Below are 53,401 nucleotides of genomic sequence, written 5' to 3'. Positions count from 1 at the left end.
TGTGTGTCCGCCGCAATTCCCCTGTGGGAGCGAGCCTGCTCGCGAAGGCGTCGGCACATTCAGCATCAGCTTTTCCGCCAGACCGTTATCGCGAGCAGGCTTGCTCCCACAGTTTTGATTGGGGGTGTTCACAGGTTTTTGTGCCCGACACACATCCCCTGTGGGAGCGAGCCTGCTCGCGATGACGGCGGCCCATTCAGCATCGCCGGTTCAGACAGACCGCTTTCGCGAGCAAGCCGGCTCCCACAGTTTGGAGTGGGGGCGTTCGGAAATTGGGTGTCCGCCGTCAGCATTCCGACCAGCAAGCTTTTCATGACTCCCGGCAAAGCAGGCATAATGGCGCTCCTTCGCCAATGTGGCGTTTCTTATTTGCCGGTCTTCCCTTGAACGAACGCCCATCCTCCCTCGTCGTACGCCCCTCCGGTTGTCCGGGGTTGCTGCGTGTCGTCCAGGCGCTGGACGGTGGGATCTGCCGGATCAAACTCGATGGTGGTTCCATCCAGGCGGATCAGGCCGACGCCGTGGCGTTGGCGGCCGAGCGGTTTGCCGGTGGCGTTATCGAGGCGACCAACCGCGCCAACCTGCAAATCCGCGGAGTTGGCCCCCAGCATGACGCGCTGATCGAGTCATTGCTGAACGCCGGACTTGGCCCCCGCAAACCGGCTGGCGATGACGTGCGCAACCTGATGCTCAGCCCCTCTGCCGGGATCGACCGGCAGATGCTGCTCGATACCCGCCCGTTGGCCGAGCGGATTCTTCTCACCCTGCAAACCCATGAACGCTTGCATGAGCTGTCGGCCAAGTTCGCCGTGCAACTGGACGGCGGGGAAGGGTTGGCGATGCTTGAACATCACCACGACCTGTGGCTCTCGGCGCTGGTTCGCAACGGTGAGCCGTGGCTGGCCTTCGGGCTGGCCGGCGCCCCGCTGGATAAGCCGGACGGCGCCGTGCCCTCGGCCCTGGGACATGGGTTGGTGGTGGCGGTGCTGGAGTTGTTTCTCGACCTGGCCCGCCCCGACCAGACGCGCATGCGTCACTTGCTGGCCGAAATCCCGAGGGATGAATTGCTCGTCCAGTTGGCCCGCCGCGTGCCGTTGCAGCCCTGTCCGGATTGGCGGCGGGGCGAGTCCATCGACGGATTGCACATCGGCATCCATTCCCAGCACGACGACCGGGTCTACGTTGGCGCGGCGGCGCCGCTGGGCCGGCTCGACGCGGTCATGCTGCGAGGCGCGGCACAATTGGCGCGGGACAAGGGTGACGCCAGCCTGCGTTTCAGCCCTTGGCAAAGCCTGCTGCTGCCCAACGTGCGCCGCGAGGATGCGCACGATGTGCTGGCGCGGCTCGAGGAACTGGGGCTGTTGTGCTCGGTCGATCAACCTCTGGCGCAACTCATTGCGTGCACCGGCTCCAGTGGTTGCGGCAAAGCCCTGGCCGACACCAAGGCCGATGCCTGTCAGTTGGCCGAGCTGCTGCAACGCCAGGGCCGTGCCCTGAAGATCCATCTGTCGGGCTGCCCGCGTTCTTGCGCGGCGGCCCATGTCGCACCCGCCACCTTGCTGGCAGTCGCCCCCGGTCGTTACGACCTGTATTTTCGCGATGCGACGCTGCCGGGTTTCGGCGCGTTGCAGGCGCACGATCTAACTATTGAAGCGCTCGGCCACTGGCTCGACGCTCGCCCCCGGAGCCCCCTTGATGCTTGATTACATTCGCGACGGTCAGGAGATCTATCGCAACTCCTTCGCGATCATTCGCGCTGAGGCCAACCTGGCGCGCATACCGGCCGATCTGGAGAAACTCGCGGTGCGGGTGATTCACGCCTGCGGCATGGTCGAGGCCATCGATGGCCTGCAGTTTTCCGAGGGCGCGGGCACGGCCGGGCGCCAGGCGCTGGCCGCCGGTGCGCCGATCCTGTGCGATGCGCGGATGGTCAGCGAGGGCGTGACCCGGGCTCGCTTACCAGCGAACAATCCGGTGATCTGTACCTTGCGCGACGAGAGTGTGCCGGCGTTGGCCCTGGAACTGGGCAACACCCGTTCGGCCGCCGCCCTGGAGCTTTGGCGTCCGCATCTGGAAGGCAGCGTCGTGGTCATCGGCAACGCGCCGACCGCGCTGTTCTACCTGTTGGAGATGCTCGATGCCGGCGCGCCGAAGCCGGCACTGATCCTCGGTTTTCCGGTGGGCTTCGTCGGGGCCGCCGAGTCCAAGGCGATGCTGGCGGCCAACAGCCGTGGTGTGCCGTTCGTGATCATGCAAGGCCGGCTCGGCGGCAGCGCCATGGCCGCCGCGGCCGTCAACGCCCTCGCTACGGAGGTTGAATGATGCAGCAGCCTGGACGTCTGATCGGCCTCGGCGTAGGCCCCGGTGACCCGGAACTGATTACGGTCAAGGCCCTGCGCCTGCTGCGCGAATCGCCGGTGGTGGCGTATTTCGTCGCCAAGGGTAAAAAGGGCAACGCCTTCGGCATCATCGAGGCCCATTTGCAGGAGGCGCAGACTTTGTTGCCGTTGGTCTATCCGGTGACCACCGAAGTGCTGCCGGCACCGCTGTCCTATGAACAGGTCATCGCCGACTTCTACGACACCGCCGCCGAGCAGTTGGCCGTGCATCTGGACGCCGGTCGCGACGTCGCGGTGATCTGCGAGGGCGATCCGTTCTTCTACGGCTCCTACATGTACCTGCACGATCGCCTGGCCGAGCGCTATGAGGCCCAGGTCATTCCCGGCGTGTGCTCGATGCTCGGTGGCGCCTCGGTGCTGGGTGCGCCGCTGGTCTATCGCAACCAGAGCCTGTCGGTGCTCTCCGGCGTCTTGCCCCACGACGATCTCAAGCGTCGCCTGGCCGATGCCGATGCGGCGGTGATCATGAAGCTGGGACGCAATTTCCCCAAGGTTCGCCAGGTGCTTCAGGAACTGGGCATGGACGGGCGAGCGCTATACGTCGAGCGAGCGACCATGGCCAACCAGAAAATCGTGCCGTTGGATGAAGTCGAGCCGATGTCCTCGCCGTACTTCTCGTTGATCATCGTGCCGGGCGAACGGTGGCAGGGATGATGGCCGCCAAGGCGCCGGCCATCGTCATCCTCGGCCCGGGCAGCCTGGCGACGGCCCGACGGATCCAGCAGCACTATCCCGGCGCCCTGATCCACGGCCTGGCCGGGCGGGTCGAGGGGGATCGGCAATATCTGGAGTTCGGCGCGAGTTTGCGCGAATTCTACCAACAGGACACACCCATCATCGCCCTGTGCGCGGCGGGCATTGTCATCCGTACCCTGGCGCCGCTGTTACTGGAAAAAGGCGCCGAGCCACCGGTGCTGGCAGTGGCCGAGGACGGCAGCGCCGTGGTGCCGCTGCTGGGCGGCCTGGGCGGTGTGAATGACATGGCCCGGGACATCGCGGCAATGTTGCACGTCGCGCCGGCGATCACCACCAGCGGTGAATTGCGTTTCGGCACCTGCCTGCTCAATCCACCCAGCGGTTACAGCCTCGGCGACCTGGAGCAGGGCAAGCGCTTCGTCTCCGACCTGTTGGCCGGTGAGGCGGTGCGCATCGAAGGCGCGGCACCGTGGCTGGATCAGGCGCAGTTGCCGCAAGACCCGCAAGCCCGACGCACGATCCACGTTGGCCATGCCGAGCGTGAGGCGAGTGCCCATGAACTGCTGATTTATCCACGCAGTGTCGCGGTGGTGGTGAGCGCCGAGGTGGCTGGTTTGCCAGGCGCCGTTCGTGCCGCTTTGCAGCAAACCAAAGTGGCGATTCCGAGCCTGGCGTGCCTGGTGGCGGCGGATACGCTGATGGCCAGCACGGCTTTGCGCGACGCCGCGCTGGAACTCGGGGTAGCGCTGCGCTTCGTGGCGGCCACAGGCGATGCCGCCACCTTGGCCCGCAGTTCGGTGCCAGCGGCGACCCTCCTTTGGACAACGGACAACCTGGCCATCGCCGTCGCCGCGCAACCTTTGGAGGTGGCACGAATCGGTCGCCCGCGCGGACGCCTGGCGGTGATCGGCCTGGGGCCGGGCGCTGCCGAGTTGATGGTGCCGGCGGTGAAAGCCGAACTGGCGCGGGCCACCGATGTGCTCGGTTACGAAACCTACGTGCGCATGGCCGGCCCGTTTCGCGACGATCAAGTGTTGCACTGCACCGACAATCGTGAAGAAATGCAGCGCGCTCGTCACGCCTTTGAACTGGCTGCCCAAGGTCGTTCGGTGATCGTGGTGTCGTCCGGCGACCCGGGTGTCTTCGCCATGGCAGCGGCGGTGCTCGAAGCGTTGCATGAATCCAGTGACCCGGCCTGGCACCAGGTTGACCTGGAGATCCTGCCCGGCGTGTCCGCCTCCCTCGCTACGGCCGCCCAGGCCGGTGCGCCGTTGGGGCATGACTTCTGCGTGATGTCGTTGTCGGACAATCTCAAGCCCTGGTCGATCATCGAGAAGCGCCTGGACTTGGCGGCCGAAGCCGATCTTGCCCTGGCCTTTTACAACCCGATCTCCCGTTCCCGGCCGTGGCAGTTGGGGCGGGCGCTGGAGATTGTTGCGCAACATCGGACGCCTGAGACACCGGTGGTCCTGGGGCGTGACATCGGTCGCCCGGGCCAGACCCTGCGTGTCACCACCCTGGGGCAACTGACCCCGGAGCAGGTGGACATGCGTACCATGGTGCTGATCGGTTCTTCCACGACCTGCGTATTCCCTCGCGCCGAAGGTGGCGAGTGGGTGTACACACCGCGCTGGTATGGCAGCAAACCGCTCTGATGAACCCCGGCGGTCTGTTCGGATCGCCGTCACCTGACCCTCTTTGCGGTGGCTGTAGCCATTGTGCACAGTCTGTTCAACTAATTTAATTAAGTTTGCTTTTAATGACTGAAACAGCAAGTAAAAGTGCGCAGCCTGTAACAGTGGGTGTGGTTTTATTTGGAAATTTATTGGCTTTTAAAGTTGGTTGTAGGGTGGCGAAAAAGTAGGTTATTTTTCTTTTTCATTTTGACCGTGAGCAGGGTTTGTTTTGGAGGGGGGTTTTTAACTTCGCTTGGAAAGAAGTCTGTGCTCGTAAGTATTTAGAAAACTTTAATATCTGATGGTCTGCCAGCGCTCTGGTCAGAGTGCTGGCGGCTGTTCATCTACAATAAATGGATGTGTTGTCAATGAATGAAACTAAGTTTTCATCGGCGAATAGTTACGTCGATTTTATGGGCTTGTTGAAGCTGAAAGATCTTGAACAGGCATTAATTTCATACAAGGGCACCGATCAGTATGATGCGGTGCTTCGGTATTACTTCGCTTGTATCGCCCTGCTGGACTCTCCACAAATGCTGGAGCCGCTGGGCTTGCTCAAGCAAGCGTTGGGGGCTTTACAGGGCGTTGGCCGGCGACGTCGTACGCCGGAGTTGCCGTCGGGCCCCGAAGGTGCCGGGGCTGCGAACCTGGGGCTGATCCACGACAAAATAGAAAACTTCGAAACGCGCCTGCACAACAGCTTCGAGCAGTTGCGACTGCCCGCCACCGAAGTGCCGAAAAACCTGCATTTCGTCTGGCTTGGCGGCGGCGTGGGGGCGATTCAGCGTGACTACATCAATATCTGGAAGCAGGTGATGGGCACCGAGGGTTATCGTCTCTATCTCTGGCATGACAGCGATGCGTTGCTGGCTTATGAAACCAATCGGATCATCGTCGAGGCCGCCAAGGCCGATGCGATGCTCCATGGCGGGCAAGACAGTGTCGATGGGTTCGCACTGGGCGACCTTTATGAAGAACGTGCCATCGTTCTGAAACAGCAGATGTATGCGCACATCACTAAGGCCGTGAAAAACGGTGGCAGCGCCGATGAGGCGAGAATCGATTTGCTGGTTCGGGCCTATGGTCAGGATGAGGCTCGGCTGATGGCCCTGAGGGACACGAATCGGCTCAGCCTCCAGGCACTGGCTGGAGATCACCTGGTCCTGCGCGACCTGGCCAACGGTGAAACGCCCCTGCAGTTGAAGGACATCTACGCGCGCGAGGTCAGCCTGCGCGGCAATTTTGCCGCGGCCTCCGATGTGGTGCGCATCGAAGCCTTGTTCGCCGAAGGCGGCCGTTACGCCGATGTCGATAACCTGCCGCCCTTGTTGGAAGAATTGGGCGGGGTGGACATCCGGGCATTCAAGACGGATGCGCGCCTGGGTGTGCTGCAGTTGATGCTTGATCGAAACCCTGAGTGGATGCCCGGCCGGCAAGCGTTGCGTGGCCGATACACGGATTATTCCGAGATGATCCCGCCGGAGCATCGCGGGGCACTCGAACGTTTTGCTGATAGCCGACCCGGATTGGAGCGCGTTTTCCGCACGCCGGTGGAGCGTCTGGCGCGCCCGGACGAACTGCGAGCCGTTGTGGCACGGAATTCCTTGAGTAACGCGTTCCTGATGGCTCACCCTGAGTCCGCGATGCTCCAGGCCGTGCTCGAGCGGTACCGGCTCAACTATGAAATCGTCGACGCCACCGCGCGCCTGGCCGATGAGCAAAACGTTGCCCTGACCGATGTCAAAGCCATGATCGAGCTTGCGCGGCAGGCCGCTACGAAGGTTTTCGGTGCTTTTCATGAACTGGCGCCGGAAGTGGAGATGGCCGCGGCTTTTCTGGTGGAGGCTGCCGCCACCTACTACAGCGATGGCATTCGCCCCCAGAGTGAAGTGACGATCTATCTGACCGGCCCCGGCGGCATGCGCGAGGGGATGAAGGCTTACCAGCGGGCGCATTTCACACCTGGCACCGCTGAAAAGTGGCAAGCGGCGGCTGCCATTCCGGCCTTCAACACTGCCAACCTGGCCACCGAGGAAGAGCAGGATCACTCTTGGAAAGAGAGCGAGAGTGACCTTGGGCAATGGCTCAAGAACGAGAAAAAGCGCTGGCAAGAAGGTCGGTTCAAGGCCCGGTATGCCGGTGAGCTGGCCGAGTTGCTGGTATACCGCACCCTGCGGTTTGACGAAGGCTGGCCGCTGATCGAGGGGCGTCACGTGTTGTCCACCGAGCTGTTGCAGCATCTGGCCGATGAGTTGGGTGCGCCCTTCATGCAGGCGATGAATCGCAGCCATAACGGTGTGGTGACCTTCGACAAGGCCATCCCCCTGGGCTTTGATGAGCGTCAGTCGATCCGCGCCCAAAGCGCTACGGTGTTGCCGCCTGCATCGTTGAGCGATCCGCAGGCGCAGCAGTGGTCTATCGCTGAACTCTTGAACCGACTCGCCGACGGTCATTTTGATGTCGTTCAACTGAGCCCCTTGCAACGTCTGCTGCTGGGCGCCTTGACCGGGGCAAAGGCGCTGGATAATCGCAGTTTCGACACGGTTCGCCCACAGTTGGATAACCTGATCAACAACTTCAGCAAACCGGGTACCGCCGGCAGCTACGCGGCGATCGAGCGCGCGTTGTACCAGCAGCAGGCACCGGCATTTCTGGCCGGGCTTGCCAGCGCGGCCGATTCTCCGCCGGGGCGTGACGAGACCGCGCTGGGATTGAAGAAAATCGCCCTGGAACAGCCGCTGACGCTACGCCAGTGGGGTCAGCAGGTTGCCCGGATCCAGCAGGCCGCGAAACTGGAACACCGGGTCCGGATTATTGAGCGCGTCGGTGTGGTCCTGGACGGTTTTGAAGACGGCACGATCAAGCTCGTACCGCAGGATTTGTTGCTTCAGGGCGAGGGTGACCGGGTCGGCGGACGTTGCTATCCACTGGCCCTGACGATGGCGGCGGCCTTGTCGGAGGGCTTGGCCGCGGTCAATACCCTGCGCGAACGATTCTTCCTTGGGGTCATTGAGCCTGAGGCAAGCGATTCGCTGACTTTCCTGAGCAGCGTGGAGTCGTTGCGCGACGTGCAGCTCAGTGAAGTCGGCCGTGCGCTGGCGCGTTCGAACCTGAAGGAGGTCGTGGACGTTCTGCAAGCCAGGACAACGACCGCCACGCTGATGCTCAACTCGGACAATCACGCCATGCTGGTGGCCAAGACCCTTGAGGGCGAACGCAGTACATATCATTTCTACGATCCGAATTTTGGCGTGTTCGAATTCGAGGATTCGACACAGTTCAAACAAGCGCTGGAGCAGTTCTTCCTCGAGCAGGACATGGCCCGCTATTACGCCGCCTATGGCGATGCGACGCATCCGACCTTCGACCTGATCGAATTGGACGGCGCGGGGGTGTTGGAACGGTCATTGCCCGGTGCCATAAAGGTCTCGCAACTGCTGCGGCCCGGCGCCTTGCCCGGACAGTCGAGAGTACCTGTCAGGCAACGGGTGGCCAGTGCCCGAGGGCAGTCACTCCAGAACAATCCTCGACTCGGCAGTTGCCTGCTGGCACTGGACGGTCATTGGTGGGCGCAGCAGATCAGTGACGTGACCCTGCATCTGCAGCAGGTGAATCAGTTGGCGCCCCCTCTTGTGCCGTTGTTCGACACCCTGGAGGTCATGCCGGACGGGGGGTATCGGATGAGCCTGGTGGATCCCGCCAATCCTGAGCAACTGGTGCGGATCAACACGGACGACCATCGACTCTTGCGGATAAAAAACTATCTCTCGGAGCGTTTTTCGGCCTTGGCCAATAGACCCTCGGTTTCGAGCGATCCCACCGAGGTGGGGAGCGTCCATACCCTTAACGCCGGTTTCGCCATACAGGCGCTGATGAACGGGTTGAGAGGGCGGGAGGGGGCTGATCGATCCCTCACCCTGGCGGTCCGGCTGCATGCCTATGTCAATTACGCGCAATTGGTGCATGGCAACGTGGTCGACATTGCCGGGTTGGTCGGTCTGGTCCGGCAAGCGCTGGCAGAAGAAAAACTGATTGCCCGTACCGTCGCGCCTGTGGTCAAGGCCTCGGTGGGGACCAGTGTGAGCGAGGCGACCGGGGGATTGCTGCAGTTGGCGAATGTCGGGTTCGACATCTACCAGTTATCGACTGCACAAAACGAAGTTGAACGCGCCCAGTTCGGCACCCAACTGGCGTTCGACTCGGCCAGTCTGGTGTTGGCGACGGGCGCCTACGTCGCCGGCGCCACCACCGCCGGGGCGCTGCTGGGTGGCGCTGCTGTGATGCTGGGCGGTCTGGCGGTGGGGGTGGCGGCCTTGGCCCAGGGGTTCGCGAACATTGCCGAAGAGGCCAGGCAAGTCGGGCTGTTTTTTGATGAAGTGGCCAAGGCTCACCTTCAGCCCTATCGGCTCGACGCCGGCGGCGGTACATGGCTGCCGCGCCCGTCGCTGATCGTCCAGACACTGGATCTGAGCCGCGGCGAGCTGGTGCTGGACAGCCCCAAACTGTATCCGCTGCGCGATCATTTCGGGGTGCCGACGTTCGATGATGATTACCCTCGGGCGATTGATATTCGTCGAGAGCTGGACCTGCCGGATCGAGTCAGCATCACGTTGCCCGCTGGCCAGGCCATCATACTGCCGTGCACACCGCAAACCTGTTACCGCTATGAGTACAAGGCGCTGCCATTCGCCAGTCTGCACCATGACACGGGGTTCGACACGGCACGGCGTCTGGAGAAAAGGAAAGCGGATGGCGGCTGGCTGTTTCTGTTTTCCTTCTATTCGTTTCCGAGTGACTACATCCTCCATCGCCTGTTTGCCCCGGACTATCGGCCAACGGTGATCAGAGTGTTGCTTGATGCCGTTGATCGCTCACTGGTGGTGCCCGTGCTTGCGCAGGCCTGGCACGGAAAAATCACCTATCAGGTTCGGGGCGCTGGCAAACGATGCGCATTGGAGCTCAATCCCGGCGTGAACCTGAGCCTCCAGTCGAGGCGTTCGGAGAAATCGGCTTGGGTGCTGAACGCTCATTGGGCCAACGAAGGCGATATCCGGTTCGAGGATGAGGGGAAATTGTTCGTCGGTGGCGTTCAGGTGAGGTTCCTTGGGCCGGGTTCCCATGAAGTTCTGCTCCGGGTCACCGACAATCAAGTGTTCCAGGTTGACTTAGGTAAGCGCCAACTGACCCTTGTCGAACAGGATATGCCAGCGGGCATGGATCGACAGGTGTTGCAGGGACACCTCAAGACCCTGGCTCAACAGCACCGCCTGGTGATGCCGTATACGCCTGTTCACCACTATTTGATTCCGTTCGAGGACCCCGACGAACCCCGGTACACCCCGGCCTGGTACGACGCGAAGGCGGACCGTTTCCTGTACATCCGTAATGACCTGCCGGGTGCCGATCAGGCGCTGCTGGGAGCGGTGTCCGGCAGCCACGCGTATTTCTACGATCCGCAGAATGTCATTGTCTGGCAGGTTGACGCGGTGACCGGCCTGCTGACCCATCGTTACTGGCTGTGGGCCTCAAGAGATGAGAGCGTCATCAAGCGCGTCGAGGCGGACGCGCAGGGGGTGATTCATGTGGTCCAGGAAGTCACCTGTGCTAATCAGAGCCGCGATGTTCTGGTCTATGTGATCCATGATGGGCAAGTGCTGCTCAGTTCGGTCACCCGCGACCTGGCCCCGGCGTTGGAGTCGGTCTTGAGTGCGCGTGAGTTCTTGCCTGACTGGTCGAACGTATTGGGCAGTGGTTATCCCTTTACGGCGTCTACTGACGAAAGCGACACCTTTGTCACCGTCAATTGGCAACCGGCGCCGTTCGTTTCGATCTGTTGGCAATGCGAGCCAGCGGTGCGGGACATGGCCTGGATTCGTCGCAGCGATCGCTTGATCGTCCGTCCCTCACCGGCGCGTAATCATTACCGTGGCTGGCCCGACTCGATCAAGAACATGACCGACCTGACGCTGCTCTCACCGGCGGACGATAGCGATACGTTCGTCATCTACAACAGGCTCACACAAGAACTTTGCCGTAAGCAGCGCACCCAAGTGGCGGGCAAAGGCGAGTGGTCCGTTAAGTGGCGGCGACCCCGGAACCTGGAAAATATCATCGCGGTGGATGGTGGCTACCTGGCGCTGACCTCCGATGGCCTGTTTTTCAACCTGACGAGCCAGGGCAACCTGGAGCTGGGCGGCTTGAGCGAAGCATGGTTCAAGGACCGGGTGCATTGGTGGTCTGCCCTGGAGCCACTGGCCCGGCAGTACGCGAGCGAAAGCTTTGCCCTTATCGGTTTGACGAACTTCAGTGGTGAGGTGAAGTTGTGTGCCTGGTATGTCGGCAACAGGCTGTTGCTGGCTGAGGGCGGGCACGCAAAGGAAGTGCGTCTGCTGGGGGTAACCCCGGATGGTGAGGCCGCCTGGTTATTCGATGTATCGAGTGGTGAGGTCTATCGCCAGGCGTTTATTGATCCGCAGAAACTGGAGACTGCTTTTGGCCAGGGCTTGCAATTGCTGAAGATTGACGCGTTACCCGTCGCGCAGCGTGAGTGGGCGCCCTGGCAGTTCGCTGAGCTGACGGTCGACGGGCCAGGGCTGCGTGGCGTCACCTTCGAAGGCGTGGTGGTCACACTACGTGATCATGAACCGCCATTGATCACCGGCGTCACTCGTGATTGGGTGGTCGCCCAAGGTGACCGGGAGCAGGAGGGGCTTGAGCAATTGGCGGCCCAGTCGTTGCGTAGCGCGCTGCTGTCGGTGGAGGAGCCCGGTAGCCTGAAGTGGTTCGTCGCCGAGACCGGGCGTGTAATTCGGGTACCCAGGACCGCCATTCCGGAATCCTTCGAGTTATTGGGAACCCAGCGGCAGACCAACGTATTGCTTCATGAAAACCAGAACGGAAAGCTGCTGGCCTTTCCGGCGATGGGACATGTGGGGCCACTCAGTTATGTCCAGCGTGAAGGCGAGGTACTGGCCGTCGAGGGCCACGAAATGAAGATCGATGATCTTCTGCCGCTGATGCCGGACGATGTCACGACCCTGGTCCTGCGCATGGGCCAGGGCGCCGTGAGTTACCGGTTGTCAAAGGCTGCCTGGTTGCGGGTCAAGTCGGTCATCCTCGACTGCCGGCACTCGTTGGGCGGCGCGGCGATAATTCCCGGTAAGTTGATCTGGGAGCTGCATGACCCTGACCCGTTATTGCTGAGCAAGGTCGATGAGCACCTGGTGATCATTGATCCTGACAGCGGACATAGCGTGATTTTTCGTGAAGTGTATGCCACGGATGTCAACTTCCGTGGAGACGCGTTGCTCAGCTTCGGCGGGAATCGACATTATGCCGTCTCGACACTGGTAGAGCGATTGAGTGTTCTGCCAAACGCCCAGGCCGGTAGTACGCTGAAAGAACTGTTGGAGGGGTCTACTGTTGAGGAAAGTAATCTGGTGTGATGATCGTGAGCAGCGTTGAGTGAAGAAAGGGTTGTCGGTGATATTCATCGACAACCCTTTTTTATGTCGCCACTAATGACTCAGGAGACGAACCCCTTGCGCAAGGCAAAGCGCCGCATGAGGTGTTCATCCAGTTTCTTTTTGATGAGCACTCTTTTGCTGTCCAGCGCGCTTCTGTTCAGTTTCAGGAACGCTTTACGCTGGATGATTCTGGCGGAGCGCTTTTCCCAGTCCCAGAACAGAAAGCTGCGTCTTCTTATGTCAACGCTCATTTCGAGTTTATACAGGGCGATATTGAGATTGCCTTGTGAGTCGTATCGGGTGGGAATGATTTGAAATGTCTCGCCTTCGCGTGTTTCTTTATCAAGGGACAGCATGGCCGGGTTGTGGGTCTTCAACGTGTCCAGCGTATCGATCATCGCATTCGCCTGCCCTGAGTCCCGCATGGCCTGCGCGCTCTCCACCAGGAAGTCCGCCACGGAGCCCGAGACGATATGTTGCGTGCGTGTATGGATGGCGTCGCCATACAGCGACCAACCGAGGAAATTCAACGTGCGGACATACTCTTCAAACCAGCCCTTGGGGTCCGCATAGCGATGATGGCCGAGGTCGGCCGATCGGGTGGCAATGTTGTTGCAGTCGGCGATGTCGTTGTGGTCTTGCGCAGACGGTGCTTCGATGTAAGAAAGCAGAGTGGGGCCTGTGACCAGTCCGGTTAATTGATTCATAAAAAACGCTCTCCGTCAGAGTTGGTATGTTGTGCTTTATGAATACAACAACGGTCGGAGTCTTCAAGTATGTGGGGGTGGTTAATTAAAGTCTGGATGTTTTAGTTGTGAGGGTTGTGCTGCAAGTTTTGGGTGGGCTACATATATTGTATTCAGTTTTGGGTTGTTGGTTTTTTGCTGAGTCATCTAGATTGTTACCTGTCCGCAGGAGCGGTCATATAGTTAACCAAGGAAGTGATATGGAACAGTTTGAAAGTGAAATCAGCGTGGCACAAAGTGTTGAATTGATTGGCGCGCGTGTCAATCGACGTAAGGCATTGGCGTCTGCCAGCCGGCGTGTACGCAGGTCTATCGTGCAGTTGCAGGACAGCCCGACCAAGGCAATGGATGCGCTCATGCTGGGTGATGCGCTCGTAGGCTATGGCAATAACATGTCGCTCAATAATATGGCGATCATGGAAAACCTGATGACCATGGCAATCATGGAGGCCAACTTTGAAGTTCCCGGCGGCAAGAATACCCACGCGTGGTATGACGCGTTCATCCGCTGTCTGCAAGACCTCGGGTGTTTTGTGGCCGATGACGGTTACTCGCGCTATTCCGAAAGTTCGCTGCGGGTGGATATGGACAACGTCATCAGCGATATCGTCAAAGGGATCATTGATGGCGCGAAAGCCAGCATTCCGGCGGCGGCAGTGCTCGGGACTGTCGTAAACACTACGATTGATGGCTTGAAGCAGGACAAGGGAACCCTCGATCTGTTCGACACTCAGGCCAAGTCGGCCGATGGCGCGCGCTTGTCCGTCATCCCGTGCGAGCAGTTGTCCAACGGTCTTCTGATCGCGTCCTGCGCCTCGATAAAACAGTCCGGCTCTTCGAATAACGGCGGGGTTCTTTTCGTGAATTGGCAAGCTTCAGCGCGAGAGATCTTCCGCGGTAAGTCGTTCGTGACCTTCAATCCGGTTCGCTATGAGGAGTTCAGGCAGGACATCGAAGAGTACCTGGGCGAGCATCGCAAAGAGGTACTGAAACAACGATTCAGCCGTCGCAAGCGCGCCTGAATGTTCAGGCATCGCCATCGCTACGGCACCAGGTAGCCCCGCACCCCGGTAAAAATGATCTGCGCCGCCAGGGCACAGACAAACAGCCCCATCAGGCGGCTGACGATCTGTAAGCCCTGGTCACCCAGAATCCGCTCGATGCGGCTGGACAGGTAAAGCACCACGCCGACGGTGAAGCTGGCCAGGGCGATGCTGATGATGGCCATGAGTTTGTCGTCCCAGTGCGGCTGGCTCACACCCATCACCAGCAAGGCGCCAATGGTGCCGGGGCCGACAGTCAACGGAATGGTCAGCGGGACGATGGTCACGTCCTGCTGAACATTATCTGTCTGTACGGCTGACTTGCCTTGCGCCATGCCCAGCGCCGAAATGAACAGCACGCTGCCGGCGCCGATTCGGAACGCATCCACGGTGATGCCGAACACGCTGAAAATCACCCGTCCGAACAAGTACAGCAATACGCTGGACACCAGCGTCGCGATCGCGACTTTCCAGGCCAGGCGCCGTTGTTCCTTGCGCGAATAGCCGCGAGTCAGGCTGATAAAACACGACAGCACGAAGAAGGGGCTGTAGAGCACCAGCATCTTCAGGTAAACGCTGAACAACACATGAAGCATGGTCGAGGCTCAAGACAGAGAAGGACGTCGGGAGTCTATCAGGCGTTTTGGTGTCTGTCGGCTCAGGACGTCTGCGCGGTACGATTCTGCTGGTCGCGCTGGGCCACCCAGTGTTCGATCAGCTCGCGCAGTTGCGACAGCTCCACCGGTTTGGCCATGTGGCCGTCCATCCCGGCCTGACGGGCGCGCTCTTTGTGCTCGGCCAGGATGTGCGCCGTGAGCGCCACCACCGGCGTGCGGGTCCGCTGGTTACCCATTTCCCAGGCGCGCAGTTGCTGAGTGGCGGAAAAGCCGTCGAGGATTGGCATTTCGCAGTCCATCAAGACCAGGTCGTAGCGTTGCTCCTTCATGGCCTTGAGGGCTTCCTCGCCGTTGCTGGCGGTGTCGGGTTGCAGGTTGAGCTTGCCGAGCATGCCGCGGATGACCTTGGTGGAAATGCTGTTGTCTTCGGCCACCAGGATGCGGAAGTCACTGGGCACTTTTACCGGGACGACAGGGCCGGCGCTCAGCGGGATGTTCGGCGCCAGGCCTTTGTTGCGCTGGTTCAGTTCGTCCGCCAGGGTAGTCTTGAGGGTATAACCGGCCACCGGTTTGGCGAGGATGCGCTTGACTCCGCTGTTGCGCGCCACGATCTTGCTCGGCGCGTTGCTGATGCCGGTGAGCATTATCAACAGGATGTCGTGGTTCAGGCTCGGGTCTTCCTTGATCTTGGCCGCCAGTTGCATGCCGGTCATGCCGGGCATGTTCTGGTCCAGCAGCACCACGTCGAAGTAGTCCCGAAGGTGAGCCTTGGTGCGCAGCAGCGCCAGGGCTTCCTTGCCCGATGGTACCGCGCTGACGTTCAGGCCCCAGGCGCTGCACTGCTGCACCAGCACTTTGCGGCAGGTGTCATTGTCGTCGACGATCAACACCCGCGCACCTTGCAGCGGACCGTCGAGGTCGGAGGTCGGATGTTCGAGGCGATCCGGGTCCAGCGGCAAGGTGAGCCACAAGGTGCTGCCCTGGTTGCTGCCGCTTTTGATACCGAACTCCCCGTGCATCAGCATGATCAGTTGACGGGCGATAACCAGGCCCAGATTACCGCCCAGGCGGGTGGCCGAGAGGAAGTTCTTGCTATGCAGTTCGGCGTGCATCAGCGTGTCGCGCTCTTCGGCGTCCATGGGTGTTCCACTGTCCTGCACCGCGATGCGCAGGCGCGGCTGATTGCTGCGCTCGTCCAGCGCCACGACGATCAACACTTCGCCCTCGTCGGTTTTTTTCAGGGCGTTTTCCAGCAGGCTCAGCAACGCCTGGCGCAACCGTGTCGGGTCACCGCTGATTACTCGCGGCACCTGGGGCTGGATAAAACTGATCAGTTCGACATTCTGCTGTTCGGCCTTGGCGCGGAAGATGCTCAGGCAGTCCTCGATCAGCGCATTGAGGTCGAATTGCACGTCGTCCAGTTCGATCTGCCCGGACTCCAGCCGGGAAATGTCGAGGATCTCGTTGATCAGAGTCAGCAGTTCATTGCCGGCGCTGTGGATCGTCTGCACGTAATCGCGCTGCTTGACCGACAGCGGTGTGCCCAGCAGCAGTTCGGTCATGCCCAGTACGCCGTTCATTGGCGTACGGATCTCGTGACTGATCTTGGCCAGGAACTCGGCCTTGGCATTGATCTCGGCGTTGCTCGCCGCCAGGTCGCGGCTGATGCTGAAACGGCTCTCGTTGATTGAGCGCTGGCGCTCGCCCAGGGCGACACTCATCAGCAGTCCGCTGACGCAGATGAATCCCAGCAGTGTGATGATCAGGCCCTGGGGGGCGACTTGCGTGAGGCCTTGCAGGGCTGGAAGGATGATCAGCGTACCCAGGTTGAAGACCACCATGGCGGCGACAAACAGCCGTGCCGGGCTGTAGCCCTTTTGCCAATGCCAGGCGCTGACGAACAGCATGCTCAGGCCGGCCAGGGCCACCAGGGCATAGGTCATGATATTGAGCGGCAGTGTGTTCACGAACAACAGCAGCAGGCTGCAGAGCGTGATGAACACGATGTCCCCCAGCAGCAGCCGGTTCAACGGGTGTGGGCCCAGGGGCGCGAAGAAACGGTAGGCGAACATCAGGCCGCAGGGCGCCGTCAGCAGCAGGGCCAAGTAGGCCCCCGGCGTCTGAATCGCCGGCCAGTCGGGCAGCCAGGCTCCAGCCAGGTTCAACAGCAGCACCAGGCTCAGCATCAACAGCCCTTCACAGGCCGCCAGCCACAGGCAACTGCGTGAACGGGTATAGGCGTAGCGGGTGAGGTTGTGCAGGATCAGCATCGCGATGCAGCCGAACAGCAACCCATAGATCAGCGTCTGGTTCTGATTGGCTGCGGCCTGTATCGCCGGTTCCAGAGTGACATAGGGCCGCAGTTCGTGCCGGGACGCCAGTCGCAGGTAGACGTCCAGCTGTTTGTCGCTGCGAGGCAGGGCCAGCAGGTAATCGCTGCTGGGTACCGGTTGTTCGATACGTGGCAGGGCATCGCCACCGACTTGTTGGTCTACCAGGGCATCGCCGTCCAGCACATAGAGGTTCAGGCGAGACAGGTCTGGCGCAAAGATGCGCAGTATTTGTTCGTGCGGGTCGGGGGCCAGCCGGAACCGCAGCCACAATGCCCCGCCCGGCTCGGCGGCCTTTAGGCCGTCCAGGTCGATGGGGCTGAATTGGTTGGTGTAGCGGGCAGAACGGATGTCGCTCAGCTTCAGGTCACCCTGTTCGTCGAACAATACCGCCCAGCCACTGCCTGGCGCGGCCTGGGCCGGGAGCGTGCAGAGCAGCGTCAGCAGGGTAACGGTTAAACCTATGGCAATCCTGAGCCAGCGCACGGCGAAATCCCTTCGTAGGTTGATGCCAGATTATAACTATGCGCGGCGCCGGAGCAGACAGGCAAGAGCCATGGGCGCTTGCCGGTCTGAATGGCCGGGTTATTCCAGATTTTCGCCACGCTCACGGGCAATGGCCCGGTAGCCAATGTCCTTGCGGTAAAAACAGCCTTCCCAATCGATCTCGGCGGCAAGCTTGTAGGCCTGCTGCTGAGCCGCGTCGACGCTGGACCCCATGGCAGTGGCGCAAAGCACACGACCTCCGGCGGTGACCACCTGGCCATCCTTCAGCGCGGTCCCCGCATGGAAAACCTTGCCTTCCAGCCCGGCTGCTGCATCCAGGCCTTGTATCGCATTGCCTTTAGCGTAGTCGCCCGGATAACCCCCGGCTGCCAGTACCACGCCGACGCTTGGACGCGGATCCCATTGGGCTTCGACCTTGTCCAGTGCCTGGGCCAGGGCCGCTTCGACCAGCAGCACCAGGCTTGATTGCAGGCGCAGCATCACCGGCTGGGTCTCAGGATCGCCGAAACGGCAGTTGAATTCGATGACTTTTGGGTTACCAGCCTTGTCGATCATCAGGCCTGCATACAGGAAGCCGGTGTAGACGTTGCCTTCATCGGCCATGCCGCGCACGGTCGGCCAGATGACCTGGTCCATGACCCGCTGATGGACCTGGGCGGTGACCACCGGGGCCGGGGAGTAGGCACCCATGCCGCCGGTGTTCGGGCCGCTGTCGCCATCGCCAACACGTTTGTGGTCCTGGCTGGTGGCCATTGGCAGGACGTTCCTGCCATCGACCATGACGATGAAGCTGGCTTCTTCGCCGTCGAGGAACTCTTCGATCACCACCCGGGAACCGGCATCCCCGAAGGCATTGCCGGCCAACATGTCGCGCACGGCGTCTTCGGCTTCGGCCAGGGTCATGGCTACGATCACGCCTTTACCGGCGGCCAGACCGTCGGCCTTGATCACGATCGGTGCGCCTTTTTCGCGCAGGTAAGCCAGGGCCGGATCGATCTCGGTAAAGTTCTGGTAGTCGGCGGTCGGAATCTTGTGACGTGCCAGGAAATCCTTGGTGAACGCTTTCGAGCCTTCCAGTTGCGCGGCGCCGGATGTTGGCCCGAAGCAGTCCAGGCCACGGGTGCGGAACAGATCGACCACACCGGCGACCAGCGGCACTTCCGGGCCGACGATGGTCAGCGAGACGTTCTTCTCGGCGAAGTCGGCCAGTTGTTCCAGGGCCAGCACGTCGATGGCGACGTTTTCGCACTTGGCTTCGATGGCGGTACCGGCATTGCCCGGTGCCACGAACACCTTCTGCACACGCGGATCCTGAGCCACTTTCCAGGCCAGGGCGTGTTCACGGCCACCGCTGCCAATGATCAAAATGTTCAAAGAAAGACTCCTTCGGAGAAGCTGCAAGCTACAAGCTGCAAGTAAGAGCGAATACGCGTAGCTCTTGTTTGCAGCTTTTGGCTTTGAATTAGTAAGGCTGCACCGGTAAAAAGAACGACATCTATCTGCTCTTTTCTTGCCGCTTGCAGCTTGAGGCTTTTAGCTGCCGCCATTCAGTGCCTGAAATGACGCATTCCCGTGAACACCATCGCAATCCCTGCCTCATCGGCGGCGGCAATCACTTCGCTGTCACGCATCGAACCACCCGGCTGGATCACCGCGGTGATGCCGACCTTGGCCGCGTTGTCGATGCCGTCGCGGAACGGGAAGAACGCATCGGAGGCCATGACCGCGCCCTGTACCTGCAAACCGGCGTGTTCAGCCTTGATCGCGGCGATGCGAGCCGAGTTCACGCGGCTCATCTGGCCGGCGCCGACGCCGATGGTCTGGCGGTTCTTGGCGTAGACGATGGCGTTGGACTTGACGTACTTGGCGACTTTCCAGGCGAAGATCAAATCGTTGATTTCCTGCTCGCTTGGGGCGCGCTTGGTCACCACTTTCAAATCTTCGCTGCCGATCATGCCGATGTCGCGACTTTGTACCAGCAGGCCGCCGTTGACACGCTTGTAGTCCCAGGCCGGTGCACGGTCGGCCGACCATTGACCGCAGGCCAGCAGGCGCACGTTGGCCTTGGCGGCGACGATGGCGCGGGCTTCTTCGCTGACCGAAGGGGCGATGATCACTTCGACGAACTGACGCTCGACGATGGCCTTGGCGGTTTCTGCGTCCAGTTCACGGTTGAAGGCGATGATGCCGCCGAATGCCGATTCAGTGTCGGTGGCGTAGGCCAGTTCGTAGGCCTGGCGGATGCCGCCCTCGGCATCGGGGCTAACGGCCACACCGCACGGGTTGGCGTGCTTGACGATCACGCAGGCCGGCTTGACGAAGCTCTTGACGCATTCCAGCGCCGCATCGGTGTCGGCCACGTTGTTGAACGACAGTTCCTTGCCTTGCAACTGGGTGGCGGTGGCGATACCGACTTCGGCCGGCTTGGCTTCCACGTAGAACGCCGCGCTCTGGTGCGGGTTCTCGCCGTAGCGCATTTCCTGGGCCTTGATGAACTGGCTGTTGAAGGTGCGCGGGAATTCGCTGCGACCTTCCGTGCCCAGGGTTTCGGCCGCCTGGTTCACGGTGCCCATGTAGTTGGCGATCATGCCGTCGTAGGCGGCGGTGTGTTCGAAGGCCTTGAGCATCAGGTCGAAGCGCTGGGCGTAGGTCAGGCCACCGGCCTTGAGGTTATCCAGTACGCTGGCGTAGTCGCTGGCGTTGACCACGATGGCCACGTCTTTGTGGTTCTTGGCCGCCGAGCGGACCATGGTCGGGCCGCCGATATCGATGTTTTCGATGGCGGTCGGCAAGTCGCAGCCTGGCTTGTTGATGGTGGCTTCGAACGGGTAGAGGTTGACGGCCACCAGGTCGATCGGCTTGATGCCGTGCTCGTTCATGATGGCGTCGTCGATGCCGCGACGACCCAGGATCCCGCCATGGATCTTCGGGTGCAGGGTCTTGACCCGACCGTCCATCATTTCCGCAAAACCGGTGTAGTCCGCGACTTCCACTGCGGCGACGCCGTTGTCCTGCAGCAGCTTGAAGGTCCCACCGGTGGAGAGAATCTCGACGCCCAGCTGTTGCAGTTCGCGGGCGAATTCGAGGATCCCGGTCTTGTCGGAGACGCTGATCAAGGCGCGGCGGATCGGCAGGCGGGTGGTCTGGTCGGTCATTTCAATTTCCATCAAAAGCAAGGGAAGTCAGCAAAAAAGGCGACCGGTTTTTACGCGGGCGCCTTTCTGGTTTGATTGAATGCTTACAGCAGATCGTACTGCTTGAGTTTCTTGCGCAGGGTGCCGCGGTTCAGGCCCAGCAGCTCACTGGCCTTGGTCTGGTTGCCCTTGACGTAGTTCATCACGCTTTCGAGCAGAGGTGCCTCGACTTCCGAAAGCACCAGGTTGTACACATCCGTGACGGCAGCGCCCTCAAGGTGGGCGAAATAATTGTGCAGCGCCTTCTCGACACTCCCGCGAAGGGTCTGACCTTCTTCGCTGGGCGTATTGAGGTGCTGTTTCAAATTTACGTTGTCGCTCACGGGTGTTATTCCACTCACTAAAGTCTCGGTCATCATCGTCATGCGGCCACCCCTTCGTCCCCTGTCAGGCTCTTGTAACGCTCAGCGAAGAACGCCTGAACGTCGGCGCATTGTGCTTGCGTACCATCCAAACGATTGAAACGGGCGCGAAACTCCCTGGCGCCCGGCAGGGTTGCGAGATACCAGCCCACATGCTTGCGAGCGATGCGTACGCCCATGACTTCTCCGTAGAAACCATGCAGCGCGGCCAGATGCTCTAGCAGAATACGTTCCACCTCGGACAGTTGCGGCGCAGCGAGCTTTTCGCCGGTGCGCAGGAAGTGTTCGATCTCACGAAAAATCCATGGCCGCCCCTGGGCAGCCCGGCCGATCAACAACCCGTCGGCCCCCGTCGCGTCCAGCACGTACCGGGCCTTTTCGGGCGAGTCGACATCGCCGTTGGCAAAGACCGGAATCGACACCGCCTGCTTGATCGCGGCGATGGTGTCGTACTCGGCCTCGCCGGTGTACAGGTCGGCACGGGTGCGGCCGTGGACTGCCAGCGCCGTAATGCCTGCCTGCTCGGCGATCTTCGCCACCGTCAGGCCGTTCTTGTTCTCCCGGTCCCAACCGGTGCGGATCTTCAGGGTCACCGGCACATCGACTGCGGCGACGACCGCCTGCAGGATCTCGGTGACCAGCGCTTCATCCTTCAACAGCGCCGATCCGGCGGCTTTGTTGCAGACCTTCTTCGCCGGACAGCCCATGTTGATATCGATGATCTGTGCGCCCAGTTCGACATTGGCCCGGGCCGCCTGCGCCAGCATCTGGGCGTCGCCACCGGCGATCTGCACCGAGCGGGGCTCGGGATCGCCTTCGTGGATCATGCGCAGACGCGATTTGCGGGTGTTCCACAAACTCATGTCGCTGGTAACCATTTCCGAAACTACAAGGCCGGCGCCCAGTTGCTTGCACAGCTGACGAAAGGGCTGGTCGGTGACGCCCGCCATAGGGGCGAGAACCAGGCCGTTCTGTAATGTATATGGGCCGATGCGTACCGCCGACATAGGACTTCCCTGAAGTGGGGCCGGATCATGAGACTTCGAAAAAGGGTTGGCATGATACCCGCTCTCGATGACTGGATAAAGGTCGAATTGGATAAAATCTGAACAGCTATTTTGTTATCGCCAGCGGTTTGGTTCGGGTGCGCTGAGTCAGAAAGCTGCCGCCAATCGTCCGGCCCTGGTGTGCATCACTCTGGTGAATGAAAGCTCAGGCTGTAGTTCACCGCTTTGGGTCCCGGGTCGAGGATGTCCAGGGCGATATGAATGGGGGTCTGCGGTGGCATTTCCCCCAGGCCCTCGACATCGCCACCCAGATATTCACCGGGCTTGAAACGGCGACTGGCGATCAGATGCCCATTGAGGTCGGCGAAACGCAGCTCCAGCAGCGGGAAAGGCTGGGAGAACGGCGCACGGTTGTAGATGATTGCATCTACCACCAGGGCGCCGCTGAACTCCGGATGGCTGCGCACCACCAGGTTACTGCTTTTGATTTTGGCGATGTCGACCTTGGATGGCACGTCGCAGCCGATGGTCGGGCAAATCTGCAGGAACCAGGGGCGATACTGGTCCTGACGGGCCAGTTCTTCGAAGTGGTAGGCGATGTACTGGCCGGCCAGGGCTGCGGCGGCAAACAGTATCAACAGGCCCCACAGCAGCCGCCGGCCCCAGGGCGAGCGGCGTTTGCGCCAGTCCAGTTGCAGCGGGTCGTCATCCAGGTCCTGAAGGGCCTCGGCGCGTATTCCGGGTTCATGGCGCTCGCGGGCCTTGCGCGTCGGCACCGATTGCAGCGGTGCTTCGTCGTGATCGTCGCTGGCAGACAAACTTTCCAGGTGTTCGTGGGGCTCGTCGTCCGGCTCCAGGCGTAGCGGGGTGAGCGGCTCGTCGTCCGGTTCCAGCGGTTCCAGCGCCAGGGACAAGGACGGTTCGGTGCGCGGCGGCCGGGCCGGTTCATGGGGCGCAAACGGTTCGACCGGGATCTGTAGGGCCGTTTCGTCGCGCTCGGTGGCGGATTCACTGTACAGGCTGTCGGACCAGGGGGCCTGCTCGCTCGGGAGGTGGTCACGCTGTGCGTTCAGATTGTCTTCACGGCGCCGGCCGAAAGTATCCGGTGCCCTATTGTCACGCCGTTCCAGGCGAGCCAGTTCCTTGTCCAGGTCATCAAGGTCCAGCTCGGCGGCAGTCCATTGCTTCTGGCTGATCGCTCGGGGCGGGGATTCGGCGGCGGGCGTCTTGATCGGCGGCGCCAGTGGCGTGACGGTTTCCTTGGCAGCATGCTGTTCCAGCAATTGCCGTGCGGCATTGAATACTTGCAGGCACGAGCCGCAGCGAACCACCCCGCGGGCCACGCTCAATTGAGTATGGCTGACGCGAAAACTGGTGTGGCAATGCGGGCACTGGGTGACGAAGCTGTCAGTCATGCGGCAATCCGGTTGATACAGGCGACCATTCTAGCGCCGACGTCCGGTGATGCGCACCCAGCCATCGCGATTGGCGATCGGGTCAAGGTCGAAGTCAGCGGCATAAGCGGCGGCGACTTCGTCGCCCTGTTCGGCCAGGATACCCGACAGCGCCAGGCGTCCGCCTGGCTTGACCAGGCTCGACAGTTGCGGCGCCAGGGACACCAGCGGACCGGCCAGGATGTTGGCCACCAGCACGTCGGCCTGGACCTGCGGCAGGTCTTGCGGCAGGTAAAGCGGGAACAGCTCTTCGGCAATGTTGTTTCGCCCGGCGTTGTCGCGGGATGCTTCCAGGGCCTGGACGTCGATGTCGGTGCCGACCGCTTCCCTGGCGCCCAGCAGCAGCGCCGCAATGGCGAGGATCCCCGAGCCGCAGCCGAAGTCGAGCACGTTGCAGTCTTTGAGGTCCTGGCCGTCGAGCCATTCCAGACACAGCGCGGTGGTCGGGTGCGTGCCAGTGCCGAATGCCAGGCCCGGATCCAGCAGTAGGTTCACCGCATCCGGCTGCGGCGCGGCATGCCAGCTCGGCACGATCCACAGGCGCTGACCGAAGCGCATCGGCTGGAAGTTGTCCATCCAGCTGCGTTCCCAATCCTGATCTTCGATCACTTCGCTGTGATGCTCGGGCAACGGGTTGCCGGTCAGCAGTTCCAGATGCGCCAGCACGCTGGCCGCCTCGGTGCCACCTTCGAACAGGGCCAGCAGGTGTGTGTGGGACCACAGTGGCGTGGTATTGAGTTCCGGCTCGAAGATCGGCTGGTCTTCGGCGTCCATGAAGGTTACCGATACGGCACCGACTTCAAGAAACGCGTCTTCGTAGGTTTCGGCTTGTTCCGGGCTGATGGCCAGACGTACTTGCAGCCAAGGCATGGCGGGCACCTTTGGAAAAAATCTACAGGAGGCAGCGCAGGGCTGCAAAGGCGCGCAGTGTACGCCAGGTCGCCATCAAAGTGGATAAGCGAGTCTCGTGCCGCGGGCGTGGTGTTTCGATATATATATGTATGGCATGGGAGGGATGCAGGGCGGATAAGGTGCCGGTCCACACAACAGGGAGGAATGTGATGGACAACACTGCCCAACGGCAAAGCAACATGGAGGGTACGGGACCGGTCGCTTCCCCGCAGGCGACCCTGGAGAAGCTGACGCGCTGGCAGGGAGCTATCGATGCGCGATTGCACACCCAGATGAGCATGCTGGAGGTGCTGGAAGAGTACCTGCTGGTCGAGCTGCGCACCTACTATTACCAAGGCAATATCGATCCACACTTCATGGGCGCCCTGCTCGATACCGTATTGCAGCGCATGATCGACCAGGTGCCTTTGGTTTATGACGAAGAACAGGATGCGCCCTACCGTTGGCCCGACGGGGCAGACCTGGGTTTTGCGCCCGAGCGCCGGGAATCCGTTGTCCAGGCGGTGGAGGGCGCGGCCGTGAGTTTTGTCGCCCACTACAAAGACTATCTGCGGCGGCATTGGCGAATGGCTGAGCACGACGGCTCGCTCGAAGAGGTGCTCAGGCAAAAACTGGATGAGCACAGGGTTGCGGTCGACGAGCTGTTTCAACCCGACCGTCTGGTTGGCCTGGACGTCGATGAGTTACGAGAGCAGATCGAAGCGCTCCAGGACGCCTGGCGCCGGACGAGTCGCTTGAGCGCATTGGCAACCACGGCCGAGCGCCAGGCACTTGGCGCGCTGGCGCGGTCGCAATTGCCGGATTGGCTGCGGGGGCTGAGCGCTCCAGATCGTGAATTGTTGCGAGCTTTTGAGAGCCGGACCGCGCAGGCGCTGGCGCTGGTGGATGAGCGGGTCGATGGTCTGGGCTCGCTGCGCGCTTTCGCCCGGCAACTGGCCAGGGACTATGTCAGGCATGAACTGGACATGGAGGTCGAACCGGACAGCGTTCGCGTGCAGTTGCAGTGGCGAACGGTCATTAGTCAGCCCGTACGCACCTACAGCCTGAGTGAACTGGTGGCGGCAGGCCCGGTACCGCCGGACGCGGTGTCGGTGCTCCTGGTTGAGAACGGCAGCATGCTTCGTAACCAGCCTCTTTCATCGGCCTTCATTGCGCAATTGTTGGCAAACGTCGATGCGCCTGCCAGTTACCTGCCCGCACTGGCCGAGCGATATGAAGGTGGGGATCTGAAGGACGCCATGCTCGATTGGTTTTTGGCGCGGTTGCAGCACAGTGCGTGTGTCGCCCGGTGCACAGGCCAGTTGTCGGTGACCAGCTATGACCACCTCAGTGCACTGTGGAAGGACGACGTTGCGACGCCAGCCGTTGGCAGGTTGCGTGTCGTCGGACTGGTGCTTCCCAAAGGCCTGAAGTGTGCCGATCTTCTGGTGTTTTATCGCGAAGACGTGGGCGGTGATGTCAGTGGCCTGCTGCTGTACGCCCCCGGCAAACCGGATGGCCAGGAATGGATCGAATTGCCCTCGCTGCGGGCCTTGAGCGGTGAAGTCGGTGCCTGGACCCAACACGAGGCCGGTCGCGAATATCTGTTGCAGCAACTCTCGCCGACTGAGCGTGGACAGGCCCGAGCGTACTTTGCCCGCGTGATGGAAAAACCGGTTTCCTGGGACCTGGAACAAGACCTCAGAGGCATGGAGGCAAGTTTCAGGACCTGTCTGCAGAACGCTGTCTCGACCGGCTTGGCCAATAACCTGGCACACGTGGAGTTGAACGAATCGCCTCGCTGGTACTTGGCCTTGCCGCTTGAGTCCCGGCGCAACATAAGCGGCTTGAGCCAGGCCGTTCTGGTTCAGCAGCAGGTATTCGATGAGCAGCTTGCCGGCTATGAAGTTTTCATGGTCTTCGCCAAACGTACCTTCGCCCACATGATCGCGCCCTACCTGCGCAGCAAGGGTGTGCTTGAACCGGTCGATCCGGCCACGGTCTTCATTGACTACAGCCCAGGGCTGGCAGCCGAGAAAAAAACCGCCAGCCTGCTGGACCTGGCCATCTTCGGATACGAGCGCAACGCGGATATCGACGACCCCACCAAGGGTGTGCGCTCTTCTGTCGGGCAGGATTTGAAGCAGGTCCGCAGCGCCGATCTGGCGTCATACATTCGCGTGGCTTACCTGGGGGAGCGATATGCCAGGCACATCCGTGCCGGGTTCATCGACGCCACGACGCCGGGGTATTCGAAGCGCCGCCAGGCATACCGCTACCTGCTGTTGGCCAGGATGGACCGCGACCTGCGTGTGGCCCACGGCAAGTCGATGTTGAGCACCGAAGCGTTCCAGTGGCTGACCCGGCAAGTCACGCTATTGAGCGATGGGCCGCCTGTGAATAGCGCCACGTACCCCGGCGGCGCCGTGACGCGCGAAGGTGTGATCAAGCTGACCGTCGGCGGTCATGTGGTGTTGGGCGTGTATGTGCTCACCTACTTCGATCCGAAGGCGTTTTACTGGCTGTACACACCCGACGCGCCGGACGGCATCCTGTTTCGCCAGTACCTGGATTTCTCCGGGAACACCGCAGCGCAACTGCATGATTACGTATTGGAGCGGGTCGCACTCACCGCACGTGCCGCAGTGGGGCGGACACTGGTGGCACTGGCGGCCGGGACTGCTCGGGTCGATACATTGCGCGAGCTCAATCGACTGGACGATGTTCGTGCCGAGTTCGATGCCGGCATCGAGCGCGCTGTCACTGATGTGGAGGACATCACCACCAGTCGTACCGAAATGATCCGCAACCAAGTGGTCAAGGGCCTGATCTTCGCGGCGGTTCCGGTGTGCATGGTTTATCCGCCATTTGCCTTGTTGCTGGACATTGGCTTGATTGCCATCAACGCCAGGCAGGCCATCGAGAGGCATGTGCAAGGCGACACGGAGGGCGCGCTCGGCCACTGGCTGGTCGCGACCTGGGGAACGCTGTTCGCCACGCTCGGCGCCGCCAGCATGGCCACGGCGTTGGGACTCGCGGCCAGGCAGTTGCAGCTTGCCGTGAAGCCTTTGTCGTTGTCCGCCCAACGCTTGAGGAACGTGTCAACGGTCGTCGCCAAAGAGTCCGGGCCGCTGGTCCCGGCCATACGCCTTAAGCCACAACAGGCGGTCAGCAGGGCGCCGGAGAATCTACAACGGGTGATGGATGAGGGGATTTTTTTCGGCACCTATCGTAGCCCGCCCAGTGCTTCGCAACCGCGAAGTACCTACTACATCGCGAGCGCAGGCAGGTACTACCAGGTGAAGAAGGACCCTTACTTTGGCGGTCTGTGCCTGGTGGATGCCAGGCGTCCCGGTGCCTTGTACAAATTGCCCATACGCCGGATGGCGAATGGCAAGTGGACCCATAACAAGGTCGGTTTGAGCGGCGGCAACGATGAGGTGCGCAACCTGGGGCGGATAGGCGATTTGCGGGAGGCGTTCCCCGGGCATGTCTTCCCGGATGTGACAAGGGGGGCGTTGCAGGGCGAGGCCGTGGTGGCGAGGTTCAGCGAAGCGGCGGACAACTACCTGTTCTCGCTCAATGCGCAGACGTGCGTAGTGGCTTCGTTGTACAACCCGACCACCCGGGTCGGGGCGGTCATTCATTTCGATCACAACATCCGCGCGTTGATCGAACGCAGCGTCCGGGACGTGACGCGGCGCCTGGGAGGATCAGCCAAGGATGTTCGTGCCACTCTGGTCGGTGGGGACTGGTTGACGGGGGCGGACATCGGCGAGCCGGTCAGGCTGGTGATGAGGAGACACGGGCTGCGACCGACCTGGGATCACTGGTCGTATTCTTCCTGCCTGGGTAATACCTATGGTGTGTCACTTGATCTGCGCACGGGCGTCACGTCGGTATTCAAGACGTCCGGCAGTCAGGTCGAACGCTTTTACATACCGGTCCTGGCGCGAGCGAAGAACAGCACTGATCCGGTGTCCATGCGGGCTCGCGGATTCATGGCGCGCATGCGCAACGACATCCTGGTAGAGAATTCCAACGGCGTTGTGCTCACCCGGCAGGGGAGGCCGGCGAATGCTTCGGCGGTCGAATCACACGCGTTCTCCACGGTCGTGCTGAAGTGATTCGTTTCCTGCTCTTTTGAGGCACGCAAAAAAAGACCCCGGCCAATGGACCGGGGTCTTTTCACACTACTTGAAGCATCAGTGCTGGTTGCCCAGCTTGTGCTCCAGGTAATGGATGTTGACGCCACCTTTGCAGAAGCCTTCGTCACGGACCAGGTCGCGGTGCAGCGGGATGTTGGTCTTGATCCCGTCCACCACGATTTCGTCCAGCGCATTACGCATGCGCGCCATGGCTTCGTCACGGGTTGCGCCGTAGGTAATCAGCTTGCCGATCAACGAGTCGTAGTTCGGCGGAACCGCATACCCGCTGTACAGGTGCGAGTCGACGCGAACGCCATTGCCGCCCGGTGCATGGAAATGCTTGACCGTGCCAGGGCTTGGCATAAAGGTTTTCGGGTCTTCGGCGTTGATCCGGCATTCCAGCGAGTGACCGCGGATGACCACGTCGTCCTGAGTGAACGACAGTTTGTTGCCGGCGGCGATGCTGAGCATCTCCTTGACGATGTCGATACCGGTGACCATTTCCGAAACCGGATGCTCCACCTGAACACGGGTGTTCATTTCGATGAAGTAGAAGCGACCGTTCTCGTAGAGGAACTCGAAGGTGCCGGCGCCGCGGTAGCCGATGTCGATGCAGGCCTTGACACAGCGTGCCAGGACTTCCTGGCGAGCCGTCTCGTCGATGCCCGGTGCCGGCGCTTCTTCGAGAACTTTCTGGTGACGACGTTGCAGCGAGCAGTCGCGATCGCCCAGGTGGATGGCCTGGCCCTGGCCGTCGGACAGCACCTGGACTTCGACGTGACGCGGGTTGGTCAGGAACTTTTCCAGATAGACCATCGGGTTGCCGAATGCCGCGCCCGCTTCGGAGCGGGTCAGTTTCGCCGAGGAAATCAGGTCTTCTTCCTTGTGTACCACACGCATGCCGCGACCACCGCCGCCACCGGCGGCCTTGATGATCACCGGATAACCGACTTCGCGACCGATGCGCAGAGCGGTTTCTTCGTCTTCAGGCAGCGGGCCGTCGGAACCCGGAACGGTAGGTACCCCGGCGGCGATCATGGCGTGCTTGGCCGACACCTTGTCGCCCATCAGGCGGATGGTGTCGGCTTTCGGACCAATGAAGGCAAAACCGGAGTTTTCGACCTGTTCGGCGAAGTCGGCGTTTTCCGCCAGGAAACCGTAGCCAGGGTGAATGGCGGTGGCGCCGGTCACTTCAGCGGCGGCGATGATCGCCGGGATGTGCAGGTAAGAGTGCGTAGCCGACGCCGGACCGATGCAGACGGATTCGTCCGCCAGGCCCAGGTGCATCAGTTCCTTGTCGGCCTTGGAGTAAACGGCGACGGTCTTGATGCCCATCTCTTTGCAGGCACGTAGAATCCGCAGGGCAATTTCACCGCGGTTGGCGATCAGTACTTTTTCCAACTTCGCAGGTTTCAACATCGAAAGCTCTCCGCGGTTCAAACGATGGTGAACAGCGGTTGGTCGTACTCAACCGGCTGGCCGTCTTCAACGAGGATGGATTCGATCACACCGCTGGTTTCAGCTTCGATGTGGTTCATCATCTTCATGGCTTCGACGATGCACAGGGTGTCGCCTTTCTTCACGGTCTGGCCGACTTCAACGAAGGACGGCGAGGACGGGGAAGACTTGCGATAGAAGGTGCCCACCATTGGTGAACGGGCAACGGTGCCATTGAGCGTTGGCGCGGCAGGTGCTGCTGGAGCGGCGGCAACTGGCGCTGCTGCCGGAGCAGGTGCGGCGGCCGGAGCCTGCATCGGTGCCGGCGCGTAGAACTGCTGGGCCGGGGTCTTGCTGTGACGGCTGATGCGTACGGACTCTTCGCCTTCCTTGATCTCGAGCTCGTCGATGCCGGACTCTTCCAGCAATTCGATCAGTTTCTTAACTTTACGGATATCCATGAATCATCAACTCCCAAGGGTCGGTCAGGGGCGTTTAACGCTTGTTGTTCAAGCTGTTGCCTGTCTTTCAAGCTGCTCTAGGGCGGCCTCCAGGGCCAGTCGGTAACCGCTGGCGCCGAGGCCGCAGATCACTCCCACCGCTACATCGGAGAAGTAGGAGTGATGGCGGAAAGGTTCGCGTTTGTGCACGTTGGACAAATGCACTTCGATGAATGGGATGCTCACCGCCAGCAGCGCGTCACGTAATGCGACACTTGTGTGCGTAAAAGCTGCGGGATTGATCAAAATGAAGTCCACGCCTTCGCCACGCGCGGCATGGATGCGGTCGATCAATTCATATTCGGCGTTGCTTTGCAGGTAGAGCAAATGATGGCCGGCGGCGCGTGCCCGCTGTTCCAGGTCCTGGTTGATCTGGGCCAGTGTCACGGCCCCGTAGACGCCCGGTTCGCGGGTGCCCAGCAGGTTCAGGTTGGGTCCGTGCAGGACCAATAGGGTCGCCATCTGCTGTTCCTTGTTATCTGTGAGCAGGTGTCAGAACCCGGCGACTATGCCGCAAAGCCTTTATGACTGTCCAGTTCTCTGCAATAGCCAGCACGATGACCGATGTTTGCGCGAAATTTGTGACCATGCTCCCAGATCCGGTCACCCGCGTTCGGAAAACCTGCACGGGTCCTTGCGGGGGCTTGTGGGAGCAAGGCTTGGCCGCGATGGCATCGCCTCGGTCTATCAGCTACACCGAGGTGTTTGCATCGCGGGCAAGCCTAGCTCCCACTAGTTCGCTCCCACAATAGATTTGCGGTGCTTAAACCCGAAACGCCTGCACCGCCGTGTGCAACCGCCCACCCAACACCAGCAGGTTGTCGCCTTGTTCCCGCCCCTGGCCGATGCGCAGCAGGTTGTCTCCACCCAACTGATGAATCCGCTCACTGTGATCGCGGATTTCGCTGACAGCGCCGCTTTGTTGGGCGGTGACGTCGGCGATGCGCACTGCGGTTTCGGAAATGGTCTGGATGGCGCCGACGATTTTATCCAGCGCACCGTCGGCCGCTTGCGCCTGGTTGGCGGTGGCTTCGGCGTGTTCGACCTGAGCGCGCATGCCATCCACTGACTGACGCGCAGCCGCTTGCAGGCGGGCGATCAGTTCCTGGATCTCGGCGGTGGCGCCTGCCGTGCGTTGGGCCAGGGAGCGGACTTCCTCGGCCACCACCGCAAAGCCTCGGCCCATGTCCCCGGCACGGGCGGCTTCGATGGCGGCGTTGAGGGCCAGCAGGTTGGTCTGATCGGCGATCGAGCGAATGACCGTCAGCACGCCGCCGATGGTGGCCGACTCCTCGGCCAGTTGTTCGATCATTTGCGCGTTGCCTTGCACTTCGCCCACCAGCGCGTGCAGGCCGGTGAGGCTCAGACCGATGACTTTCTGCCCTTGTTCCACGGCATGCCCGGCGCTGCGGCTGGCGTCGGCGGCCTGGCTGGCGTCGCCGGCCACCTGCTGGATGGTCGCTTCCAGTTCGCTGAGGGAGTCGCGGATCAGCGCGGTGTCACCCGCTTGGTGTTCGGCGCCGCTGTGCAGTTCGCCGCTCAGCTCGGCCAGTGCCCGGCTGCTGCCGGCGACCTGTTCGGCGTTCAGGCGAATGGTGCCCACCAGGTCCACCAGATAAGCGCGCAGGCGATTAAGCGAGGCTTCGATGTCTTTCAATTCACGGTTGCTGGCGCCTACGTGGACGTCTCGGCTGAAATCCCCTTCGGCCCAAGTCGACAGGGCCGGTGCCAGATGCGTCAAGGTTCGGGCCAGGCGCCGTTGCAGGGTGTCGATGAGCAGGGCGATCAGCAGGATCAGGCCGATCATCACACCCTGGATCAAACGGACTTCTCCCTGGATTTGCCCATGCTGGGCACGAACCGCGGGCTCCATGGCATCGATCGCCTGATGCACATCGGCGATTTTCAAGTGTGTGGAGTTGCTCAGTTCGGTGCGTTTCTGGATCAGTTCGCGGGTGCGTCCCAGCTCGGCGGGGTAGCGGCCGAGCAGGCTGTTGAGTTCGCGTTTGAGGGCGATGCCGGCGTCTTCGGCGACGGTTTTCTCCTGGGTCTCCAAGCCCATCAGCGCAGCGAAATCATCGCCGCTGGATTCATTGCTGGCTGTTACACCCAGCAGCGGCAGGCTGTCGAGGTGTTCGGCCTGGGTGCGGATGCTCTCCAGTTCCCGTTCGACATCGGCGGCCAATTCACTGCGTCCGCTGCTGACCAGTTTGTCCCGTGCGAGGGACAACCGGCCCAGGTGCTGCGAGGCGGTGAACAAGGGCGGCAAATAAGCCGGGGCGCCATTGGCGTACTGGGCGAGTTGGTCCAGGCTCGCGCTCAACTCCCGTTCGGCCTGCAACAGCAAAGCCTGCGGATCGCCGGCCAGTTTGCCGGCGGCCAACAACTCGGTCTTACTGAAGCCATCGAGGTTCGACAGGCTCGGACGCAGGGCTTGGGTCAGCTCGGGCGGGAATTGATCGAGTTCTTTTTGCAGGGTCTCAAGTGCCTGGGTGGCTGCGCTGAGGCGCAAGGCGTCGCCGCTGGCCAGATAATCCTCGATGTTGCGCGCCACCTCGCCCTGGAATTGCCGCGACAGGCCCAGGTAGCGCTCCATCAACAGGTAGGGGCGCTCCAGAGCGATCTGCGACCACCATAGCGTGGCACCCAGGGCCAGGCACACGGCAACTAAAAGAAGGGTATTAAGATTGGTCAGTAGCTTCAGGCGCATCAGGGGTCTACCAAGGGCAGAATCGTAAGTGCCTGAAGTTATTGCGTTTGGGTTACAGGTTTATGACTGAATCGGTCGATTCCGATGAAAAGGTGGCACTTTGCTTTGATTGCCGCGCGCATTGCACCCGGTTGCGCCCTGCATGCTTGGCGCGATACAGCGCTTCGTCCGCTTGGCTGGCCATCATCAGGCTGTCGGACTCTTCGCTCATCTGCACCACGCCGGCGCTGAAGGTGCACCACAGGTCCTGGGGCTGCGCCGGGTAGTGAATTTCGGCAAAGCGCTGGCGGATCTCATCCAACACCTTGTAGGCCGCTTCGATGTCCGTGTCCGGCATGACGATGGCGAACTCTTCACCGCCATAACGGCCGATGAAGTCGGTCTTGCGCAGCCGCTGCTTGAGAAACAGCGCCAAACTCTTGATCACCCGGTCGCCCATCGGGTGGCCATGGCTGTCGTTGACCCGTTTGAAATGGTCGATGTCCAGCATGGCAAAGCTCAACGGTTTGCTCTCGCGGCGAGCGCGGAAGCAGCAGTCTTCGAGCAATTGCAGGATATGGGTGTGGTTGTAAAGTCCGGTGAGGCTGTCGCGGACCATCCGCGCCTTGAGGTTGCGGGCCCGGGCCGCGCGGTTGCGCACGGTGGTGATCAGGTGCCGGGGTTTGATCGGTTTGGTCAGGAAGTCGTCACCGCCTTCGCTCATGGCGTCGAGCTGCTTGTCCAGGTCGTCTTCGGCGGACAGGTAAATGATCGGCACGCTGACGTAGCGGTCATTGTGGCGGATCACCTTCGCCAGCTCCGTACCGGTGCAGGCGGGCATGTACATGTCGAGGATGATCAGATCGGGCTGGAAATCCGCCAGCTCGGCCATGGCCTGGATCGGTTCGATCAGCGTGCGAGTGACGATGCCCGCGCTGTTGAGCAGCCGCTCGGTGTGCAAGGCCTGGGCGCGGGAGTCATCGATGATCAACACCTTGTACGGTTCGTACTGGGCAACGCAGGTCAGCACCTCGATCTTTTCCAGCAGGCTCGAGGCTTCCAGGGTGCCGGTGAGGAACTCCTGTCCGCCGGCGCGCACGGCGGCCAGGCGGGTCGGCGTGTCGGTTTCCAGCAGGCTGAAGAACAGCAGGGGTAGCGGTTGCTCCAGGCCTTCCTGGGCTTCGGCGGCCAGTTTCAGGCCGATGCCGGGGCCGCTGAAGTCCACATCCATGACGATCGCCGCCGGCAGGCGCTCGACCATCGAGGCCCGAAACGCCGCCACGCTGTCGAGCGCCTGGGCACTGAGGCCGAAGAACTCCAACTGCTTGGCCAGCCGCTCGGCGCGGTCATGGTCCTGCAACATCACATAGATGGGTTTGCGCAGCGGCGGCAGGAAGGTTTGTTCGAGTTGGTCGCCATGGCGCAGGCCGGTGCGGGACAGGCGCTGCATCAAGCGATTGATTTCGGTGATCAGGTGGCTGCTCAGGCGTCCGCGATTGGCGTCCACCGCTTGCAGCGACTGACTGATGCCCTGGGCCAGATGGGCATGCTCCGGTTGTTCGAAGCGCTCGGCAAAGCGCAGCAGACGCAGGTTGGCTTCGCTGAGCTCCGAGAGGTCGGTGCTTGACCATTCACTGCGTTGCAGGCGCTGCCAAATCTCCAGGATCTGACGAGCCTGATGAATTACCCGCTGGGCAAAGTGGTGCTTGAGGCGCTCACGGCTGGGGTCTTCTGGCTCGGTCATATCCTGACTACTAGTTAGGGTGCATGCTGAGATCGACTGGTGGCTCTATGCTAGCACCTCTTTTCATTTGCATGAGTGTCATACGTCAATAATCTGTCTTGTCAGGGCATTCAGTTTATGACCGGCCAGTTTCGTAGGCTGATGGCGGCGCTTCCTTTATAGTGGCCGTTCGATTGCCCTGTCGTAGCAGGCATGATTGACGCCGCATTATCGCGTTTCAAATCAGGCACGATGGCGTAGGGTTGTGGTCGAACCGTGAACTCAAGTGATTGAAGGGACATCGCCATGCTGGACTGGAAAAACCGCGCGGGCAGCGCGCCTGAACGTGCCGCCGAGCCGAAATCGGCCACCCGCAGCTACCTGGGTGGGCTTTTTTTCAGCCGGGCACTGGCCACCCTGGTTGGCCTGTACTTGCTGGTGACCATTGCCGTCGGTTGGTACTGGAGCCAGGAGCCCGCCCTGTTCCCCGTGCAGCAGAACGCCCAGGCCGCCGCGGAGAAGGATGGCCGGCAAATGGTGCTCGGCTACACCACCGTCGAGACCCTCAAGACCGTGGCCGAAACCCTGCTGACCAAGCCAGGCGGCTACATTTCCAACGACCGTTTCCCGCCGGGCCTGTGGATGGACAACATGCCGAGCTGGGAATATGGCGTGCTGGTGCAGGTGCGCGACCTGAGTCGCGCCTTGCGCAAGGACTTCGCCCGGTCCCAGTCCCAGTCTGCCGAGGACGCCGACCTGGCCAAGGCCGAGCCGCGTTTCAACTTCGATAACCGCAGCTGGGTGCTGCCCTCCAGTGAGTCGGAGTACCAGGAAGGCATCACTCTGCTGAGTCGCTATCAGGCGCGCCTGTCCGACCCGAACCAGAAAAGCGCGCTGTTCTACGCCCGCGCCGACAACCTGAACAACTGGCTGGGCGATGTCGGCACTCGTCTGGGTTCGCTGTCCCAGCGCCTGTCGGCCAGTGTGGGCCGGGTCAAGCTCAACACCTCGCTGAAAACCGAAGTTCCGGTCCCGGGCCAAGTCCCGCAAGTGGACGAAGAGGTGGTCGAAACCCCGTGGATGCAGATCGACAACGTGTTCTACGAGGCTCGCGGCCAGGCCTGGGCGCTGTCGCACTTGCTGCGTGCCATTGAAGTGGATTTCGCCGATGTGCTGGCAAAGAAAAACGCCACGGTCAGCGTGCGGCAGATCATTCGTGAACTCGAGGCCTCCCAGGAGCCGGTCTGGAGCCCGATGATCCTCAATGGCAGCGGTTTCGGAGTATTGGCGAACCATTCGCTGGTGATGGCCAACTACATTTCACGCGCCAACGCGGCGGTGATCGATTTGCGGCAATTGCTGAACCAGGGCTGACAGATGGACGAAAGCCCCCGGGAGGTCGCTCATCGAGTGGCCTCGGATGCCGAGCTTATTGCTTGGGTCGATGAAGACGACAATCTGCTTGGCAGCGTGGTGCGCTCGGACCTGCGTGAGCGCGGCCTGATCGGACGCGGCTCCTACATCATGCTGTTCAACTCGGACGGTGAGTTGTGCGTTCATCGGCGGACCCTGAGCAAGGCGATTTATCCGGGTTTCTGGGACGTGGCGGCGGGCGGGATGGTGCAGGCCAGCGAGACCTACGCCGAGTCGGCTGCCCGAGAGCTGGCGGAAGAGCTGGGGGTGAGCGGAGTCGAACTGACGGCCCATGACCATTTTTATTTCGAAGACAGCGGCAGTCGCCTGTGGTGCTCGGCGTTCTCGGCGGTGTGGGACGGGCCATTGATCCTGCAACCTGAGGAGGTGCTCGAGGCGTGTTTCCTGCCTGTCGCCCAAGTGCTTGATGAAATCCAGCGCAAGCCTTACTGCCCGGACTCTCTGGCGGCGCTCGAACGCTATTTGCGAGCCCATGGTGGTGATGTCGCAAAGATGCGCTAAATTGGCGCCGATTGGCCCTTAGCAAGTCGGCTTTTTGCCGTTACACTGCGCGACTTTTCAAGCTGAACCGCTGTCTGCGGTCCAGTAGCGCTGCCCCTGCCTGAGTGGGGCTTCGCGGTCGGGGCACTTACCTTTGCCCGGCCAGTCTTTGTCCTCCCAAGAGGATTGCCGGTGGCCAAAAAAGCCGCATCCTTCGCCGCCTTGGGCGGCCTGGTATTTTCTACCGACGCCGGTCGTCATTGCCCTGATTGCCGCCAGCCGGTGGATGCCTGCATCTGCAAACAGACCGCCATCCCTGCCGGTGACGGTATCGCTCGCGTGCGCCGTGAAAGCAAAGGCCGGGGCGGCAAGACGGTGACCACAATCACCGGCGTGCCGTTGGCCGAGGACGCCCTCAAGGAACTGGCTACCACGTTGAAGAAACGCTGTGGCACCGGTGGCGCGTTGAAAGACGGCATCATCGAGATCCAGGGCGATCACGTCGAGCTGTTGCTGGCGGAACTGACCAGACACGGTTTCAAGGCGAAAAAGTCCGGCGGCTAGCAGCCTCTGTGAAAACCACCCTTGGCTTGATTCGAACCCCTTCTACAAAGCACGGTTCGAAGTCGCCCACATGGTTTTCACAGAGCCTGTTCTGAACGGGTTTCTAAACTCAGCGCTGTGAGCAGGGTCTACCTTGCTTACAGGCAAATCGTCATTTCCATTCTCTAGACTGCGCCAGCCTCCTACCGGATGGTGCATTTTGACTTCATTTATAGGGGACTTCGATGTCCGTACGACGCACACGCAAAGACGATGGCAGCCAATGGACAGTTGCGGACAGCCGCAGTGTTTACGGGATTCGCCATTGGGGGGCCGGGTATTTCGCGATCAATGACGCCGGTCGCGTCGAAGTCCGCCCGAACGGTCCAGGCAGTTCGCCCATCGACCTGTTCGAGCAGGTCGACCAGTTGCGCCAGAGCGGCCTGTCGTTGCCCTTGCTGGTGCGCTTCCCCGACATCCTGCAAGACCGCGTGCGCCAGCTCACCGGTGCGTTCGACAGCAACATCGCGCGCCTGGAATACCAGAGCCAGTACACCGCGCTCTATCCGATCAAGGTCAACCAGCAGGAAGCGGTGATCGAAAACATCATCGCCACCCAGAACGTTTCCATCGGTCTTGAGGCCGGCTCCAAGCCCGAGCTGCTGGCGGTGCTGGCCCTGGCGCCCAAGGGCGGGACCATCGTCTGCAACGGTTACAAGGACCGCGAGTTCATTCGCCTGGCGCTGATGGGCCAGAAACTGGGCCATAACGTCTTCATCGTGATCGAGAAAGAATCCGAAGTCGGCCTGGTGATCGAAGAAGCCGCATCGCTCAAGGTCAAGCCACAGGTCGGCCTGCGGGTGCGCTTGTCGTCCCTGGCGTCGAGCAAGTGGGCCGATACCGGTGGCGAAAAGTCCAAGTTCGGCTTGTCTGCCGCGCAGCTACTGTCGGTGGTCGAGCGCTTCCGCGCCGCTGGCCTGGATCAGGGCATCCGCCTGCTGCATTTCCACATGGGGTCGCAGATCGCCAACCTGGCGGACTACCAGCATGGTTTCAAAGAAGCGATCCGCTACTACGGTGAGCTGCGCAACCTCGGCCTGCCGGTGGATCACATCGATGTCGGCGGTGGCCTGGGCGTGGACTACGACGGTACGCACTCGCGCAATGCCAGTTCGATCAACTACGACATGGACGATTACGCCGGTGTCGTGGTCGGCATGCTCAAGGAGTTCTGCGATGCCCAGAGCCTGCCGCATCCGCACATCTTCTCGGAAAGTGGTCGCTCCCTGACCGCCCACCACGCGATGCTGGTGGTGCAGGTGACCGACGTCGAGAAACACCACGACGACGTGCCGGTGATCGAAAACAAGGAAAGCCTGCCGGAGACCGTGCAATGGCTGGTTGACCTGCTGGGCCCGACCGATATCGAGATGGTCACCGAGACCTACTGGCGCGCCACCCACTACATGAGCGACGTGGCCGCCCAGTACGCCGACGGCAAGCTGACCCTGGCGGAAAAGGCCCTGGCCGAGCAGTGCTACTTCGCCGTGTGCCGTCGCCTGCATAACTCGTTGAAGGCTCGCCAGCGTTCCCACCGCCAGGTGCTGGATGAACTCAACGACAAGCTCGCCGACAAGTACATCTGCAACTTCTCGGTGTTCCAGAGCCTGCCGGACACCTGGGCCATCGGTCAGGTGCTGCCGATCCTGCCGCTGCATCGTCTCGATGAAGAGCCACTGCGCCGCGCCGTGCTGCAAGACCTGACCTGTGACTCCGACGGCAAGATCAAGCAGTACGTCGACGAGCAGAGCATCGAAACCAGCCTGCCGGTGCATTCCCTCAACCCGGGCGAAGACTACCTGCTGGGCATCTTCCTGGTGGGTGCCTACCAGGAAATCCTCGGCGATATGCACAACCTGTTCGGTGACACCGATTCGGTGAACATCTACCAGAACGCCGACGGCAGTGTGTACCACGCCGGTATCGAAACCCACGACACCATCGAAGACATGCTGCGCTACGTGCACCTGTCGCCGGAGGAGTTGATGACGCACTACCGCGACAAATGCGCCAGCGCCCGTATCAGTGCCGCCGAGCGCACCCAGTTCCTGGATGCCCTGCGCCTGGGGCTGACGCGTTCGTCCTACCTGTCTTCCTGATGGGGTGATGAGCGCTTGCTGTGGGAGCAAGCTTTGCTCCCACAGCAGGGATAAAAGATCGCATCTGGCTCGACCACTTGACTGATCGACATCGCCCTCCGGGACTGTCAGAAAATACATCGCGTGCTGCGGGTTTTTTCGGATAGTCCCGAAGGGCGTTTTTATTTTTACTGGCTGTTATTTCCGCACATCGGTTCATTTAACCGGTGCTGTCCTTATTTCATGTAGTCCCTTTCCTAACTTGTACTTGGGCTCTCTACTCGGCCATGGCTCTCAGCGAGAATCCACGGCCGCCCCTCCTGTAGAGAAACGCCGATGTCCGATCCAGCCAGCGAGCCGTCATTTCGTCTGGAGATAGCCGGTCTGCCCGAATCATTTGTTGTCGTGGCCTTCACGGGCAGAGAAGCCATCAGCGAACCCTTCGTCTTTGAAGTGGAGCTGTTGATCGGCGACACGCCCCTGGACTTGGCGAGCCTGCTGTACCGCAGCGTCTGGTTGAGTTTCGGGGCTTCGGGGCGGGGTATCCATGGGCAGCTTCACGAGCTGGTACAGCGTCGTCATGGCGCTGGCTGTCGGGTGCGCATCGGGCCGAAGCTGGCTTGCCTGGCGCAGCGCTTCACTCAACGGGTATTCAGTGCCCGCTCGGTGCCGCAGATCATCCGTCAGGTACTCAAGGCCCATGGCATTGCCGGGCGCCATGTGTGCCTGGACTTGAGCGGTGATTATCCGCCGCAGGACTTCTGTACCCAGTATCGGGAATCGGACCTGCAGTTTCTCCAGCGGGTGTGCCTACAGGCAGGTATCCACTTCCATTTCGAACAGGCTCGGGACGGGCATTGCCTGGTTTTCGCCGACAGTGCGGGCAGTTTTCCGCCCGTAGGCCAGGCCGCTTACGAGGCTGAAGGGCAGGCTCCAGCGGTGCGAGCCTTCAGCGTTCAAGCCGATGCGTCGGGGGAACAGGTTGCCCGGGGTCGCAGCGATCTGACGCACCTGCATTGTGGCCGGCTACTGTCGCTGACGGCCCATCCTCTTGACGGCTGGAACCAGCGCTGGCTGTTGACGAAGGTCGAGCATCGCGGCCAGGCCGGTGTTTATGGCAATCACTTTTACGCCATCTCTTGGGGGTTGCCGTTCGTGGCGACCGGGGTTCCTGCAAAGCCGCGCATGCTGAGCCAGCAGAGGGGCTGGGTGGTGGCGGTGGATGAGCCGGCGGTGCAGATGGCCGGGCGAGTGGCGGTGCAGTTCGACTGGACCTATCAAGGGGAAGGGGCCAACCCGAGTTACTGCTGGCTGCCATTGGCTCCTGAGCTGGCCGCCTGCAGGCCTGGAGTCATTCGTGACGGCACCGAGGTGTTGGTGAGTTTTATCGAAGGCGATCCGGACAGGCCGTTGATCAGCGCATTCTTCGACACGCCTGCATTGGCGGAAATATCGCAAGAGCCTTCCTTAAGCGAAACGCCCCCGCTGGGAGCCGACCCGGTCTTATTGGCGGCGATCCAGAGTGCCGAGCCGCTGGTCTTGCTATGCCTGTTGCCCGGAGGCGGCAGCTTCAGCCCCTGCGCCCAGCCGGTGTGTACCTGTCGCATGCTCACGCGGCTCGGCGTGGGCGCTGCGCTATGAGTGCCGCCGACATGTCTGGATCAGCGCCTCAATGGCTGCTGCTCGACGTGCCGGGTGTACCGGCGGCCGCGCAGCGTCTGCAGGAGCAATTCGCAGAGGCCCGCAGCTTTGCCTTGTTCGAAGGCACCGAGTTGCACGGGCTGAGGGAGCAGGGTCCGCTGCTGGTGGATCTGCAGCATTCGCCAGCGTTGACCAGTCTGTGTCATCTGGATGCCGCCTCCTGGCCAGGGCTGCTGTTGGTGAGTGCATCACCGGCCGCGCAATTGCTGGTGCATCTGCGGCGCATGTTGACGGTGACGTTGGGCCTGCATCACAAAGCCTTGTTGAACTACTACAACCCGCACACCGCCAGCTATTTTTTCGATGGTTGCGACCCCAGCGAGCTCAGTTGCTGGCTGGGTCCGATCAGCCTGTTGCGCTGGTTCGGCGGCACTTGGGCCGACCGGGCGATTGGCAGCCAGGGCTGGCAGCAACTGTCCAACCCGGGGCTGGCGGTGGCGGCGCTGGAAAATGAGCACAGCCTCAGTGATCGGCAGCAACGTCAGTTGCAGCAATGCCTGCTGGAGCGTCACGCCTGGCAATGGTCCCGTTCCATCGGGCGTGACTACCGCCTGCTCTGGAGCGACTTGCAGCAAGGATTGAAACTGGGGTTTACCGAACGGCCGGTGCTCGACGACTGGCTATGGCTGCGCCTGCAACACCCCCATGCCCGGTCGGTGCCGGAGCTGATAGGCGCCTCGCAGCGCGAGCGGCTCAATTATCTGCGACAACTGTGGCAAAACGATCAAGGTTGAAACGTTATAAGGCGCGGACGCCGAGCCAGCCGTCGCGCCGCTGCAAGTGCCAGGCAAAAGCGCCGAGGGTCAAGCTGCGCAATGCCATGAACAGCAGGAAAGTGATCCACAGCCCGTGGTTACCCAGCGCTTGCAGCACCCAGGCGAATGGCAACACCAGCAACAGAGTCAGGAGCATGCCGTTGCGCATTTCCCTGGCGCGGGTGGCGCCGATGAACAGACCATCGAGCAAATAACTCCAGACCGCGATCAACGGCAGCGCCGCCAGGTAAGGCAGGTAGCGGTAAGCGGTGTCGCGCACGTCGGGGATATCGGTCTGCATATCGATGAACAGGTGCCCGGCGAGCAGAAACAGCAGGGCAAACCCCACGCTTGCAATCAGTGACCAACCGCAGGCCACCACCAACGAGCGACGCAAGGCCAAGCGGTCGCGGGCGCCGATGGCGTGACCGCACAGCGCTTCGACGGCATGGGCCAAACCGTCCAGGGCGTGGGCTGTCAGCAGCAGACCGTTAAGTAGCAGGGCGTTGGCTGCCACGGTTGCATCCCCCAGGCGCGCCCCTTGTACTGTGATCAGGAAGAACACCGCTTGCAGCGCCAGGCTGCGAATGAAAATGTCCCGGTTCACCGCCAGCAGCGGGCGCCAGCTTTGCCACACCCCCAGGGCCGCCCAGGCGATCTGCCCTGGCCAGGCCCGCAGCGTCTTGTGCGCAAGGATCAGACCGACCAGGGCGCCGGTCCACTCGGCAATCACCGACGCCCGGGCCGAGCCGGTCACGCCCCAGTCCAGGCCGATCACGAACCACAGGTTCAGGGCGATGTTCACCAGGTTAGTCACCAGCAGGATCGCCAACGGCGCCCGGGCATTCTGTGCGCCGAGGAACCAACCCACCAGCGCATAACTGGCCAGCGCCGCCGGCAAGCCAAACAGGCGGGTGTGGAAAAAGTCCCGGGTCAACTGCTCAAGCTCGGCGGACGGTTGCATGAAATGCAACGCCACTCCACTCAACGGTACGCCGACCGCCCCCAGCACCAGCGCCAATCCCAACGCCAGCAGCAGGCCTTGCACCAACACCTGCCGCAGCGCGGCCCCATCACCACGGCCGGCCGCCTGGGCGGCGAACCCGGTAGAGCCCATGCGCAAGAAACCCATGGCCCAGGCCAGCACCGTATACAAGCTCGCCCCGACCGCCACCGCGCCCAATTGATGGGCGTGGGGCAGGTGGCCGATGACCGTGCTGTCCACCAGCGCCACCAGCGGTACGGAAATGTTCGAGAGAATCATCGGCGCGGCCAGCGCCCATACCCGGCGGTGGGTAAGACGGTCGCGCCAGTCGGTGATCAGGTTGGACATGCGAGCTCCTTGACGGAGCGCGATTGTAGCGGGTTCTCGCATGATCGTTCTCATGCTCCGCGTGGGAATGCCTCTGAAACTCTGTGGGAGCAAGGCTTGCCCGCGATGAAGATGACGCGGTCTTTCAGGGAGCCGAGGCGCCTGTATCGCGAGCAAGCTTTACTCCCACACAGGCCACTAGTGAATGATCCAGCTCAACAGCCACAACCCCAGCACCAACCAGATAATGCCCAGGATGATCGATGCCCGCATGAATGCGCGGATCGCCGAGTACAGCAGCATGAGCCCGAGGATCAGCGCAATGATGCTGATGATCGAGGTGTCCATGCCCAGTGTGCGCGACAGGCCATCGACAAAGTTGCCGCCGGCATTGGCCAGGGTGTTGAACAGGCCGCTGAGCAGGTCGACGATAAACCTGATCACCGAGCCGAGCGCCTGGCCGAGCCATTCGAAAAAGCTTTCTACCTGCATGTGTACGTCCTGATGAGAGGGAATCGGAATCGAGCCTTGGGCTTCTGGTTGTAAGAGCGGCTGAAGGCCAAGATCGTTCGATTATGGGGCAAAACACCGCTTCGTACCGAGACGCTTGCCTTCGCTCGTCATCCCCCCGAAGCTATGCGCATTCAGGAGACCTTGATGAACCTTGTTGAACTGACCGAACGCCTGCACGCCATTCGTGACCGTAACGATTGGCGGCAATTTCACAGCCCGAAAAACCTCGCCATGGCCGCCAGCGTGGAAATGGCCGAACTGGTGGAGATTTTCCAGTGGTTGACCGAGGACCAGTCGCGCCAGTTGCCGGCGGACAAACTGGCCCACGCCGGACAGGAAGTCGGTGACATCGTGTTGTACCTGTTGCTGCTGTGCAGTGAGCTGGGGTTGGACATGGATGCCGTGGTGCGCAGCAAGCTGGCCGACAGTGAGCGGCGGTTCGGCCAATGAGTGATCGTCATTTCGATCAGCTCGCCACACGCTTTGCTGAAAAAATCTACGGCGGGGCCAAAGGTGCGATCCGTCTGGCGGTGCTCCAGGCCGATCTGCTGGAAACGCTGCCCGATCGCCCATTGCGCGTGCTGGATATCGGTGCCGGTCTGGGCCACATGTCGTTGTGGCTGGCCGAGCGCGGCCATCAAGTGACCCTGGCCGAGCCGGCCGAGCCCATGCTCGAAGGTGCTCGCCAGCGGTTTGCCGATGCCGGTCAGCGCGCAACGTTCATCCAGGCGCCGTGGCAGGCGCTGCCTGCGCAGCTTTCTGAGCCTTACGACCTGGTGCTGTGTCACGCGGTGTTGGAATGGCTGGCCGAACCTCACGCGATCCTGCCGGTGCTGCATCAACTCACGGCCCCGGGCGGCTGGTTGTCCCTGGCGTTCTACAACCGTGACGCGCTGGTCTATCGCAACCTGCTCAAGGGGCATTTTCGCAAGTTGCGCAAAAACGATATGGCCGGGGAAAAACAGAGCCTGACTCCGCAACAACCCCTTGATCCACGGGAATTGGCGGCGCAACTTGAGGGCTTGTGGCAGGTCGAAACTCAAAGTGGCGTGCGGGTTTTCCATGACTACATGCCGGTGGAGTTCCAGGGCCGCGTGGAGCTTGCGCAGTTGCTGGAGATGGAGTTGGCCCACCGTCGCCATCCTGCGTTTGCCGGGTTGGGGCGTTATCTGCACTGGGTTTGCCGTCCCCTCTGATCTGAAAGAGCAATCGGAGCGCGAAATGAAAGGTCGTTCAGGGTTGTTGGTGTTGTGCTTGGGACTGGCTGCCTGCCAGGGCAGCAACCCGTATGTCGCCACGTCTAATCCGCTGCCACCGGCGCCACCGGAGGCCGCCACGGTGTTTGACCGCAGTGCTTACCCTGCGCCACCCCGTGACTACGGGCGCTATCGCAGTTGGGCCTGGCTCAACGGGCGACTGCCACCGGGGACCGCTTGGGCGGACTCGGCCCAAGTGGCTGAAGCGGTGAGCAATGCTCTGGATCAACGCGGCCTTCGCCCCTTGCATGACAACCGCCCGGCCGACCTGTTCGTCAGCGCGGACCTGCGCCTGGAAACGCGCGTGCGCCAGGTTCGCGACGACTATGACGCCGGTTACTACGGCGGCTACAACCGTTATGACCGCTACGGTCCCGGCTATGGCATGTACCACTCGGTGCCGGTGGTACGCACTTATCGGGAGCAGGTTGTGGTGGTGCGAGTAGACTTGTTCGATGCCCGTAATGGGCAGCCGGTGTGGAGCGCCAGCGCCGAGACCAGCCAGCGCGGCAGTCAGAGCGCGCGCACCGACGCCATTCGCGAAGCGGTGGAAAAAGCCCTGTCGGCTTATCCACCCAGTTGATCACGCAACGGAGAAAAACCATGTTTCGCCGTCTCGCTCTACTGGCTTTTGCCTTGCTGCTCAGCGCTTGCGCGGGTAAGTCGGTCAACCACGACTTTGACATCAGCCGGGATTTCTCGGCTTATCGCAGCTGGAGCTGGAAAGAGCCGGCGCTGCAATATCGCCCCGATGATCCGCGTATCAAGAGCGACCTGACCGAACAGCGGATCCGCCAGGCGGTTGCCGATCAGCTCGATCAACGCGGCCTGCGCCCGGCTCAGGCGGGCGGGCGAGGGGATGTGATGGTCCAGGCCTACCTGATCGTCGAGGATCGCCAGCAACAGGTCACGACCAACTATGGCGGCGGTTGGGGCGGCCCCTGGAATGGCTATTGGGGCGGGCCGATGTATAACGAAACCCGCAACATCAGCTACAAGGTCGCCACGGTGCAGATTGATCTGCTCGATGGCAAGGACGGCAAGCTGGTGTGGCGTGGCAGCGATGAACAACTGCTCAGCCATTCGCCCAACCCGACTGATCGCAGCACGGCGGTACGTGAGACGGTTGCGCGGATCCTGGCGAACTATCCGCCGCAGTAGGCGGATCCAGTATCGAAGAACTGACCCAGCGCTTTCGCGAGCAGGCTCGCTCCCACAGGGATTTGTGCCGGACGCGGGATCCATGAGCACCCGGGAACCCTTGTGGGAGCGAGCCTGCTCGCGATGGCGGTGGGTCAGCTTGCACCAATGCCGGCTGTGCCACCGTCATCGCGGGCAAGCCTTGCTCCCACAGTTTTCCGAGTCGTTCGCAGATCCCTATCCACCACAAATCCACGGTGGGAGCCGGCTCGCGATGACGGCGGCACATTCAACATCGATTCAGGTCTTAGCCAACCGGCCGCCAGCTCCCCACCATATGCTCCAACTCCCCGGACCCGATCAATCGCAAATCCCCACTGGACCCCGCCGCACTCGCCAGCAGTTTCACTTCGCTGGGCAGGCGCACCGGTTTCTTGAAGGTCACCTCGATCTCGATGTTGGCATCGGGCAAGTGTTCGTCCAGCGCCGCCAGAGTCCTGGCCTTGTTCCACAGGCCGTGGGCGATGGCGGTAGGGAAGCCGAATAGTCGGGCGCTGAGGCCGCTCAGGTGGATCGGGTTGTAATCGCCGGACACCTTGGCATATTGCCGGCCAATGTCTGCCGGCGCGGTCCAGTGCGCCACTTCAGTCAACGCCTGGATCTCCTGCAGCGGCTCCTCCACCAGCGCGCCGTCAAGCTGGACGCCCTTGCAGAGCATCTGGCTCTCGGCCTCCCACAACGGCCCCAGTTGATCGTCGATGCGAGTCACGATGTCGAACACCGCGCCCTTGGGGTGGGCTTGCAGGTTCTGGGCATTGACGCGGGCCTGCACTTGGCTGACCCCGCCCATCGGCCGCAGTACACGGATGCGATTGCTCAGGTGGATCAACCCCAGCAACGGGAACGGAAAATCCCGGCCGGTGAGCAATTGCATCTGCAGGGCAAACGCCAGCACGTGGGGATAGGTCGGCGGCAGCAGCCCGTTTTCGGCAAAACCGCAGACCTTGCGATAAGCCGCCAGGCGTTGCGGATCGACCTGTATCACTTGGCGCAATCCGTCCTCGGGCAAGGTTTTTCCGCTGACCTTGCGCCGTGTCGCGGCTTTCATGTACAGCGCGGACATACCGGGCGCGGCGTTTACTTCATGCCATTGAATCGTCATGGTCATGCTCCCAGGAGGCTTTGCCCGCACACCCGCAGCGTCTGGCCGGTAACGGCGCCCGTACCCGGCTGGGCGAGCCAGGCCACGGCTTCGGCGACATCCTGTGGCAGGCCGCCCTGGCCCAGGGAACTCATGCGCCGCCCGGCTTCGCGCAGGGCGAAAGGGATGTCGGCGGTCATACGGGTTTCGATGAAACCCGGGGCCACGGCATTGATGCTGATCCCCCGAGGTTGCAGGACCGGCGCCCAGGCCTGGGCCAGGCCGATCAACCCGGCCTTGCTCGCCGCATAGTTAGTCTGGCCGCGATTGCCGGCGATACCGCTGATGGATGCCAGCAGAATCACTCGGCCGTCGTCCCGCAGGGCGCCACTGTCGAGCAGGGCCTTGGTCAGCACCTGCGGCGCGTGGAGGTTGACCGCCAGCACCGCGTCCCAAAATTCCGGGGTCATGTTGGCGAGCGTTTTGTCCCGGGTAATGCCGGCGTTATGTACCACGATGTCGACGCCGTCGGGCAGGTGTTCAGTCAATTGCGTAGCGGCGTCTTCAGCGCAGATGTCCAGCGTCACGCTACGCCCGCTGAGGCGCGCAGCCAGGGCTTCGAGGTCGGCCTTGGCTTGCGGGACGTCCAGCAGGATCACATCGGCGCCATCACGGGACAGGGTTTCGGCAATGGAGGCGCCGATCCCGCGGGCCGCGCCGGTGACCAGCGCCTTGAGGCCCGTGAGCGGACGCGTCCAGTCCTGGACCTGGGCCTGGCAGGCGTCGAGGCGAATGACTTGCCCCGAAACATAGGCGCTCTTGGGCGACAGGAAAAACCGCAGCGCACCTTCCAGTTGGGCTTCTGCGCCGTCACCCACATACAGCAGTTGCAGCGTCCCGCCGTGGCGCAACTCTTTGGCCAGCGAACGGCTGAAGCCCTCCAGGGCCCGCTGCGTGCTGGCGGCGAACGGGTCGCCAAGGCTTTCTGGAGCGCGGCCGAGGATGACGACATGGGCGCTGTGGTCGAGGTTCTTCATCAGGGGTTGGAAAAACTCGCGCAGTTGCTTGAGCTGATCGGCCTGTGCCAGATGACTGGCGTCGTACACCACGGCCTTGATTTTCGGACCGTGGCCGGGGATCCACTCGGTGGCCAGTGTCGGTTCGCCCCCGTAGATGAAGATCGCATCGGTCAGGCGCTTGGCAAATGCGCCGATCTGTTCGGTCAACGGTCCGCCGCCCAGCAGCAACGCGCCTTCGATCGGCCGCAGCCGCCCGGCCTGCCAGCGCTCCAGGCGTACCGGCGATGGCAGGCCCAGCGCACCGACCAGGCGCAGGCCAAGGGGCGAATTGGCGAAGTCGATATAACGGTCTGACATGGAACACACTCCGGCTGATGAGGTTCAAAGTGTGGACCATGATTGGCAATCGGTCGTTCGATCGGCCAGATAAAGCCTAAGCTTGTGCGGGAGCCGGGTTCCCGCAGGCCCATTGGCATCCGGATATACACAGGGAGTTCTTCATGACACAGCTACGCCGCGTCGCGATCATCGGTGGTAATCGCATCCCCTTCGCCCGCTCCAATGGGGCCTATGCCACCGCCAGCAACCAGGCGATGCTGACCGCCGCGCTCGAGGGGCTGATCGAGCGCTACAACCTGCATGGTTTGCACATCGGTGAGGTGGCTGCCGGTGCGGTGCTCAAGCATTCCCGGGATCTGAACTTGACCCGCGAATGCGTGCTCGGTTCGCGCCTGTCGCCCACCACACCGGCCTATGACCTGCAACAGGCTTGCGGCACCGGGCTGGAAACCGTGCTGTTGACGGCCAACAAGATTGCCCTCGGGCAGATCGACAGTGCCATTGCCGGCGGCGTGGACACCACCTCGGATGCGCCGATTGGCGTCAACGAAGGGCTGCGCAGGATCCTGCTGCAAGCCAATCGCGCCAAAACCACCGCTGAGAAAATCAAGACCTTCCTGCAACTGCGTCCCCAGCACCTCGTTCCCGAACTGCCTCGCAATGGCGAGCCACGAACCGGCCTGTCCATGGGCCAGCATTGCGAATTGATGGCGCAGACCTGGCAGATTCCCAGAGAGGAGCAGGACCAACTGGCCCTGGAGAGTCATCAGAAAATGGCCGCGTCCTACGCCGAGGGCTGGCAGACCGACTTGATGACGCCGTTTCTCGGCCTGACGCGGGACAACAACCTGCGCCCGGACCTGACCCTGGAAAAACTCACCGCGCTCAAGCCGGCCTTCGAAAAAAGCGCCAAGGGCACGATGACGGCGGGCAATTCCACGCCGTTGACCGATGGTGCCTCACTGGTGTTGCTGGGCAGCGAAGAGTGGGCCAAGTCCAGGGGGCTGCCGATCCTGGCCTACGTGCGCGACGGCGAAACGGCAGCGGTGGATTTCGTCAACGGGGCGGAAGGGTTGCTGATGGCGCCGGTCTACGCGGTGCCTCGGTTGCTGGCGCGCAACGGCCTGACGTTGCAGGACTTTGATTACTACGAGATCCACGAAGCATTCGCCGCTCAGGTGTTATGCACGCTCAAAGCCTGGGAAGACCCGGATTATTGCAAGACGCGCCTGGGCCTCGACGCTCCGCTGGGCAGCATAGACCGCAGCCGGTTGAACGTGAAGGGCAGCTCCCTGGCCGCCGGACACCCATTTGCCGCCACGGGTGGACGAATCGTCGCCAACCTCGCCAAGTTGCTGGATGCGGCGGGGCGGGGCCGTGGTCTGATTTCCATCTGCGCGGCCGGTGGTCAGGGTGTGACGGCAATTATCGAGCGTTGAGAATCGCCTCGCGCTGTTGGCTGATCAGTTCGCGCTGACGGTTGGCGTAGCGTTCGGCCAGGATCGAACAGACGATCAACTGCAGTGGGTGATAAATCATGATCGGCAACAGGATCAGCCCCAGGCCGGGGTTGTTGCCGAAAATCAACGCGGCCATCGGTACCCCGGCCGCCAGGGATTTCTTGCTGGCACAAAATACCGCCGCAATCTCATCGGCGTTGCTGAACCGCAGGGCCCGGGCGGTGCGGGTGGTCATCCACAAAATGATTGCCAGCAACACGGCACTGCCAAGCAGTGCACTGAGCAGCACGGTGTTGCCTTGTTGTTGCCAGATGCCGGACACCATCGAATTGCAGAACGCCGCGTAGACCAGCAACAGGATCACCAGTTTGTCGATAATGCTGGTGTAGCGTTTATACCGCCCGAAAAAACCGGCCAGCCAGCGTCGCAGTAACTGCCCGAGCACCAGCGGCAGCAGCAACATCAGGCAAAGGTCGAGCAAGGTCGCACCCAGGTCGATACCCCCGGCGCCGCTGCCGACGACGAAACTGACCAGCAGCGGTGTCAGGAAAATCCCCAGCACACTGGACAGGCTCGCGTTGAGAATCGCTGCCGGCACGTTACCGCCGGCGCTGCCGGTCAGGGCCACCGAGGAGGAAATGGTCGAGGGCAAGACGCACAGGTAAAAGAACCCCAGCATCAGCAGTGACGGCAAATGGCGGCCCAGAGCCCAGTCGCTGACCAGCCAGATCAATGGGAACACGCCGAAGGTAAAACCCTGCACCATCAAGTGCAGCCGGATGTTTTTCAGACCGTGGCGGATCTGCTCGCTGGACAGGTTTATCCCATGCAGGAAGAACACCACAAAGATGCCGATATTGACCACCCACTCGGCATGCATGGCGCCGCCGGCTGCGCCGAACCTGGGAAACAGATACGCCAGCAATGTGGCGAGCAACATGCCGCAAAGAAACCAGTCGGTGGCCAGGCGTTTGAGGTGTCTGAAAATGTGCATACCGCACCGCAAGTTGTCAGAGAAGTCGACTTAGCCTAACGTCGACACTTGTAGCCGTCTTGCGACATAGGGCCAATCAATGCCGACTAACGGACACCAGCAACTTGAAAGACGCATTCCCGACCTTACTGAGTTGCCCAGGCCGCTTTATGCCCGTGTCGAAAGTTTGAGCGCCGGTTCCTGGACGCAGGCCCATCGTCATGATTGGGTGCAGTTTTCCTACGCCATCAGTGGGGTACTCGGCGTACATACCGCCGAAGGCAGCTTTTTCGCCCCGCCTCAATGGGGCATCTGGATTCCTGCCGACCTGGAGCATCATGTGGTGACTTCCACCCGAGCGGAAATGCGCAGCCTTTATGTCCACCGCGAGGCTTGCCCGTGGGCCGATGAGCGTTGCCGGGTGCTGGAGGTCACGCCACTGGCTCGGGAGCTGATCAAGGCTTTTTGTCAGATGCCGGCTGACTACTCACTGGGCGATACCCAGGAAGCACGACTGGTGCAGGTGTTGCTGGATCAATTGGCAGCACTGCCGGAAGTGGGTTTTTGCCTGCCGTTGCCCCGACATGCTCGTCTGCTGGCGCTGTGCAATGAACTGATCGAACAGCCCGAACAGAACGTAACCTTGCAAGCCTGGGCCGAGCGCTTGGGCACATCGGAAAAAACCCTGATGCGCCTGTTTCAGCGCGAAACCGGCCTGAGCTTTCGCGCCTGGCGTCAGCGCTCGCGGTTGTTGTCGTCCCTGGGGGCGTTGGAAAAAGGCGATAGCGTGACCGGCGCGGCGTTGTCCTGTGGCTATGACTCCACGTCCGCTTTTATCGCGGCGTTCAAGGGGATGTTTGGATTTACACCGGGGGAGCTGTTTAAACATTGAATCGGGTCAAGGACATGGCTGTCAGTTCTTGTGGCAAATACCTTCGCATTCAGTTGCCAACGCTATGCCCGGTCTCGGCTATGATTCGGCTCGGTCGATTTAATCCGGCACATTGTGTGCATCACCAGGGTTCATAAGTCGGTAACCCCTCCCCGTGGAGTGAGGATTGCCGTATAACGACAGTCATTCGCGTGTTCGGTAATAAAGGACCCCCAATAAAAGCTGATGAAGACTCCAAAACGCATTGAACCCCTGATCGAGGACGGTCTGGTCGACGAGGTGCTGCGCCCACTCATGAGTGGTAAAGAAGCAGCTGTTTATGTGGTGCGCTGCGGCAACGAGCTACGTTGCGCCAAAGTCTACAAGGAGGCGAATAAGCGAAGTTTTCGTCAGGCGGCCGAATACCAGGAAGGCCGCAAGGTGCGTAACAGCCGCCAGGCCCGGGCCATGGCCAAGGGCTCCAAGTTCGGGCGCAAGGAAACCGAAGACGCCTGGCAGAACGCCGAAGTGGCGGCGTTGTTCCGGTTAGCCGGCGCGGGGGTGCGAGTGCCCAAGCCGTACGACTTCCTCGAAGGTGTGCTGCTGATGGAGTTGGTGGCCGACGAGTATGGCGACGCGGCGCCGCGTCTGAACGACGTGGTACTGGAGCCGGACCAGGCCCGTGAGTATCACGCTTTCCTGATTTCCCAGATCGTGCTGATGCTGTGTACCGGGCTGGTGCACGGTGACCTGTCGGAGTTCAACGTGCTGCTTACGCCGACGGGCCCGGTGATCATCGATCTACCGCAAGCGGTGGATGCCGCGGGCAACAACCACGCCTTCAGCATGCTGGAGCGGGACGTGGGCAACATGGCGTCCTACTTCGGCCGGTTTGCCCCGGAGCTCAAGCGCACCCGGTACGCGAAGGAAATGTGGGCGTTGTATGAGGCCGGCATCTTGCACCCTGCCAGCGTGCTGACCGGCGAGTTCGACGAGCCGGAAGAACTGGCGGATGTCGGCGGGATCATGCGCGAGATCGAGGCTGCCCGCCTGGACGAGGAACGCCGCCAGGCCGTACGCGCCGCTGACGACGCTCCACCCGGCAAAACCGAAGAACCGCCTCCGCCTTGGATGCAGTGATCGCTTGACCAGAAACCCGGCCCAGGCCGGGTTTTTTGTGGCTGCCCAAAAAGCTCCCACAGTGTTTTTGTATGGCCTCAAAACCTGCGTTCACCGCCAATCCCCTGTGGGAGCGGGCTTGCTCGCGAAAGCGGTGTATCAGTTTGCATGGATGTTGGAGGTGCCGGCGTCATCGCGAGCAGGCTCGCTCCCACACTGTTCTTTGTGTGGCCTCAAAACCTGCGTTCAACGTCAATCCCCTGTGGGAGCGGGCTTGCTCGCGAAAGCGGTGTATCAGTTTGCATGGATGTTGGAGGTGCCG

General features: G+C 61.5%; 39 protein-coding genes. 20 read left to right on the top strand and 19 right to left on the bottom strand.

The annotated features are described in order from the left end of the window. Positions 1–353: 353 nt before the first annotated feature. The 5 genes from cobG to MA884_RS25810 all read left to right on the top strand — a co-directional run bounded on the left by cobG (position 354) and on the right by MA884_RS25810 (position 12,216). Positions 354–1,703: a precorrin-3B synthase gene (cobG, locus tag MA884_RS25830; RefSeq protein WP_256233159.1), complete on the top strand. Its 1,350-nt coding sequence runs from the start codon at positions 354–356 to the stop codon at positions 1,701–1,703. Next, positions 1,696–2,322, top strand: coding sequence for a precorrin-8X methylmutase (locus tag MA884_RS25825; protein WP_186731096.1), 627 nt, complete (start codon positions 1,696–1,698; stop codon positions 2,320–2,322). The genes cobG and MA884_RS25825 overlap by 8 nt, the downstream gene beginning before the upstream one ends. Beyond that, a complete protein-coding gene (locus MA884_RS25820) occupies positions 2,322–3,053 on the top strand; it encodes a precorrin-2 C(20)-methyltransferase (protein ID WP_256233161.1) in 732 nt (243 codons plus the stop codon). Before MA884_RS25825 ends, MA884_RS25820 begins: the two co-directional genes overlap by 1 nt. Next, positions 3,053–4,750, top strand: coding sequence for a precorrin-3B C(17)-methyltransferase (gene cobJ, locus MA884_RS25815; RefSeq protein ID WP_256233160.1), 1,698 nt, complete (start codon positions 3,053–3,055; stop codon positions 4,748–4,750). Before MA884_RS25820 ends, cobJ begins: the two co-directional genes overlap by 1 nt. 389 nt (positions 4,751–5,139) lie before the next feature. Beyond that, positions 5,140–12,216, top strand: coding sequence for a TcdA/TcdB pore-forming domain-containing protein (locus MA884_RS25810; RefSeq protein ID WP_256233158.1), 7,077 nt, complete (start codon positions 5,140–5,142; stop codon positions 12,214–12,216). Between the two features lie 80 nt (positions 12,217–12,296). Here MA884_RS25810 and MA884_RS25805 read toward each other — a convergent pair whose 3' ends face one another. After that, complete coding sequence (locus MA884_RS25805) at positions 12,297–12,944, bottom strand: hypothetical protein (protein WP_256233157.1); 648 nt, start codon at positions 12,942–12,944, stop codon at positions 12,297–12,299. Positions 12,945–13,183: 239 nt separating this feature from the next. Here MA884_RS25805 and MA884_RS25800 point away from each other — a divergent pair, with 239 nt between their 5' ends. After that, entirely contained in the window at positions 13,184–14,005 is an 822-nt protein-coding gene (locus MA884_RS25800; protein ID WP_256233156.1) for a hypothetical protein, read from the top strand. Positions 14,006–14,025: 20 nt separating this feature from the next. On the opposite strand, the gene MA884_RS25795 is transcribed toward MA884_RS25800, so the two are convergent. The 8 genes from MA884_RS25795 to prmA all read right to left on the bottom strand — a co-directional run bounded on the left by MA884_RS25795 (position 14,026) and on the right by prmA (position 24,367). Then, positions 14,026–14,622 (bottom strand): MarC family protein, encoded by a 597-nt coding sequence (locus MA884_RS25795; RefSeq protein ID WP_076382842.1) that lies wholly within the window; start codon positions 14,620–14,622, stop codon positions 14,026–14,028. Positions 14,623–14,684: 62 nt separating this feature from the next. Then, the gene (locus tag MA884_RS25790) at positions 14,685–17,459 is read right to left on the bottom strand and encodes a hybrid sensor histidine kinase/response regulator (RefSeq protein WP_256233155.1); all 2,775 of its coding nucleotides are present in this window, start codon (positions 17,457–17,459) and stop codon (positions 14,685–14,687) included. Between the two features lie 99 nt (positions 17,460–17,558). Continuing rightward, entirely contained in the window at positions 17,559–18,854 is a 1,296-nt protein-coding gene (gene purD / locus MA884_RS25785; RefSeq protein WP_256233154.1) for a phosphoribosylamine--glycine ligase, read from the bottom strand. Between the two features lie 173 nt (positions 18,855–19,027). Beyond that, positions 19,028–20,635, bottom strand: coding sequence for a bifunctional phosphoribosylaminoimidazolecarboxamide formyltransferase/IMP cyclohydrolase (gene purH, locus MA884_RS25780; RefSeq protein WP_256233153.1), 1,608 nt, complete (start codon positions 20,633–20,635; stop codon positions 19,028–19,030). An 83-nt stretch (positions 20,636–20,718) separates the two neighbouring features. Beyond that, the gene (fis, locus tag MA884_RS25775) at positions 20,719–21,039 is read right to left on the bottom strand and encodes a DNA-binding transcriptional regulator Fis (RefSeq protein WP_025211617.1); all 321 of its coding nucleotides are present in this window, start codon (positions 21,037–21,039) and stop codon (positions 20,719–20,721) included. Continuing rightward, positions 21,036–22,043: a tRNA dihydrouridine synthase DusB gene (dusB, locus tag MA884_RS25770; protein WP_256233152.1), complete on the bottom strand. Its 1,008-nt coding sequence runs from the start codon at positions 22,041–22,043 to the stop codon at positions 21,036–21,038. The genes fis and dusB overlap by 4 nt, the downstream gene beginning before the upstream one ends. 185 nt (positions 22,044–22,228) lie before the next feature. Beyond that, entirely contained in the window at positions 22,229–23,458 is a 1,230-nt protein-coding gene (locus MA884_RS25765; RefSeq protein WP_256233151.1) for a DUF3426 domain-containing protein, read from the bottom strand. A 30-nt stretch (positions 23,459–23,488) separates the two neighbouring features. Beyond that, positions 23,489–24,367 (bottom strand): 50S ribosomal protein L11 methyltransferase, encoded by an 879-nt coding sequence (gene prmA / locus MA884_RS25760; protein ID WP_256233150.1) that lies wholly within the window; start codon positions 24,365–24,367, stop codon positions 23,489–23,491. Between the two features lie 191 nt (positions 24,368–24,558). Here prmA and MA884_RS25755 point away from each other — a divergent pair, with 191 nt between their 5' ends. Further along, positions 24,559–28,515 (top strand): dermonecrotic toxin domain-containing protein, encoded by a 3,957-nt coding sequence (locus MA884_RS25755; protein ID WP_256233149.1) that lies wholly within the window; start codon positions 24,559–24,561, stop codon positions 28,513–28,515. A gap of 78 nt (positions 28,516–28,593) precedes the next feature. Here the strand turns inward: MA884_RS25755 and accC are convergent, their stop codons facing one another. The 5 genes from accC to MA884_RS25730 form a co-directional block, all read right to left on the bottom strand. Next, complete coding sequence (gene accC / locus MA884_RS25750) at positions 28,594–29,955, bottom strand: acetyl-CoA carboxylase biotin carboxylase subunit (RefSeq protein ID WP_256233148.1); 1,362 nt, start codon at positions 29,953–29,955, stop codon at positions 28,594–28,596. 17 nt (positions 29,956–29,972) lie between these two features. Then, positions 29,973–30,434 (bottom strand): acetyl-CoA carboxylase biotin carboxyl carrier protein, encoded by a 462-nt coding sequence (gene accB / locus MA884_RS25745; protein WP_047227391.1) that lies wholly within the window; start codon positions 30,432–30,434, stop codon positions 29,973–29,975. A gap of 48 nt (positions 30,435–30,482) precedes the next feature. Next, positions 30,483–30,935 carry a type II 3-dehydroquinate dehydratase gene (gene aroQ, locus MA884_RS25740; protein ID WP_063323112.1) on the bottom strand — a complete coding sequence of 151 codons (453 nt, stop codon included), beginning with the start codon at positions 30,933–30,935 and terminating at the stop codon, positions 30,483–30,485. 301 nt (positions 30,936–31,236) lie between these two features. Then, the gene (locus MA884_RS25735) at positions 31,237–33,183 is read right to left on the bottom strand and encodes a methyl-accepting chemotaxis protein (protein ID WP_256233147.1); all 1,947 of its coding nucleotides are present in this window, start codon (positions 33,181–33,183) and stop codon (positions 31,237–31,239) included. 52 nt (positions 33,184–33,235) lie between these two features. After that, positions 33,236–34,906 (bottom strand): diguanylate cyclase, encoded by a 1,671-nt coding sequence (locus tag MA884_RS25730; RefSeq protein ID WP_256233146.1) that lies wholly within the window; start codon positions 34,904–34,906, stop codon positions 33,236–33,238. A gap of 285 nt (positions 34,907–35,191) precedes the next feature. Here MA884_RS25730 and MA884_RS25725 point away from each other — a divergent pair, with 285 nt between their 5' ends. The 6 genes from MA884_RS25725 (at position 35,192) to MA884_RS25700 (ending at position 41,915) form a co-directional block, all read left to right on the top strand. Beyond that, on the top strand, positions 35,192–36,259 hold the full coding sequence (locus MA884_RS25725) for a DUF2333 family protein (protein WP_256233145.1): 1,068 nt from the start codon (positions 35,192–35,194) through the stop codon (positions 36,257–36,259). 3 nt (positions 36,260–36,262) lie between these two features. After that, positions 36,263–36,820 carry an NUDIX hydrolase gene (locus MA884_RS25720; RefSeq protein WP_256233144.1) on the top strand — a complete coding sequence of 186 codons (558 nt, stop codon included), beginning with the start codon at positions 36,263–36,265 and terminating at the stop codon, positions 36,818–36,820. A gap of 171 nt (positions 36,821–36,991) precedes the next feature. Beyond that, entirely contained in the window at positions 36,992–37,363 is a 372-nt protein-coding gene (locus MA884_RS25715; RefSeq protein ID WP_256233143.1) for a translation initiation factor Sui1, read from the top strand. Positions 37,364–37,587: 224 nt separating this feature from the next. Further along, a complete protein-coding gene (gene speA, locus MA884_RS25710; protein WP_047227397.1) occupies positions 37,588–39,501 on the top strand; it encodes an arginine decarboxylase in 1,914 nt (637 codons plus the stop codon). Between the two features lie 315 nt (positions 39,502–39,816). Further along, the gene (locus tag MA884_RS25705) at positions 39,817–41,121 is read left to right on the top strand and encodes a type VI secretion system Vgr family protein (RefSeq protein WP_256233142.1); all 1,305 of its coding nucleotides are present in this window, start codon (positions 39,817–39,819) and stop codon (positions 41,119–41,121) included. Further along, positions 41,118–41,915 carry a DUF4123 domain-containing protein gene (locus tag MA884_RS25700; RefSeq protein ID WP_256233141.1) on the top strand — a complete coding sequence of 266 codons (798 nt, stop codon included), beginning with the start codon at positions 41,118–41,120 and terminating at the stop codon, positions 41,913–41,915. The genes MA884_RS25705 and MA884_RS25700 overlap by 4 nt, the downstream gene beginning before the upstream one ends. Before the next feature lie 4 nt (positions 41,916–41,919). Here MA884_RS25700 and MA884_RS25695 read toward each other — a convergent pair whose 3' ends face one another. Both MA884_RS25695 and MA884_RS25690 read right to left on the bottom strand, forming a co-directional pair. Next, on the bottom strand, positions 41,920–43,269 hold the full coding sequence (locus MA884_RS25695; protein WP_256233140.1) for an MATE family efflux transporter: 1,350 nt from the start codon (positions 43,267–43,269) through the stop codon (positions 41,920–41,922). A gap of 177 nt (positions 43,270–43,446) precedes the next feature. Beyond that, the gene (locus MA884_RS25690) at positions 43,447–43,740 is read right to left on the bottom strand and encodes a hypothetical protein (RefSeq protein WP_047227401.1); all 294 of its coding nucleotides are present in this window, start codon (positions 43,738–43,740) and stop codon (positions 43,447–43,449) included. Positions 43,741–43,905: 165 nt separating this feature from the next. Between MA884_RS25690 and MA884_RS25685 the strand changes: the two genes are divergently transcribed. Genes MA884_RS25685 through MA884_RS25670 form a run of 4 tightly spaced genes read left to right on the top strand, consistent with a single transcriptional unit; the run spans position 43,906 to position 46,178 of the window. Beyond that, a complete protein-coding gene (locus tag MA884_RS25685; protein ID WP_003186192.1) occupies positions 43,906–44,211 on the top strand; it encodes a MazG-like family protein in 306 nt (101 codons plus the stop codon). Next, on the top strand, positions 44,208–44,957 hold the full coding sequence (locus tag MA884_RS25680; RefSeq protein WP_256233139.1) for a methyltransferase domain-containing protein: 750 nt from the start codon (positions 44,208–44,210) through the stop codon (positions 44,955–44,957). The genes MA884_RS25685 and MA884_RS25680 overlap by 4 nt, the downstream gene beginning before the upstream one ends. Before the next feature lie 25 nt (positions 44,958–44,982). Next, positions 44,983–45,600, top strand: coding sequence for a DUF4136 domain-containing protein (locus MA884_RS25675; RefSeq protein WP_256233138.1), 618 nt, complete (start codon positions 44,983–44,985; stop codon positions 45,598–45,600). A gap of 20 nt (positions 45,601–45,620) precedes the next feature. Then, positions 45,621–46,178, top strand: coding sequence for a DUF4136 domain-containing protein (locus tag MA884_RS25670; RefSeq protein WP_256233137.1), 558 nt, complete (start codon positions 45,621–45,623; stop codon positions 46,176–46,178). 286 nt (positions 46,179–46,464) lie between these two features. On the opposite strand, the gene MA884_RS25665 is transcribed toward MA884_RS25670, so the two are convergent. Both MA884_RS25665 and MA884_RS25660 read right to left on the bottom strand, forming a co-directional pair. Further along, entirely contained in the window at positions 46,465–47,319 is an 855-nt protein-coding gene (locus tag MA884_RS25665) for a MaoC/PaaZ C-terminal domain-containing protein (protein ID WP_256233136.1), read from the bottom strand. A gap of 2 nt (positions 47,320–47,321) precedes the next feature. After that, positions 47,322–48,674 (bottom strand): 3-oxoacyl-ACP reductase, encoded by a 1,353-nt coding sequence (locus MA884_RS25660; protein ID WP_256233135.1) that lies wholly within the window; start codon positions 48,672–48,674, stop codon positions 47,322–47,324. Positions 48,675–48,817: 143 nt separating this feature from the next. Between MA884_RS25660 and MA884_RS25655 the strand changes: the two genes are divergently transcribed. Next, positions 48,818–50,095, top strand: a complete 1,278-nt coding sequence (locus tag MA884_RS25655; protein ID WP_256233134.1) for an acetyl-CoA C-acetyltransferase — start codon at positions 48,818–48,820, stop codon at positions 50,093–50,095. Here MA884_RS25655 and MA884_RS25650 read toward each other — a convergent pair. Then, positions 50,082–51,110: a bile acid:sodium symporter family protein gene (locus MA884_RS25650; protein ID WP_256233133.1), complete on the bottom strand. Its 1,029-nt coding sequence runs from the start codon at positions 51,108–51,110 to the stop codon at positions 50,082–50,084. The two genes, MA884_RS25655 and MA884_RS25650, sit on opposite strands and share 14 nt — an antisense overlap. Positions 51,111–51,189: 79 nt before the next feature. On the opposite strand from MA884_RS25650, the gene MA884_RS25645 reads away from it, so the two are divergent. Continuing rightward, positions 51,190–51,981 (top strand): helix-turn-helix transcriptional regulator, encoded by a 792-nt coding sequence (locus tag MA884_RS25645; protein ID WP_256233132.1) that lies wholly within the window; start codon positions 51,190–51,192, stop codon positions 51,979–51,981. A gap of 225 nt (positions 51,982–52,206) precedes the next feature. Next, positions 52,207–53,100: a PA4780 family RIO1-like protein kinase gene (locus tag MA884_RS25640; protein ID WP_256233131.1), complete on the top strand. Its 894-nt coding sequence runs from the start codon at positions 52,207–52,209 to the stop codon at positions 53,098–53,100. Positions 53,101–53,401: the final 301 nt, after the last annotated feature.

Source organism: Pseudomonas sp. Q11, from assembly GCF_024494355.1.
Classification (GTDB): domain Bacteria; phylum Pseudomonadota; class Gammaproteobacteria; order Pseudomonadales; family Pseudomonadaceae; genus Aquipseudomonas; species Aquipseudomonas hefeiensis.
This window is presented reverse-complemented; position numbering and strand designations above follow the sequence as displayed.

Bases quoted from the DNA above. Each gene is read 5' to 3' on its own strand.
- cobG (WP_256233159.1), top strand. From the start codon at position 354: ATGTGGCGTTTCTTATTTGCCGGTCTTCCCTTGAACGAACGCCCATCC.
- MA884_RS25825 (WP_186731096.1), top strand. From the start codon at position 1,696: ATGCTTGATTACATTCGCGACGGTCAGGAGATCTATCGCAACTCCTTC.
- MA884_RS25820 (WP_256233161.1), top strand. From the start codon at position 2,322: ATGCAGCAGCCTGGACGTCTGATCGGCCTCGGCGTAGGCCCCGGTGAC.
- cobJ (WP_256233160.1), top strand. From the start codon at position 3,053: ATGGCCGCCAAGGCGCCGGCCATCGTCATCCTCGGCCCGGGCAGCCTG.
- MA884_RS25810 (WP_256233158.1), top strand. From the start codon at position 5,140: ATGAATGAAACTAAGTTTTCATCGGCGAATAGTTACGTCGATTTTATG.
- MA884_RS25805 (WP_256233157.1), bottom strand. From the start codon at position 12,944: ATGAATCAATTAACCGGACTGGTCACAGGCCCCACTCTGCTTTCTTAC.
- MA884_RS25800 (WP_256233156.1), top strand. From the start codon at position 13,184: ATGGAACAGTTTGAAAGTGAAATCAGCGTGGCACAAAGTGTTGAATTG.
- MA884_RS25795 (WP_076382842.1), bottom strand. From the start codon at position 14,622: ATGCTTCATGTGTTGTTCAGCGTTTACCTGAAGATGCTGGTGCTCTAC.
- purH (WP_256233153.1), bottom strand. From the start codon at position 20,635: ATGACCGACCAGACCACCCGCCTGCCGATCCGCCGCGCCTTGATCAGC.
- fis (WP_025211617.1), bottom strand. From the start codon at position 21,039: ATGACGATGATGACCGAGACTTTAGTGAGTGGAATAACACCCGTGAGC.
- dusB (WP_256233152.1), bottom strand. From the start codon at position 22,043: ATGTCGGCGGTACGCATCGGCCCATATACATTACAGAACGGCCTGGTT.
- MA884_RS25765 (WP_256233151.1), bottom strand. From the start codon at position 23,458: ATGACTGACAGCTTCGTCACCCAGTGCCCGCATTGCCACACCAGTTTT.
- prmA (WP_256233150.1), bottom strand. From the start codon at position 24,367: ATGCCTTGGCTGCAAGTACGTCTGGCCATCAGCCCGGAACAAGCCGAA.
- MA884_RS25755 (WP_256233149.1), top strand. From the start codon at position 24,559: ATGGACAACACTGCCCAACGGCAAAGCAACATGGAGGGTACGGGACCG.
- accC (WP_256233148.1), bottom strand. From the start codon at position 29,955: ATGTTGAAACCTGCGAAGTTGGAAAAAGTACTGATCGCCAACCGCGGT.
- accB (WP_047227391.1), bottom strand. From the start codon at position 30,434: ATGGATATCCGTAAAGTTAAGAAACTGATCGAATTGCTGGAAGAGTCC.
- aroQ (WP_063323112.1), bottom strand. From the start codon at position 30,935: ATGGCGACCCTATTGGTCCTGCACGGACCCAACCTGAACCTGCTGGGC.
- MA884_RS25735 (WP_256233147.1), bottom strand. From the start codon at position 33,183: ATGCGCCTGAAGCTACTGACCAATCTTAATACCCTTCTTTTAGTTGCC.
- MA884_RS25730 (WP_256233146.1), bottom strand. From the start codon at position 34,906: ATGACCGAGCCAGAAGACCCCAGCCGTGAGCGCCTCAAGCACCACTTT.
- MA884_RS25725 (WP_256233145.1), top strand. From the start codon at position 35,192: ATGCTGGACTGGAAAAACCGCGCGGGCAGCGCGCCTGAACGTGCCGCC.
- MA884_RS25720 (WP_256233144.1), top strand. From the start codon at position 36,263: ATGGACGAAAGCCCCCGGGAGGTCGCTCATCGAGTGGCCTCGGATGCC.
- speA (WP_047227397.1), top strand. From the start codon at position 37,588: ATGTCCGTACGACGCACACGCAAAGACGATGGCAGCCAATGGACAGTT.
- MA884_RS25705 (WP_256233142.1), top strand. From the start codon at position 39,817: ATGTCCGATCCAGCCAGCGAGCCGTCATTTCGTCTGGAGATAGCCGGT.
- MA884_RS25700 (WP_256233141.1), top strand. From the start codon at position 41,118: ATGAGTGCCGCCGACATGTCTGGATCAGCGCCTCAATGGCTGCTGCTC.
- MA884_RS25695 (WP_256233140.1), bottom strand. From the start codon at position 43,269: ATGTCCAACCTGATCACCGACTGGCGCGACCGTCTTACCCACCGCCGG.
- MA884_RS25690 (WP_047227401.1), bottom strand. From the start codon at position 43,740: ATGCAGGTAGAAAGCTTTTTCGAATGGCTCGGCCAGGCGCTCGGCTCG.
- MA884_RS25685 (WP_003186192.1), top strand. From the start codon at position 43,906: ATGAACCTTGTTGAACTGACCGAACGCCTGCACGCCATTCGTGACCGT.
- MA884_RS25680 (WP_256233139.1), top strand. From the start codon at position 44,208: ATGAGTGATCGTCATTTCGATCAGCTCGCCACACGCTTTGCTGAAAAA.
- MA884_RS25675 (WP_256233138.1), top strand. From the start codon at position 44,983: ATGAAAGGTCGTTCAGGGTTGTTGGTGTTGTGCTTGGGACTGGCTGCC.
- MA884_RS25670 (WP_256233137.1), top strand. From the start codon at position 45,621: ATGTTTCGCCGTCTCGCTCTACTGGCTTTTGCCTTGCTGCTCAGCGCT.
- MA884_RS25665 (WP_256233136.1), bottom strand. From the start codon at position 47,319: ATGACGATTCAATGGCATGAAGTAAACGCCGCGCCCGGTATGTCCGCG.
- MA884_RS25660 (WP_256233135.1), bottom strand. From the start codon at position 48,674: ATGTCAGACCGTTATATCGACTTCGCCAATTCGCCCCTTGGCCTGCGC.
- MA884_RS25655 (WP_256233134.1), top strand. From the start codon at position 48,818: ATGACACAGCTACGCCGCGTCGCGATCATCGGTGGTAATCGCATCCCC.
- MA884_RS25650 (WP_256233133.1), bottom strand. From the start codon at position 51,110: ATGCACATTTTCAGACACCTCAAACGCCTGGCCACCGACTGGTTTCTT.
- MA884_RS25645 (WP_256233132.1), top strand. From the start codon at position 51,190: ATGCCGACTAACGGACACCAGCAACTTGAAAGACGCATTCCCGACCTT.
- MA884_RS25640 (WP_256233131.1), top strand. From the start codon at position 52,207: ATGAAGACTCCAAAACGCATTGAACCCCTGATCGAGGACGGTCTGGTC.